At 68.2% G+C, this 56975-nt stretch carries 50 protein-coding genes (2 of these 50 only partly in view); 29 read left to right on the forward strand and 21 right to left on the reverse strand.

All coding sequences use genetic code 11. From position 1 onward, the window contains the following. The 3 genes in view from SB751_RS24430 to SB751_RS24440 are tightly spaced (at most 2 nt apart) and all read left to right on the forward strand, a layout consistent with a single transcriptional unit that may run on beyond the window. A protein-coding gene (locus SB751_RS24430) for a Bug family tripartite tricarboxylate transporter substrate binding protein (RefSeq protein WP_144196580.1) crosses the window boundary here: on the forward strand, positions 1-338 show its 3' portion. It extends 655 nt beyond the left edge of the window; 338 of the gene's 993 nt are visible here — the last part of the coding sequence; the start codon falls outside the window, past its left edge; the stop codon is at positions 336-338. Beyond that, entirely contained in the window at positions 335-745 is a 411-nt protein-coding gene (locus SB751_RS24435) for a PaaI family thioesterase (RefSeq protein ID WP_144196581.1), read from the forward strand. The genes SB751_RS24430 and SB751_RS24435 overlap by 4 nt, the downstream gene beginning before the upstream one ends. A gap of 2 nt (positions 746-747) precedes the next feature. Beyond that, positions 748-1944, forward strand: a complete 1197-nt coding sequence (locus SB751_RS24440; RefSeq protein ID WP_144196582.1) for a CaiB/BaiF CoA transferase family protein — start codon at positions 748-750, stop codon at positions 1942-1944. On the opposite strand, the gene gcvA is transcribed toward SB751_RS24440, so the two are convergent. Beyond that, on the reverse strand, positions 1941-2834 hold the full coding sequence (gene gcvA, locus SB751_RS24445) for a transcriptional regulator GcvA (RefSeq protein ID WP_144196583.1): 894 nt from the start codon (positions 2832-2834) through the stop codon (positions 1941-1943). The two genes, SB751_RS24440 and gcvA, sit on opposite strands and share 4 nt — an antisense overlap. 257 nt (positions 2835-3091) lie before the next feature. Here gcvA and SB751_RS24450 point away from each other — a divergent pair, with 257 nt between their 5' ends. From SB751_RS24450 to SB751_RS24475, 6 genes are all read left to right on the forward strand, one after another. Next, the gene (locus SB751_RS24450; RefSeq protein ID WP_377731681.1) at positions 3092-3763 is read left to right on the forward strand and encodes a (2Fe-2S)-binding protein; all 672 of its coding nucleotides are present in this window, start codon (positions 3092-3094) and stop codon (positions 3761-3763) included. A 2-nt stretch (positions 3764-3765) separates the two neighbouring features. Next, positions 3766-4749, forward strand: coding sequence for an FAD binding domain-containing protein (locus SB751_RS24455; RefSeq protein ID WP_144196584.1), 984 nt, complete (start codon positions 3766-3768; stop codon positions 4747-4749). Between the two features lie 60 nt (positions 4750-4809). Next, positions 4810-7041, forward strand: a complete 2232-nt coding sequence (locus SB751_RS24460) for a xanthine dehydrogenase family protein molybdopterin-binding subunit (RefSeq protein ID WP_250025466.1) — start codon at positions 4810-4812, stop codon at positions 7039-7041. A 55-nt stretch (positions 7042-7096) separates the two neighbouring features. Then, positions 7097-8791, forward strand: coding sequence for an FAD-dependent oxidoreductase (locus SB751_RS24465; protein ID WP_244844544.1), 1695 nt, complete (start codon positions 7097-7099; stop codon positions 8789-8791). 171 nt (positions 8792-8962) lie between these two features. After that, on the forward strand, positions 8963-9697 hold the full coding sequence (locus SB751_RS24470; protein ID WP_211942852.1) for a BON domain-containing protein: 735 nt from the start codon (positions 8963-8965) through the stop codon (positions 9695-9697). Between the two features lie 125 nt (positions 9698-9822). Beyond that, entirely contained in the window at positions 9823-11094 is a 1272-nt protein-coding gene (locus SB751_RS24475) for a M20/M25/M40 family metallo-hydrolase (protein ID WP_211942851.1), read from the forward strand. On the opposite strand, the gene SB751_RS24480 is transcribed toward SB751_RS24475, so the two are convergent. The 4 genes from SB751_RS24480 to SB751_RS24495 form a co-directional block, all read right to left on the reverse strand. Further along, positions 11076-11819, reverse strand: coding sequence for a DUF4410 domain-containing protein (locus tag SB751_RS24480; protein WP_410748644.1), 744 nt, complete (start codon positions 11817-11819; stop codon positions 11076-11078). The genes SB751_RS24475 and SB751_RS24480 overlap by 19 nt on opposite strands. Before the next feature lie 105 nt (positions 11820-11924). Next, positions 11925-13256: an ATP-binding protein gene (locus SB751_RS24485; protein WP_211942849.1), complete on the reverse strand. Its 1332-nt coding sequence runs from the start codon at positions 13254-13256 to the stop codon at positions 11925-11927. Continuing rightward, entirely contained in the window at positions 13256-13969 is a 714-nt protein-coding gene (locus tag SB751_RS24490) for a response regulator (RefSeq protein WP_211942848.1), read from the reverse strand. The genes SB751_RS24485 and SB751_RS24490 overlap by 1 nt, the downstream gene beginning before the upstream one ends. A gap of 45 nt (positions 13970-14014) precedes the next feature. Further along, complete coding sequence (locus SB751_RS24495; RefSeq protein ID WP_280527753.1) at positions 14015-14323, reverse strand: hypothetical protein; 309 nt, start codon at positions 14321-14323, stop codon at positions 14015-14017. Between the two features lie 263 nt (positions 14324-14586). Here SB751_RS24495 and SB751_RS24500 point away from each other — a divergent pair, with 263 nt between their 5' ends. Next, positions 14587-15510: a sterol desaturase family protein gene (locus SB751_RS24500; RefSeq protein ID WP_144196592.1), complete on the forward strand. Its 924-nt coding sequence runs from the start codon at positions 14587-14589 to the stop codon at positions 15508-15510. Here SB751_RS24500 and SB751_RS24505 read toward each other — a convergent pair. The 6 genes from SB751_RS24505 to SB751_RS24530 form a co-directional block, all read right to left on the reverse strand. Further along, complete coding sequence (locus SB751_RS24505; protein WP_144196593.1) at positions 15507-16238, reverse strand: amino acid ABC transporter ATP-binding protein; 732 nt, start codon at positions 16236-16238, stop codon at positions 15507-15509. The two genes, SB751_RS24500 and SB751_RS24505, sit on opposite strands and share 4 nt — an antisense overlap. Beyond that, positions 16219-16875, reverse strand: coding sequence for an amino acid ABC transporter permease (locus SB751_RS24510; protein WP_149137984.1), 657 nt, complete (start codon positions 16873-16875; stop codon positions 16219-16221). The genes SB751_RS24505 and SB751_RS24510 overlap by 20 nt, the downstream gene beginning before the upstream one ends. Further along, positions 16872-17540 carry an amino acid ABC transporter permease gene (locus tag SB751_RS24515; protein WP_144196595.1) on the reverse strand — a complete coding sequence of 223 codons (669 nt, stop codon included), beginning with the start codon at positions 17538-17540 and terminating at the stop codon, positions 16872-16874. The genes SB751_RS24510 and SB751_RS24515 overlap by 4 nt, the downstream gene beginning before the upstream one ends. Positions 17541-17586: 46 nt before the next feature. Further along, the gene (locus tag SB751_RS24520; RefSeq protein ID WP_144196596.1) at positions 17587-18411 is read right to left on the reverse strand and encodes a transporter substrate-binding domain-containing protein; all 825 of its coding nucleotides are present in this window, start codon (positions 18409-18411) and stop codon (positions 17587-17589) included. 3 nt (positions 18412-18414) lie between these two features. Further along, entirely contained in the window at positions 18415-19170 is a 756-nt protein-coding gene (locus SB751_RS24525) for a GntR family transcriptional regulator (RefSeq protein WP_280527752.1), read from the reverse strand. Between the two features lie 189 nt (positions 19171-19359). Next, entirely contained in the window at positions 19360-20397 is a 1038-nt protein-coding gene (locus SB751_RS24530) for an ABC transporter substrate-binding protein (protein ID WP_144196598.1), read from the reverse strand. A gap of 276 nt (positions 20398-20673) precedes the next feature. On the opposite strand from SB751_RS24530, the gene SB751_RS24535 reads away from it, so the two are divergent. Beyond that, positions 20674-21882: an NAD(P)/FAD-dependent oxidoreductase gene (locus tag SB751_RS24535; protein WP_186296779.1), complete on the forward strand. Its 1209-nt coding sequence runs from the start codon at positions 20674-20676 to the stop codon at positions 21880-21882. Between the two features lie 85 nt (positions 21883-21967). Continuing rightward, positions 21968-22243 carry a YcgL domain-containing protein gene (locus tag SB751_RS24540; protein WP_144196600.1) on the forward strand — a complete coding sequence of 92 codons (276 nt, stop codon included), beginning with the start codon at positions 21968-21970 and terminating at the stop codon, positions 22241-22243. Positions 22244-22255: 12 nt separating this feature from the next. Here SB751_RS24540 and paoC read toward each other — a convergent pair whose 3' ends face one another. The 4 genes from paoC to SB751_RS24560 form a co-directional block, all read right to left on the reverse strand. Then, complete coding sequence (gene paoC, locus SB751_RS24545) at positions 22256-24493, reverse strand: aldehyde oxidoreductase molybdenum-binding subunit PaoC (protein ID WP_410748645.1); 2238 nt, start codon at positions 24491-24493, stop codon at positions 22256-22258. A 46-nt stretch (positions 24494-24539) separates the two neighbouring features. Then, complete coding sequence (locus tag SB751_RS24550) at positions 24540-25490, reverse strand: FAD binding domain-containing protein (RefSeq protein WP_144196602.1); 951 nt, start codon at positions 25488-25490, stop codon at positions 24540-24542. After that, the gene (gene paoA / locus SB751_RS24555; RefSeq protein ID WP_410748646.1) at positions 25487-26125 is read right to left on the reverse strand and encodes an aldehyde dehydrogenase iron-sulfur subunit PaoA; all 639 of its coding nucleotides are present in this window, start codon (positions 26123-26125) and stop codon (positions 25487-25489) included. The genes SB751_RS24550 and paoA overlap by 4 nt, the downstream gene beginning before the upstream one ends. A 159-nt stretch (positions 26126-26284) precedes the next feature. Next, on the reverse strand, positions 26285-27196 hold the full coding sequence (locus tag SB751_RS24560; RefSeq protein WP_144196604.1) for a LysR family transcriptional regulator: 912 nt from the start codon (positions 27194-27196) through the stop codon (positions 26285-26287). 125 nt (positions 27197-27321) lie between these two features. Here SB751_RS24560 and SB751_RS24565 point away from each other — a divergent pair, with 125 nt between their 5' ends. Beyond that, on the forward strand, positions 27322-28428 hold the full coding sequence (locus tag SB751_RS24565; protein WP_144196605.1) for an NADH:flavin oxidoreductase/NADH oxidase: 1107 nt from the start codon (positions 27322-27324) through the stop codon (positions 28426-28428). Between the two features lie 81 nt (positions 28429-28509). Further along, a complete protein-coding gene (locus SB751_RS24570) occupies positions 28510-28920 on the forward strand; it encodes a rubredoxin (RefSeq protein ID WP_144196606.1) in 411 nt (136 codons plus the stop codon). A 93-nt stretch (positions 28921-29013) separates the two neighbouring features. Here SB751_RS24570 and SB751_RS24575 read toward each other — a convergent pair whose 3' ends face one another. Together SB751_RS24575 and SB751_RS24580 are read right to left on the reverse strand one after the other, a co-directional pair. Beyond that, on the reverse strand, positions 29014-30906 hold the full coding sequence (locus SB751_RS24575) for a lactonase family protein (RefSeq protein WP_410748647.1): 1893 nt from the start codon (positions 30904-30906) through the stop codon (positions 29014-29016). Positions 30907-31075: 169 nt separating this feature from the next. Then, the gene (locus SB751_RS24580; protein WP_144196608.1) at positions 31076-32002 is read right to left on the reverse strand and encodes a LysR family transcriptional regulator; all 927 of its coding nucleotides are present in this window, start codon (positions 32000-32002) and stop codon (positions 31076-31078) included. A gap of 385 nt (positions 32003-32387) precedes the next feature. On the opposite strand from SB751_RS24580, the gene SB751_RS24585 reads away from it, so the two are divergent. From SB751_RS24585 to SB751_RS24625, 9 genes are all read left to right on the forward strand, one after another. Beyond that, positions 32388-33305 (forward strand): alpha/beta hydrolase, encoded by a 918-nt coding sequence (locus tag SB751_RS24585; protein ID WP_144196609.1) that lies wholly within the window; start codon positions 32388-32390, stop codon positions 33303-33305. A 181-nt stretch (positions 33306-33486) separates the two neighbouring features. Continuing rightward, the gene (locus SB751_RS24590) at positions 33487-34749 is read left to right on the forward strand and encodes an efflux RND transporter periplasmic adaptor subunit (RefSeq protein ID WP_144196610.1); all 1263 of its coding nucleotides are present in this window, start codon (positions 33487-33489) and stop codon (positions 34747-34749) included. Between the two features lie 104 nt (positions 34750-34853). After that, positions 34854-38042, forward strand: coding sequence for an efflux RND transporter permease subunit (locus SB751_RS24595; protein WP_144196611.1), 3189 nt, complete (start codon positions 34854-34856; stop codon positions 38040-38042). A gap of 37 nt (positions 38043-38079) precedes the next feature. Continuing rightward, positions 38080-39609 carry an efflux transporter outer membrane subunit gene (locus tag SB751_RS24600; RefSeq protein ID WP_250025458.1) on the forward strand — a complete coding sequence of 510 codons (1530 nt, stop codon included), beginning with the start codon at positions 38080-38082 and terminating at the stop codon, positions 39607-39609. A 132-nt stretch (positions 39610-39741) separates the two neighbouring features. Continuing rightward, a complete protein-coding gene (locus SB751_RS24605; RefSeq protein ID WP_410748648.1) occupies positions 39742-40149 on the forward strand; it encodes a hypothetical protein in 408 nt (135 codons plus the stop codon). A gap of 69 nt (positions 40150-40218) precedes the next feature. After that, on the forward strand, positions 40219-40689 hold the full coding sequence (locus tag SB751_RS24610; protein ID WP_144196613.1) for a DUF2127 domain-containing protein: 471 nt from the start codon (positions 40219-40221) through the stop codon (positions 40687-40689). 100 nt (positions 40690-40789) lie between these two features. Further along, on the forward strand, positions 40790-41080 hold the full coding sequence (locus SB751_RS24615) for an antibiotic biosynthesis monooxygenase family protein (protein ID WP_144196614.1): 291 nt from the start codon (positions 40790-40792) through the stop codon (positions 41078-41080). 14 nt (positions 41081-41094) lie between these two features. Further along, positions 41095-41727, forward strand: a complete 633-nt coding sequence (locus SB751_RS24620; RefSeq protein WP_144196615.1) for a CDP-alcohol phosphatidyltransferase family protein — start codon at positions 41095-41097, stop codon at positions 41725-41727. A 148-nt stretch (positions 41728-41875) separates the two neighbouring features. Beyond that, positions 41876-43147 carry a serine hydrolase domain-containing protein gene (locus SB751_RS24625; RefSeq protein ID WP_144203559.1) on the forward strand — a complete coding sequence of 424 codons (1272 nt, stop codon included), beginning with the start codon at positions 41876-41878 and terminating at the stop codon, positions 43145-43147. Between the two features lie 54 nt (positions 43148-43201). On the opposite strand, the gene SB751_RS24630 is transcribed toward SB751_RS24625, so the two are convergent. Continuing rightward, a complete protein-coding gene (locus SB751_RS24630; RefSeq protein WP_144203561.1) occupies positions 43202-44224 on the reverse strand; it encodes a helix-turn-helix domain-containing protein in 1023 nt (340 codons plus the stop codon). 142 nt (positions 44225-44366) lie between these two features. Between SB751_RS24630 and SB751_RS24635 the strand changes: the two genes are divergently transcribed. The 6 genes from SB751_RS24635 to SB751_RS24660 all read left to right on the forward strand — a co-directional run bounded on the left by SB751_RS24635 (position 44367) and on the right by SB751_RS24660 (position 53281). After that, complete coding sequence (locus tag SB751_RS24635) at positions 44367-46820, forward strand: acylase (protein ID WP_410748649.1); 2454 nt, start codon at positions 44367-44369, stop codon at positions 46818-46820. Positions 46821-46969: 149 nt separating this feature from the next. Continuing rightward, positions 46970-47578 carry a TetR/AcrR family transcriptional regulator gene (locus tag SB751_RS24640; protein ID WP_144203565.1) on the forward strand — a complete coding sequence of 203 codons (609 nt, stop codon included), beginning with the start codon at positions 46970-46972 and terminating at the stop codon, positions 47576-47578. A gap of 110 nt (positions 47579-47688) precedes the next feature. Further along, positions 47689-48951, forward strand: coding sequence for a YbfB/YjiJ family MFS transporter (locus tag SB751_RS24645; protein ID WP_144203567.1), 1263 nt, complete (start codon positions 47689-47691; stop codon positions 48949-48951). Between the two features lie 109 nt (positions 48952-49060). Then, on the forward strand, positions 49061-50176 hold the full coding sequence (locus SB751_RS24650; protein ID WP_211942844.1) for an NADH:flavin oxidoreductase/NADH oxidase: 1116 nt from the start codon (positions 49061-49063) through the stop codon (positions 50174-50176). Between the two features lie 161 nt (positions 50177-50337). After that, positions 50338-52932 (forward strand): hypothetical protein, encoded by a 2595-nt coding sequence (locus tag SB751_RS24655; protein ID WP_186296999.1) that lies wholly within the window; start codon positions 50338-50340, stop codon positions 52930-52932. 181 nt (positions 52933-53113) lie between these two features. Further along, positions 53114-53281 (forward strand): hypothetical protein, encoded by a 168-nt coding sequence (locus SB751_RS24660; RefSeq protein ID WP_177219923.1) that lies wholly within the window; start codon positions 53114-53116, stop codon positions 53279-53281. A gap of 37 nt (positions 53282-53318) precedes the next feature. Here the strand turns inward: SB751_RS24660 and SB751_RS24665 are convergent, their stop codons facing one another. From SB751_RS24665 to SB751_RS24675, 3 genes are all read right to left on the reverse strand, one after another. After that, positions 53319-54773, reverse strand: coding sequence for an aldehyde dehydrogenase family protein (locus SB751_RS24665; RefSeq protein ID WP_144203571.1), 1455 nt, complete (start codon positions 54771-54773; stop codon positions 53319-53321). A 189-nt stretch (positions 54774-54962) separates the two neighbouring features. After that, positions 54963-56750: a hybrid sensor histidine kinase/response regulator gene (locus SB751_RS24670; protein ID WP_410748650.1), complete on the reverse strand. Its 1788-nt coding sequence runs from the start codon at positions 56748-56750 to the stop codon at positions 54963-54965. Between the two features lie 18 nt (positions 56751-56768). After that, positions 56769-56975, reverse strand: the 3' end of a protein-coding gene (locus SB751_RS24675; protein ID WP_144203575.1) for a response regulator. It continues 456 nt past the right edge of the window; only the last 207 of its 663 coding nucleotides appear in the window; its start codon lies beyond the right edge, outside the window; the stop codon is at positions 56769-56771.

Below are 56975 nucleotides of genomic sequence, written 5' to 3' on the forward strand. Positions count from 1 at the left end.
TGCGGACCGGCAAGCTGCGCGCGCTCGGCATTGCGGGCAAGCGCCGCACGCCGCTGATGCCGGACCTGCCATCGTTCGACGAGGCGGGCCTGAAGGGCTACGACGCCGAACTCTGGTACAGCCTGCTCGCCCCGGCCAAGACGCCGCGTCCGGTGGTGGACAAGCTGAACGCCGCACTGCTGACCGCGTTGAAGGCGCCCGAGGTGGTGGAGCAGTTCCACAAGCAGGGCTTCGAGGCCAAGGGCTCCACGCCCGACGAACTCCGGGCCTATATCGTCCGCGAGCTGGCGCGCTGGCAACGCGTGATCCGCGACAACGACATCAAGGTGGCGATGTGAACCCGGATCTGGACAACCCGCTGCTCGAATTCCTCGGCGTGCAGCTCGAGCGCGTCGGCCCCGGCGCCTGCACCTTCGCGCTCGATATCGAGCCGCGCCACCTGAACCGGCAGGGCTCGCTGCAGGGCGGCGTCAGCGCCACGCTGCTGGACGCCGCCTGCGGCTACGCCGGGCTGCATCAGGAAGAAGGCACCCACGGCAGCGCGCTCGGCAACGCCGTGACGCTGATGCTGACGATCAGCTACCTCGGCAAGGTCAGCACGGGCCGCGTGCGTGCCGTGGCTACCGTCACTCATGCGGGCCGCAGCATCTACTTTTCGTCGGCCGAGCTGCTCACCGCTGCCGGCGAGCGCATCGCCACCGCGCAGGGCACCTTCAAGCGGTCCCGCGCGAACCGGGAGGCATGACCATGCTCCGCCAAGCTCTGGAAGGACTGACCGTCGTCGATTTCACGCAGATCGGCGCCGGCCCGACGGCCACCATGCTGATGGCCGACATGGGGGCCCGCGTGATCAAGGTGGAGCCTCCGGGCGGCGAAATGGGGCGCGGGCTTGGCCCGGGCTGGATCGGCGCGGACAGCGCGCTGTTCCACGGGTTCAACCGCAACAAGCTCGGCGTGTCGATCGATCTCAAGCGGCCCGAGGGTTTCGACGTGGCGCGCCGGCTGGTGGCTACCGCCGATATCGTGGTGGAGAGCATGCGGCCCGGCGTGATGGCGCGGCTGGGGCTGGGCCACGCCGATCTCGCACAGGAGCACCCCGCGCTGATCTACTGCTCGATCTCGGCCTACGGGCAGGAAGGCCCCTACGCGGACCGTGCTGGCGTGGACGGCATCATCCAGGCGGACTCGGGCCTGATGAGCCTGATCGGTGTGGAGGGCGGCGAGCCGTGCAAGGTGCAGGCGCCGGTGGTGGACGTGATGACGGGCTACGTCGCCGTGGTCGGCATCCTCGCCCGGCTGGCGCAGCGGGCGCGCGACGGGCGCGGCGGGCATCTCGACGTGAGCCTGTTCAACGCCGCGCTGGCCTTGCAGCAGTCATCGCTGGCGAGCTATCTGGCCGATGGCGACCTGCCGGTGCGGGCGGGCAGTGCCGCGCCTTACTCGGCGCCGAACCAGGCCTTCCGCACGGCGGACGGCTGGATCATGGTGGCGGCCTATATGCCCGACCGCTGGCGCCGGCTGTGCGAGACGCTCGGACTCGCCGCGCTGGCCGACGACCCGCGCTTCGCCACCTCGCCGCTGCGCGTGGCCAACCGCGCGGCGATGGTGGAGGCGCTGACGGCGGTTTTCGTCACGCGCGGCACCGATGCGTGGCTGGCGGCGCTGCAGGCCGTCGACATTCTCTGCGCCCGCGTGGCCACCTATGAGAATGTGGCACAGCATCCGCAGGTGGCGGCCAACCAGATGTTCGCCGATATCTCCCACGCCGCGCTCGGCACGATCCGCATGCCGGGGTTCCCGATCGACAGTGCCGTCAGCAATGCCGCGCCGATGCAGCCCGCGCCAGCCTGCGGCGAGCATACGCGCGCCGTGCTGCGCGACCTCGGCTATGCGGATAGCGATATCGCGGCGTTGGACGCAAGCCGGGCCATCCACTGCGCCTAGCCCGCTGCCGTGCCCTGGAACTGCGCCAGCAGCCACGCGCGGAAGGTGGCCATGCTGGTGCTTTCGGCGCGGTCCGCCGGCGTGAGCAGGTAGTAGGTGAAGTCGCCCATGTCGACGGCCTGCCGGAACGGTGCCACGAGCTTGCCGCTGGTCAGGTCGTCTTCCACCAGGAAGCGCTGTGCGATGGCGAAGCCTTGTCCTTCGAGCGCCGCCATGTAGGCCATCGCCGAACTCTGGTAGGTCATGCCGCTGCGCGCATCGACGAGCTTGTCCGCGCCGGTGGAGGCGAGCCAGAAGCCCCAGTCCTCGGGCCGGGCGATCGAATGCAGCAGCACCTGGCGTTGCAGGTCGGCGGGCTTGCGCACCTGCTTCGCCAGCGCGGGGCTGCACACGGGCAGGAGGATGTTCGGCACCAGCCGATAGGCGTTGGCGCCGCTCCACTTGCCGTCGCCGAGGCGGATGGCGCCGTCGATGTCCTCGCGCCGGAAGTCCACCTCGTCGAGCGAGGCGGTGAGCAGCACCTCGATGCCGGCATTGGCCGCGTGGAAGCTGGACAGCCGTGGAATCAGCCAGCGCATCGCGAACGTCGTGTAGGCGCGCACCTTCAGTTGCGTGCGGCGGGTGCGCCGGGTCAGGCGGACAGTGGCTTCGCGCAGGCCGTCCATCGCCTTGGTGACCGCGCGGTAGTAGTCCTCGCCGGCACGCGTGAGCGTGATCTGCCGATGGCCGCGCACCAGTAGCTGGATGCCAAGCGCATCTTCGAGCGTGCGGATCTGCCGGCTGACCGCGCCGGGCGTGACGTGCAGTTCCGTGGCGGCGATGGTGATACTGAGCCGGCGCGCGACGGCTTCGAAGGCGCGCACGGCGTTGAGCGGGGGCAGGCGGTCCATGTCAGGGGGAACGGCGACACGTTTGAGAATTTCTCAATCATACGTCGTGGCTACTCGTGCTGCTTGTAAAAGAGGCGCACGCCAGATCTTGAAAAACGGAAGCGCTTGTTCGAATACTGTAAAGGCTGCAAACACCCACACTGTCTCGTCTGGTTTCCCAGGCCTGCTGCTTGCTAATGTCTGGACAATTTCTCCAGATGACTATCCTGCAATGTTCGTCGTGAACTTGCGCCGCTCGCGTTCAAGGAGAACGGGAAATGGAAGACTCTTGTCAGCAGAATGGTGGCCGTGCCGGCACCAGCGGCGTGCAACCCCCGAACATGCCGGACATCTCGCGACGACGCTTCCTGCAATCGGTCGGCGTCAGCGCATCGGGGGTCGGAGTGGCAGGAAGTGTGTATGCCGCGGGCGAAGCCACCGTGCCTGCGGCGTCCGCCGCGCCGCAGGCCAGCGCCGGCCACGCGGTGAAATTCAAGGTCAACGGCACGCTCCAGTCGCTTACGGTGGCGTCCAATGCCGTGCTGCTGGACGTATTGCGCGATCAACTGCACCTCACCGGCACCAAAAAGGGGTGCGATCATGGCCAATGCGGGGCGTGCACGCTGCACGTGAATGGCGTGGCGGTCAACGCCTGCCTGTCGCTCGCGGTGATGCATGACGGTGACGAGATCACCACCATCGAAGGGTTGGCCCGCGACGGAACACTGCACCCGGTGCAGCAGGCTTTCTGGGACCACGACGCCTACCAGTGCGGCTACTGCACCGCCGGCCAGATGATGAGCGCCGTGGGTGTGCTTGGCGACAAGCGCATCCCGGCCGATGACGCGGCCGTGCGCGAGGCGATGAGCGGCAACATCTGCCGCTGCGGGGCCTACCGGAACATCGTCGCGGCCATCCAGGACGCGCGCGGCAAGATCAAGGGGGCCTAGCCATGCGAACCTTCGAATATGCCCGGGCGGCGGACGTGGAGCAGGCCATCGCACTGCACGCGCGCACGCCCGAGACCGCCTACCTGGCCGGCGGCACCACCCTGCTGGACCTGATGAAGCTGGACGTGATGCACCCGCCGCGCGTGGTGGACATCCACAAGCTCGGCCTCAACCAGGTCGAGGTGGCCGGCGACGGCCGGGTGCGGATTGGCGCGATGGTCAGCAACACCGAACTGGCGCGCCATCCGCACATCGTCAAGCACCACCCGGCGCTGTCGCAGGCGCTGCTTTCCGGCGCCAGCACCCAGCTGCGCAACAAGGCCACCACGGCCGGCAATGTGATGCAGCGGGTGCGCTGCGGCTACTTCCGCGATGGTGTATCGCCGTGCAACAAGCGGGTGCCGGGATCGGGCTGCCCGGCCATCGACGGGCTGAACCGCAACGTGCACGCAGTGCTGGGCGGCAGCAACCAGTGCATCGCCGCGCATCCGTCAGACATGTGCGTGGCGATGGTTGCCATCGGCGCCACCATTCACGTGCAGGGGACCAAGGGCCGGCGTGACATCCCGTTCGCGGATTTCCACCTGCTGCCCGGTGAAACGCCGTGGAAGGAGCACGCGCTGGAAGCCGACGAGATGATCACGCACATCACGCTTGATGCGCCGCTGCCGAACAGCCGGTCCGCCTACCTGAAGCTGCGCGACCGGGGCTCCTACCAGTTCGCGCTGGCGTCGAGCGCGGTGGTGGTGGTGCTGGACGGCCGCACCGTGCGGGACGTGCGCATCGCGCTCGGCGGGGTCACCACCAAGCCGTGGCGGGCTGCCAACGCGGAGGCGGTACTGCGCGGCAAGCCGGTAACGGACGCGCTGATCCGCGAGACCGCCGCCGCCGCCATGGCGGGCGCGCAGTCGTACGGCCAGAACGGCTTCAAGCTGCTGCTCGGCCAGCAGGCGGTGTCGCGCAACCTGTCGCGGCTCGTCGCCTGAGCGGCTGCCCCGATCCAGCCCCCGGTCCAGCGGACCTTCACTCGACAACGGGAGTCCAGCGTGAACAAGAATGCCATCGGCGCGTCGCCGCGCCGTATCGACGGACGTCTCAAGGTCACCGGCGCCGCGCTGTACACGGCGGACCGCAACCTCCCCGGCATGCTGCATGCCTATGGCGTATTCAGCACGATTGCGAGCGGCCGCGTCACGGCCATCGACACCGCGGCCGCGCGGCGCGTGCCGGGCGTCGTCAACGTCCTGCACCATGACAATTTCCTGCGGCTCTACCGCGCGCCCAAGGCGCCGATCTCGCCAGCCACGATCCTGACCGCCGGCATCACGGACGAGCACCGCCTGCCGTTCGAGGACGCGAAGGTGCACTACGCCGGGCAGTTCGTCGCGCTGGTCGTGGCGGATACCTACGAACATGCGCGCGAGGCAGCCCAGTTGGTCAAGGTGACGTATGCCCCGGCCAAGGCACTTGCCAATCTGGAGCAGGGCATGGCGGCCGGCAAGCTGCAGGACGGCGGGCGCGGTCATTCGCGTGGCGAGCCGGCGCGGGACTTCGACGCCGCGCCGGTCCGCGTAGATGCCATGTACCACACGCCGGTGGAGACCCACAACCCGATGGAGATGCACGCCACGGTGGCTTGGTGGGAGGGCGGTGACCTGCACCTCTACGAGGCCTCGCAGGGCGTGCTGGTTCACCGCAACACGCTGGCGCAGATCTTCGGACTTACGCCGGAGAGCGTGAGCGTGGACGCCCCGTTCATCGGCTCGGGCTTTGGCGCCAAGCTGTTCCTGTGGCCGCACTCGGTGGCCGCCTGCGCGGCGGCGAAGATGACCGGGCGCCCGGTGAAGCTGGTGGTGCCTCGCGCGCAGATGTTCACGACCACGGGGCAGCGGCCGGAGACGAAGCAGCACATCCGGCTGTCGGCGGGCGCCGACGGCAAGATCACGTCGATCCGGCATGAGTCGATCAACACCACGTCGTTCATCGAGCAGTACGTGGAAAACTGCGGCGGCATGACGTCGAGCCTGTACACGTGCCCGAGCGTGCTGGTCACGCACCACACCATCGACGTGCACCGGGGCGCGCCCACCTCCATGCGCGCGCCCGGCGCCGCGCCGGGCCTGTTCGCGCTGGAATCCGCCATCGACGAACTGGCGCTGGCGTGCCAGAAGGACCCGGTGCAGTTCCGCCTCGATAACATCTCCACGCGCGATGAAAGCACCAACCTGCCGTGGTCCAGCAATCACCTGCGCGAGGCCATCGAGCAGGGCGCCCGCAAGTTTGGCTGGGCCAGGCGCGACCCGCGCATTGGCGCGATGCGCGTGGGCGACGAGATTGCCGGCTATGGCGTGGCCGTCTGCAACTGGGATGCCTGGCGCACGCCAGCCGAAGCGCGGGTGCAGTTGCGCAGCGACGGCACGGCATCGGTGATCTGCTCGATCCAGGACATTGGCACCGGCACCTACACGATTGCGGCGCAGACGGTGAGCGAGCTGACCGGCCTGCCGTTCGAGAAGATCGAGGTCAAGCTCGGCGATTCCTCGTTCCCGGCGGCTCCCGTCTCGGGCGGCTCGTGGGCCACTGCCAGCGTCCTGCCGGCTATTGCGGAGGCCACGCGCAACGCCATCGGCCAGTTGCGCACGTTCGCCACGCAGGAGGGCGCGCCGTTCGCCGGGGCGAAGCCCGAATCGCTTCGCTTCGAGAATGGCCGCCTGACTGATGGGAAGCGCACCGTAGACTACCCGGCCGTGCTGACCGCGCAGCGCTTTGCCAGCGCCGAGGGCCATGCCCGCACCGGCGGCACGCCCACGGACAAGATGTCGTTCATGTCGTTCGGCGCGCATTTCGTAGAGGTGCGCTGGGACCCCGGCATCTCGCGCCTGCGCGTGGCGCGCGTGGTCAGCGCCATCGACGTAGGCCGCGTCATCAATCCCCTCACGGCGCGCAACCAGGTGGAAGGCGCCATCGTCATGGGCGTGGGCATGGCGCTCTTCGAGGCCACCGAGTACGACGAGCGCAACGGCATTCCGGGCAACAACAACTACGCCGAGTACGTGATGCCGGTGCACGCAGACCAGCCCGACATCGACGTCATCCTGCTCGACTACCCCGACCTGGCCTTCAATGAGTTCGGCGCGCGCGGCATCGGGGAGATCGGCATTACCGGCTTTGCGGCGGCCGTGGCCAACGCGGTCTACCACGCCACGGGCAAGCGTATCCGTGACCTGCCCATCACCATGGAGAAGCTGATGGACGCGCCCGGCCGGGCCGCCGCCTAGCCGGTGGCCTATATATATAGCGATGGCTGGCCGAGCGCGGGAGCGGGAGGGGGGGATGGTCGACAATCCGGTTCCGGAGGATGATCCCGGCGTGCGCGAACATCCGCGCTACGCGCAGATGTTCCCCGTGCTGACCGAGGAGGACATCCAGCGCGTGCGCCGCTTCGGGCGCTTGTCGCACTTTGCCACCGGTGAGTACCTCTATCGGGCCGGTAGCCTGTGCCCGGGCATGTTCCTGCTGCTGTCCGGCAAGGTGCGGATCGTCGGGCGCGACGGGCTGGGCCATGAGCGCGTCCTCCACACCTACACCCAGCGCGGCGAGTTCACCTCGGACGTGACGCAGCTGTCGAACAAGCCGGCCGTGGTGGATGCGCGCGTGATCGATGACGTGGAGGCCGTGCTGGTGCGCCCCGACGAACTCAGCGCGATGATGATCAGCGAGGCCGACGTCGGCGAGACCATCATGCGCGCGCTGATCCTGCGCCGCATGCTGGTGATCGAGCGCGGCCACGGCGTGGTGCTGGTCGGCGCGCCGGACAACGGGCGGCTGCTCGCGCTGCAGAACTTCCTGCGGCGCAACGGCTTCCCCAACACCACGCTCGACGCGGCGATGGACCCCGAGGCCGTCGCGCTGCTCGAACGCCTGACGCCGCTGCCGGACGATTTCCCGCTCGTGGTCTGCCCGGACGGCACCGTGCTGCGTAATCCGGACGAAGGCCACCTGGCCTCGTGCCTGGGCCTGATTCCCGAGTTCGATCCGACCCACGTCTACGACGTGGCAGTGGTCGGCGCTGGCCCGGCCGGGCTGGCCACAGCAGTTTACGCCGCGTCCGAAGGGCTGTCCGTGGCCGTGCTCGACTGCCGGGGGCCGGGCGGGCAGGCCGGCACCAGCGCGCGCATCGAGAACTACCTCGGCTTTCCCACGGGCATCACCGGGCAGTCTCTGGCCAGCCGCGCCTTCGCCCAGGCGCAGAAGTTCGGCGCCCATATCGGCATTCCATGTGAAGTGAGGGCCCTGTATTGCGACCGGCGCCCGCTGTTCGTGGAGCTGGCCGATGGGCGCCGCATTGCCGCGCGCACCGTGGTGATTGCCAGCGGCGCCGAATACCGGCGGCCGGACGTGACCGGCCTCGAACGCTTCGAGTCGTCCGGCATCTACTACTGGGCCACGCCGATCGAGGCGCGCCTGTGCCGCAAGGAGCCTGTGCTGCTGGTGGGCGGCGGCAATTCCGCCGGGCAGGCGGCGGTGTTCCTGGCCGCGCATGCCGAGCATGTCCACCTGTTTATCCGGGGCACCAGCCTTGAGCACAGCATGTCGCGCTACCTGACCGAGCGGATTGCCGTGCTGCCCAACGTGACCGTGCACACCCGCGTGGACCTGCGCGCGCTGGAGGGCGGGGCCCGTCTCGAACGGGTGTATTACCGGGGCGCGGGCGGCGTGGAGGGCTGCATGACCACGCATCACCTGTTCGTCTTCATCGGCGCGGCGCCGAATACCGCGTGGCTGGCCACCTGCGGGGTGGTGCGCGACGAGAAAGGCTTTGTGCTGACCGGGGCCGATGTGCCCGATGCCGCGCCGCACGTGCCGTCCCTGCAAACCAGCCTGGAAGGGGTGTTCGCCATCGGCGACGTGCGCTCGGGGTCGATCAAGCGTGTGGCGTCCGCCGTGGGCGAGGGCGCCGCCGTGGTCGCGCAGATTCACGCCGTGCTGGCCGGCATGCGCGGCACCTGCCAGCCCGGCGCGGGCTGAGCCCTTTCCGCCCCAGAGGCGCCGGCATCACTCCGCCAACGCGCTCCCATCGGAATGCCTACAATAGCTGGACGGACAGGCCGCGCGGGCTGATGCGCGGCCAGTCGCTGCCACGCGTGCTCGCAGGCAGGGGCACGCGCCACTCATCTCCACGAAACATGGAGAAACATCATGCAGCAGAGTAGCGAAGCGGTGCTGACGCAGGCGCGAGCCGCGTTGGCGCATGTGCCGTATCAGGGCCATCACCTTCATCCCACCATTCACCTGCGGCTTTCCGACGGCGCGCTGATCCTCGAGGGCGAGGTGGCGGACATCGTCGACAAGACGCGCGCCGCCGCACATCTGCGGCGCGTGGACGGCGTGACCATGGTCATTGACCACCTGCGCATTGCCGATGGCGGCGCGCCGGTGGGTGACGGCGAACTGCGCGATGCCGTGTGCCAGCGACTGCTTACCGCGATCGATTTCCGCAACTGCAAAATCTGCGCGAAGGTAAAGGGCCAGGACGAGGCACGCCGCGAGGCCGTGGGCGAGCGCAGCGGCTGGATCGAGGTGGCCGCCGTCAATGGCGTGGTCACGCTGACCGGCAATGTGATCAGCCTCTCCCACATGCGGCTGGCTGGCGTGCTGGCATGGTGGTCGCGCGGCTGCCGCTGCGTGGTGAACGAACTGGTGGTGGCGCCGGCCGAGGCGGATAGCGATGAGGAAATCACCGAGGCGCTGCAACTGGTGCTGGAAACCGATCCGTTCGTCGATGCGGGCCGCATCGCGGTGCGCACCGCGCAGCGTGTGGTAACGCTCGACGGCTATGCCACGAGCGAAGGCGCGCGCAAGCAGGTAGAGCGGGATGCCTGGTATGTGTACGGCGTAGAGGACGTCGTCAACCGTATCTCGCTGAGCAGTTAAATCACCTCCTGAGGGGCATGGCGTTGGCGGGAATGGCGCGTGGATTGGCGGGATTGACTCTCCCCGGCCGCGCGCGCAGGCGCTAGGATCGGTTTTTGTCGCCAACCGTCCACACAGGAATCCTCATGCCCCGTTCCGTTCGTCATCGTCGCGCAGCGCTGCCCGCTGCGCTCTCCATCGCATTGTCATTGGCCTGGGGCGGCACCGCGCTGGCCGCCGGGTCGGACGCGGTCCTGCTGCAGGCGGCACAGGCCGCGCAGCCGGGCGTGGTGCAGTCGCTCAAGGAGATGGTGTCGATCGAGTCGGGCAGCCATGACATCGACGGGCTGAACCGCATGGCCGCCTACACCGAGAAGCGCCTCAAGGCGCTGGGTGCCAGCGTGGAGCGCGTGCCGGCGGCGCAGGGCCACGGCCCGATCGTCAAGGGCACGCTGGAGGGCACGGGGCGGGGCCGCATCCTGCTGATCGCCCACATGGACACGGTCTATCCGCATAACACGCTGGCCTCGCAGCCGATCCGCGAGGAGGGCAACAAGCTCTACGGGCCGGGTATCGCGGACGACAAGGGCGGCATCGCGGTCATCCTGCATTCGCTGGAGATCATGAAGGCGCAGGGCTGGAAGGACTTCGCACGGGTGACCGTGCTGTTCAACGCCGACGAGGAAATCGGTTCGCTCGGCTCCGGCGCCGCGATTGCCGCGTTGGGGGCGCAGCACGATGTGGTGCTGTCCTGCGAGCCCAATCCGGCCAAGGCCGTGGCCAAGACGGAGTCGCTGCTGCTTGGCGCCGCCGGCACGGCCTCCGCGACGATGGCTGTCCAGGGCCGCGCCGCGCACGCCGGCGCGGCGCCGGAGCTGGGCCGCAATGCCCTGATGGAACTGGCCTACCAGTTGCAGCAGACGCGCGATGTGGCGAAGTCCGTGCCGGGCTCGCAACTGAACTGGACCAATGCCAAGGCCGGCGATGCGCGCAACCAGATTCCCGCATCGGCCAGCGCCTTCGGCGACGTGCGCGTGACGGCTGCCGGTGCCGCCCAGAAGCTGCAGGCGGCGCTGCAGGAGAAGGTCAACGCGGGCCATCTGGTGCCCGATACGCAGACCACCATCACGATGGAGGAGGGCCGCCCGCCCTTCGTGGTCAATGCGCGCGGCCGGGAGCTGGCGGCGCAGGCCCAGAAGATCTATGCGGAACTGGACGGCCGGCAACTGGCGCTGTTTCCCGGCACGGGCGGGGCCACCGATGCCGGCTTCGCGGGCCAGTCGGGCAAGGCCGCCGTGGTGGAGAGCTTTGGCCTGTCCGGCTTTGGCTATCACGCGCGTGACGAGTACATCGAACTCGATTCCATCGTCCCGCGCCTCTACCTGATGACGCGCATGCTTCAGGAGAGCGGGCGCTGAGCAGATTGAGCGGATTGGGCCACCTGCTTGGCGATGGCGTCGGCAAGGCGCGTGGCGTCGTTGTAGACGCTGTCGTGCTGCAGTTCACTGACGCCATGCGCCGCGCCACCGGCGGCGGCTGACATGGCCACATGGCCGGCCACCGCGCCCACGCCGGCGGTTTCCGCCACGCCGGGCATGTGGCCGCTATCCGCGCTGGCGTGGAAGTCCTGCAAGGGCATCGCCGGGCCCCTGGCGGGCTGGTAGACCAGTTCGACCGACGCGCCCACATTGCTCTTGCCCGCGCCCAGGCCCACCAGCATGCGGCGGCGCTGGTTGCCTTCATCGATCTTGTCGAACTGGCCGGTAACGACCAGCGCATTCGCGCCCGCCGGGACCGGGCCATCCAGGCGCACCGCGTTGAGCCCCTTGGCGCGCAGCTGCCGCACGATTTCATCGCTCACCTGGTCACGGGCCTCGCGCGCATCGCGCACGGCCTTACCGGCCTGGCTGTCGGTGCCGGCCATCGTCATGACCTTTTGCATCAGGCGGCTGTCCACCTTGACCTGATCGGGGTTGGCATTGAAGGTCTGCACGTAGATGATGTCCGCGTTGCCGGGGAGGGCGGCAACGTCTTGCGTCATGGTGGTAGCGGCGCTGGCGCAGCCGGCGGCAAGCAGCGTGGCGGCGGTCAGCGTGGCGAGTGTGAAGCGGCGGGCAACGAGGGAGAGTTGGGTGGTTTGCATGGCGAAATCCTGTATCGGTTGGGTTGGAGCGTGTCGGTGCATCGCTGGAACCCAGTATGGGAAAAACCGCCTACAGATGCCATGCAGGAAGTATGTCGAGAAATGTCAGGCCGCTGGCCGCAGCGGCAGCGCCACCACGGCTTCCAGGCCGCCGCCGTCACGTGGGCGGAATTGCAGCGAGCCGCCGTGCAGCCGCGCGATGCGCTCGACAATCGCCAGCCCCAGCCCGGTGCCGCCTGAATGGCCCCGCGCGTTGTCGCCGCGAGCGAAAGGTGCCTTGAGTTGTTCCAACTGCTGGGCGCCGATGCCGTCGCCCCGGTCGCACACTGCCACGTAGGCGGTTTCCGCATCGGCCCAGGTGCGCACAGCCAGCCCGGTGCGGCCGTAGACCACGGCGTTCTGCATCAGGTTCATCAGCAGCCGCATCAGGCTCACCGGGCGGTAGTCGAGCGGCGGCAGGTTGCCGATCGACAGCTCGAAGCTGTGCCCCAGCCCGGCGAAATCGGATGACAACTGCCGCACCAGCGCGTTGAGGTCACCCGGCTGGGGCGGCTCGCGCTCGCCGCTGCCGGCGTAGTCCATGAACTGCTGGAGGATGGTGTCGATCTGGTCGAGATAGCTTTCGGTGGCAGCGACGAAAGCGTCGTCGCTGCCGCGTGGCATCGCCATTGCCATGGCCAGGCGCAGCTTGGTCAGCGGCGTGCGGATGTCGTGCGAGATGCCCGCCAGCATCAGCGCGCGGGAGGCTTCGGCCTGGCGCAGGGTGTCGGTCATCTGGTTGAAGGCGGCGCTGACCTGCGCGATTTCCGTGGGGCCGTCCGTGGGCAGCGGTGCCGGCATCTCGCCGCCGCACACGTCGCGTGCGGCGCGGGCGAGGTCCTGCAACGGCCGGTTCAGGTGGCGCTGGATCAGGTAGCCGGTCAGCGCGGCCAGCATCGCCAGTGCGGTGGAGAGCGCCAGCGCGGCCAGGATGCCGCTGGCGCGGGCATCGGCGGTCATCGGCAGGGAAATCCACGCCGGGGTACCGGCCACGTGCACGCGGATCCACAGGCGCTCCTCGGCATCGGGGGCGCCGATCTGCCAGCGCACCGGCATGTCGGGCGGCAGGTCACGGCGCAGGGCGTGCAAGAAGACGTCGCGCTGGTAGGTGCGGAACAGGCGCAGCGGGCTGGCGGCACCGTCTGCGGGGGGCGCCGGAACCGGGTCTGCCGTCTGGGCGCCGAGCCGCGCGGTGACCGCCTGTGCTTCGGCGGGCGGCAGCGCGGCCAGTACGCTATCGAGCGTCTTCACATAGTCCGCAAAGATGATGGCCGCCCGCTCGATGCGCGGGCGCTGCATGTAGTGGAGCAGCACCGTGAGGGAGCAGGCCTGCGTGACAGCCACCAGCGCCACCAGCAGGGCGATATTGCGCGCCAGCAGCGACCGGGGCAGCCGCATCACGACGCCACGCCGGCCACCAGCATGTAGCCCACGCCCCACACCGTCTTGATGAAGCGGGGCTTGGATGGGTCTTCCTCGATGATCTGGCGCAGGCGCAGCACCTGTACGTCGATGCTGCGGTCCAGCGCGTCATGGTCCCGCCCCCGGGCGCGGGCGAGCAGGTTCTCCCGGCTCACGGGCCGGTTAGGCGAGGAGCCCAGCGCGTGCAGCAACAGCATCTGGGCTGAATGCACCTCCACGGGATCGCCACGCAGCCGCAGCGTCTGCTGGCCGACATCGAACTCGAATTCGCCGAAGCGCAGCGTCTGCGCGGTGACGGTGGGGTCGCCCGCCGCAATGCGCTGGCGGCGCAGCAGCGCGCGGATTCTGGCCACCAGTTCGTCCGGCACGAATGGCTTGGCGAGGTAGTCGTCCGCGCCGGTTTCCAGCCCCAGCACGCGGTCCATGGGATCGCCCTTGGCGGTCAGCATCAGCACGGGCAGCGTGATGCCGTCTGCACGCAGCCGCCGGCAGATGGTCAGGCCGTCCTCGGGTGCCATCATCAGGTCGAGCACCAGCAGGTCGTAGGGTTCGCGCTGGAGGTAGCGGTCGAGTTGCTTGCCATCGGCTACGGCGCGCACGCGGAAGCCCTGGCTGGTCAGGAAGCGCTGCAGCATGTTGCGCAACTCGGCCTCGTCGTCCAGCACGAGGATGCGGTTGACTACCTCCATGGCATGTCTCCGTGACCATCCGTCATGCGGGAACGATACCCGAAGTCATGCGTAGTGTGCGGGCACCCAGACACGTCCCACCCAATGTCCCGGCACCCACACAGCCGGGTGGGGCGGCGGCGCCACATAGACCGCACGCGGCGCGACATATTCGGCCTGGGGCGTGACATAGACCGGCGGCAGCGGCGGGGCGACATAGACGGGGCGCGGCGCCGGGGCGACATAGACAACGTGCGGCGGCGGCATGACGACGACGGCCCCAGCGCCATACCAGCCGGCGAAGGCGGGCGTGGCGGCGGTCACGGTGGCGACGATGAGGGCGGCGGTAGCGGTAGCGAAGCCGAGGCGTTTCATGGTGAGTCCCTTCCTGGTGAGGTGAGCCGACCGGTGTGCGGCGGCAACGGGACGAACTATAGGAGGGGGTGGGGCAGTCCGCGAGGCGCAAACCATGTCGCGGTGTTACACGGCGCGGCACCGGTCCGGGCATGACATCCGGCGACATATTTCCCGCATGGCGCGGCTGGCGGGCGGCACCTACATTTGGCTCACCGCGACGCACCATCCTGTTCCTGACAGTGCGTTCCCGATGCCCAACCGACTACCCCATGAGGCACGCCATGCTGACTCCCACCGCCAACCCCGAACTATCCGTCCAGCGGATCGCCCTCTACGCCACGGCGTTTATCGTCGCCGTCTCGCTCGTCGAAGCCGTGGTGCTCTGGCGCAAGCGCCGGAATTCGAAGGCCCCGTTCGACTGGCGGGAGGTCTGGCTGTCGCTGGCCGACCTGGCCGGCCGCAAGCTCTCGGTGTTGCTGCCGCTCTCGCTGGCCACGCCCGTGTTCGCCTTCGCCTGGGATCACCGCCTGTTCACGGTCACGCTCAACAGCGCGCTGATGGTGCTGCTGCTCTTCGTAGGGCAGGAGTTCTGCTACTACTGGTATCACCGCGCCTCGCACCGCGTGCGCTTCTTCTGGGCGACGCACGCGGTCCACCACTCGCCGAACCAGCTCACGCTGGCCTCGGCCTACCGGCTCGGCTGGACGGGCAAGCTCACCGGCACGGCGATCTTCTTTGCGCCGCTGGTCTGGCTCGGCGTGCGCCCGGAAGTGGTGCTGGCCACGCTGATGTTCAACCTGCTCTATCAGTTCTGGCTGCACAACACGTGGGTGCCGCGCCTGGGCTGGCTCGAATACGTGTTCAACACGCCGTCTGCGCACCGCGTGCACCATGCTTCGAATGTCGATTACCTCGATGCCAACTACGGTGGCGTGCTGATCGTGTTCGACCGCCTGTTCGGCACCTACGTGGCCGAGCGTGCCGAAGAGCCGTGCCGCTACGGGCTGGTCAAGCCGTCCCGCACGGTGAACCCGCTGATGAACCAGTTCGAGCACTGGATTGGCCTGTTCCGCGACATGGCGGCGGCACCCAGCCTCGGCGCGGCCCTCGGCTACCTGACCATGCCCCCCGGCTGGCAGCCCGACGGCAAGGGCGAGACCACCGAGAACCTGCGTGCGCAGTCTCAGGGTCAGGCCCGCGCCTAGGCTTCCACCATGCCCAGGAACTGCTGCAGCTCCGGGGTCTTGGGACGGGCGAAGACCTCGTCCGGCGGCCCGATCTCGTGGACCTTGCCCTGGTGCATGAAGACCACGCGGTCGCACACCTCGCGGGCGAAGCGCATCTCATGCGTGACCATCAGCAGCGTCATCCCGTCAGCAGCCAGCCCGCGCATGACCTGGAGCACCTCGTTGACAAGTTCCGGGTCCAGCGCCGAGGTGATCTCGTCGCACAGCAGCGCGGCGGGCTGCATCGCCAGCGCCCGGGCAATCGCCACGCGCTGCTGCTGCCCGCCGGAAAGTTGATCCGGATAGGCGTCGAACTTGGCCGAGAGGCCCACGCGGGCCAGGTTCAGCTCTGCCAGCTCACGCGCCCGGGCTTCCGGCACACCCTTGACGATCATCGGCGACAACATCACGTTGCGCCCCGCGCTCAGGTGCGGAAACAGGTTGAACTGCTGGAAGATCATGCCCACCTTGAGCCGCAGCGCGCGCAGTTGCAGCTCGGTGTCGGCCAGATGGGCGCCGGCCACGGTGATGGCGCCGGCGTCGATGGACTCCAGCCCGTTGATGCAGCGGAGCAGCGTGCTCTTGCCCGAGCCGCTCTTGCCGATGATGGCGATGACCTCGCCCGGCTCCACCGACAGCGAAACCCCCTTCAGGACCTCGTTGCTGCCGAACGATTTGCGAACCTGGTCAATGGCGATGAGCGGCATGGAATTTCCTCTCCAGCATTTTGCTGGCTTGCGAAAGTGGCCAGCACAGCGCGAAGTACATCAGCGCCACGGCGGCATACACGGTGAATGGCTGGAAGCTGGCGTTGACGATCATCGTGCCGGCCTTGGACAGCTCGGTGAAACCGATGATCGAGGCCAGCGCGGTGCCCTTGATGACCTGCACGCCAAAGCCGACGGTAGGCGCCACGGCAATCCGCATGGCCTGCGGCAGGATCACGTGGCGCATCTGCTGCACGTAGCTCATGGCCAGGCTGCCGGATGCCTCCCACTGGCCGCGCGGAATCGCCTCCACGCAGCCGCGCCAGATCTCGGCCAGGAAGGCGGCGGTCCAGAGCGTCAGCGCCACGCCGGCGGCGAGCCACGCGGGCACATCCACGCCGAACAGCGCCAGGCCGAAGAAGGCCAGGAACAGCTGCATCAGCAGCGGCGTGCCCTGGAAGATCTCGATATAGGCCCAGGTGGCGCGGCGCAGGAAGGGTCGCTTGCTGGTGCGCATCAGCAGCACCAGCAGGCCCACCACGCCGCCGCCGACAAAGGCCACCAGCGACAGCAGGACGGTCCAGCGCGCCGCCAGCAGCAGGTTGCGCACGATGTCCCACAGCGTGAAGTCGATCATCGCGCCCTCCGCGCAAACAGCTGCCGGCCCACGCCGCGCAGCAGCTGGCGCAGCAGCAGCGCCAGCAACAGGTAGATCACGGTGCTCACCAGATAGACCTCGAAGGCGCGGAAGTTGCGGCCCTGGATGAAGTTGGCGGCGTAGGTCAGGTCCTGCGCGGCGATCTGCGAGCAGACCGCCGAGCCGAGCATGACGATCACGATCTGGCTCGACAGCGCCGGCCAGATCTTCTGCAGCGCCGGGCGCAGCACCACGTGGCGGAACACCTGCAGCGGCGACATCGCCAGGCTGGCGCCAGCCTCGAACTGGCCGCGCGGCGTGGCGGCCAGCCCGGCCCGGATGATCTCGGTGCCGTAGGCGCCCAGGTTGATCACCATCGCCAGCGAGGCGGCCACCATCTCGGGCAGTTGCACGCCCAGGCTGGGCAGGCCGAAGAAGATGAAGAAGAGCTGGATCAGGAACGGCGTGTTCCGGATCACCTCCACATAGGCGCTGACGATGGCGCGCAGCCATGCCGGCCCCTGCGTCCGGGCCCAGGCGCCAAAGATGGCCACCGCCACGCCCAGCACGCCGCCCGTGAGCGTGAGCTGTGCCGTGACGGCGATGCCCTTGAGCAGGACGTCGGTGTAATCGAGCACCGACAGGAAATCGAACTGATAGGCCATGGACGGGACCGGTTGCAGCGGGAGCGGAGCGGGGATCAGGCGGCGATCAGAGCTGCGCCGGCAGCGGACGCAGCAGCCACTTGATCGACAGCGAGTTCAGCGCGCCGTCTTTCTTGGCTTCGGCCAGGATGGCGTTCACCTTGGCCTGCAGCGCCGGCTCGTCCTTGTTCATGCCGATAAAGCACGGCGAGTTCTTGATCAGGAACTTGGTCTCGGGCGCCTTGGGCGCATGCTTGGCGATCAGCGCCGAGGCCACCACGTTGCCGGTGGCAATCAGCTGCACCTGGCCGGAGAGGAATGCGGAGATCGTCGCGTTGTTGTCCTCGTAGCGCTTGATGGTGGCGTTGGCCGGGGCGATCTTCGACAGCTCCAGGTCTTCCACCGCGCCGCGCGTGACGCCAACGGTCTTGCCGGCCAGGTCGGCGGCGCTCTTCACGGCCATGTCGGCCGGGCCGAACACGCCGTTATAGAACGGGGCATAGGCTTCGGAGAAGTCCAGCACCTTCTCGCGCTCGGGGTTCTTGCCCAGGCTGGAGATGATCAGGTCCACCTTGCGGGTCTGCAGGTAGGGCACGCGGTTGGTGCTGGATACCGGCACCAGTTGCAGCTTCACGCCCATCTTCTTGGCCATCAGCGCGGCCACGTCGATGTCCAGGCCCTGCGGTGCCATGTCGGCGCCAATCGAGCCGAACGGCGGGAAGTCCTGCGGCACCGCCACGCGCAGCACGCCGGCCTTGGTGATGTCCGCGAGCGTGTCGGCCTGCGCCGGACGGGGCAGGGCGGCCACGCAGACGCTGGCGCTGGCGAACAGGCCCAGCAGCAGCGCGCGGCGCGCCTTGGAGAACAGCGGGGTCGATGGAGTCGGGGTCATCGGTCAGTCCTTTTTCAAAGCGGGTGGGTTGGAGCGGGAGGAAGCGGAGATCGGGGGCGCCGGCGCGCGGCCGGAAACCGGCGCCAGGGCATGGCGCAGGCCGGCCAGCGGGTCCGCCGGCACGGCGTCCAGGCTGGCGTGGACTTCGCCGAGGTGGTCGGTCATCAACTGGGCGGCGCGTTCGCCGTCGCCGGCGGCCAGCGCGTTGACGATTTCCTCGTGCTGCGCGCAGGAGCGGCCCGCGTCGGCGGCGGACTGCTGGCGGCTGGCCACGAGCGTGGTGCGCGCGGTCAGGTCGCGCAGGGTATCCACGAGCAGGCCGTGGCCCAGCGTGGCGCACAGGCAGACATGGAAGTCGCCGAGCAGGAAGCTGCGCTCGCCGGCGTCGTTGCCGTCCAGCGCCGCCTTTTCGCGGGCGATATGCACCTTCAGCGTGTGGATGGCCGGCGCGCTGGGCGGCTGGGCCGCGCTGATCTCGCGCAGCAGGCCGGTCTCGATGATGCGGCGGGCGGCAAACGCGGCGCGGATATCGTCGGCGCCGGGTTCGATCAAGTACCAGCCGCGCCGGGCGCTTACGGTCACCATGCCGCGCGCGGCCAGCCGCATCAGCGCCTCGCGCACCAGCGTGCGGCTGACGCCGAACAGCGCGGCCAGTTCCTGCTCGCCCAGGCGCGAGCCCGGCAGCAGCTTTTGCGCGAGCATGGCCTCGGTGATGCGCTGGGCAATGTCGGCGGAGGGTTTGTCTTGGAGTTCGCTCACGGGGACCACTATTGCAAGTGGTATGCCAGCCTTGTATGCAAGACTTGTGGGCAAAATTGGGGCGCAAGCGGCCGGCTGGCGCCTGCCGAAGGCCGGGCCGGGCCCCATTGGGGTGCATACCCGGCCGCGCGTGGTGCACGCGGCCGGGCGATCTTTGATCGTTGGGGGAGGGCGGGTGGCCGCCCGGGCTTACGCCTTGAGCTTGCGGTCCGCCGGGGCTGGCAGGAACTGGCCGGTCCAGATGTCGGCCACGGTCAGGCCGGGCTTCATCCCGAACGCGCCGACGGTCTCGTCGATGGTGGCCTGCAGGCGCGCCTGGGTGGCGGCGCCCCAACCGTCGCGCAGCGTATCGGGCGTGCGCATCGAGCCGTCGACAATCAGCTTCAGCCGTTCGAATTCCAGCGTCTGGTCGGCCAGGGGCTCGCGCGCCTTGACGGCGGCGGCGCCGGCCTGCGGGTCCGCCATCGCCTCGATCCAGCCGCGCGTGGAGGCCTTGACGAAGGCTCTCATGGCATCCGGGTGCTCGGCCATGCTCTTCGGGTTGGCGACCAGCCCGTTGCCGTACGACTTCATGCCGTAGTCGGAGAAGCGGAACACGCTGAGCTTCTCCGGGCCCATGCCGCGCGCCTTGAGGTTCAGCAGGCCGGTGAAGTAGAAGTAGGCCACGGCGTCGAAATCGCCCTTGACGAAGCGGGTGTCGCCGATGTCCGGCGTGGCGCTCTCCCATTTGACCGAGGACGGGTCGAAGCCCTGCGCCTTGGCGAACACCGGGAACAGCTTGCGCGAGGCGTTGAACGGCTGGCCGAGGATGGTCTTGGCCGCCAGATCGCCCGGCTTGCGGATCGGGCCATCCTTGCGCACGATCACCGCGTTGGGGTTCAGGTCGTACTGGATGGCCACCGCCTTGAGCGCGGCGGCCGGGTTGGCGGCGTTGAATTCGAGCATGGCCGCCAGATCCGCCGAGGCGCAGTCGTAGGCGCCGCCCGCCACGAGGCTGATGGCCGACGCCGAGCCGTTGCCGGTGTCGATCACCACGTCGAGCCCGGCGTCCTTGTAATAGCCGCGCTGCTGGGCCAGCAGGAAGCCGGCGCCGGACGCCTCGACCTTCCAGCCGAGGTTGAACTTGAACTTCTGCAGGCTGCCGGCGGCGCGCACGAAGGCGGGGGCGGCAATCAGCGACGACACAGCGGTGGCGGCGGTGGCGTGGAGAAAGGAACGGCGGCGCATGGGAAAGCTCTCCGGAAAATGGGTGTGGGAACACGCGGCGAGCAATTTCCGGGCGGCCCGACATGGCGTGGCGGGCCGCTGAACGCTTCTACTCTCCTGCCCCCGGTTCAGCAGGTTCCGTGCCACGGCCCCGGCGCCGGGCGGGCGGTGTGGCGCACCGCAATGCGTCACCCCATGCGCCATGGCGGCACATTGACGGCAAATTGGTGCCCCGGCTGGGCGAACATCGGCGCGATGGCTTGCAGGCGCCGCCCGATCCGTTTACCGTTTCGGCCCATGACGAAGACGACTGACAGGACGCCACGGGTTGCCGTGGTAGGCGCCGGCATTGTCGGCTGCTGTATCGCGCTGGCGCTGCGCAAGCGTGGCGCCGATGTGATGCTGATCGACCGGGACGGCCCCGCGCAGGGGTGCAGCTACGGCAATTCGGGCGCCATCAGCGTGAGTTCGGTGGCGCCACTGGCCATGCCGGGCGTGCTGGCCTCACTCCCCAAGATGCTGTTCGATCCGGAAAGCCCGCTCCATCTGCGGCTCGGCTACCTGCCCACGGCGGCGGCGTGGCTGACGCGCTTCGTGCTCTCGGCCGCGCCGGGGCGGGTGGCGCAGTCGGCAGCGGCGCTGGCCGCGCTCCATGCCAATGCGGGGGATCGCCACGAGGCGCTGGCGCGCGAAGTCGGCGTGCCCGAGCTGTTCATGCGGCGCGGCCATCTGCACCTGTACCCCGATGCCGCCGCGCTGGAGGCCGATGCGGCGGCGTGGCAACTGCGCGAGCGCTTCGGTTTCCGCTTCGAGCGGCTCGACCGCGCCGGCATCGAGGCCCTGGAGCCCGGCGTGGCGCCGCGCTACCAGGCGGGCGTCTATCTGGCCGACCACGCCACCATCCGCAACCCGGCACGCTACACGGAGGCGATTGCCGCGGCCTTCGCAGCGGGGGGCGGCCGGATCGTGCGCGACGATATTCGCGGGCTGCGCCGGCAGGGCGGGGAATGGCTGCTGAGCGGCGCGGAAGGCCGCCACACGGCAGACCACGTGGTGGTGGCGGCGGGGGCATGGTCGCGCCGGCTGCTGGACCCGCTGGGCGTGCGGCTGCTGCTGGAGAGCCAGCGCGGCTATCACGTGCAGTTCACCAACCGGCACGACGCCGTGTCGCGCACCGTGGTGCTGACCGACCGCAAGATCTTCGTCACGCCGATGGAGGGCGGCCTGCGCGTGGGCGGCACGGTGGAGATCGCCGGACTGGCGGCGCCGCCCGATCCGAAGCGCGCGGCCATCCTCGAACGTATTGCGCGGGAGACATTCAAGGGGCTCGAAGGCGCCCACGTCACCACCTGGATGGGCCACCGGCCCTGCATGCCGGACTCCGTGCCCGTGGTGGGGCCGGCCGACGGCCAGCCCGGCCTCTGGCTGGCGGTAGGCCACGGCCACCTCGGGCTGACCGACTCGGTCAATACGGCCGACCGGATCGCCGATGCATTGATGCATTAATACCTTGATACAGGGACGCCCTTGACCTCCGGCCGACCGGCGTCCTAAAAATTAGACAGTTCCGTTCCTCTCGAAGGGTTCCGTCGTGAAGATCTCGATACATCGCCGTGGTGTACGCGCTCTTTTCGTCGCGCACACACACCCGCTGGAAAACATCCCGCCCGCCATGCTCGCCTGGCTCGGCCCGCCCGAGCGGGTGGAGTCATGCGATTTCGATCCCCACACGCCGCTCACCGGCCTCAGCGCCACCGAGGTCTGGGGCGCGCTGCTGCGTGACGGCTACTGCGCGGTGGACGAATGTCGCATCCTGGCCGAGGCGCGACACCGGCCCCCGGCGTCGGCGCCCCGGCCATGGGACTAAGGGTTCAGGCGCTCAGGCTGACAGGTCCGGCATGCGCCCGAGCAGCTTGTCGAGCGTGACCGGATAGTCGCGCACGCGCACGCCGGTGGCGTTGAACACCGCGTTGGCGATGGCCGCCCCCACGCCGCAGATGCCCAGTTCGCCCACGCCCTTGGCCTTCATCGGCGACGACATCGGGTCGGTTTCGTCGAGGAACACCACCTCCTGCGGACCGATGTCCGCATGCACGGGCACCTCGTAGCCGGCCAGATCGTGGTTGATGAAGCAGCCGAGCCGCTTGTCCACGGCCAGCTCCTCCATCAGCGCCGCGCCCACGCCCATCGTCATGGCGCCAATCACCTGGCTGCGGGCGGACTTCGGGTTGAGGATGCGCCCGGCGGCGCAAACCGCCAGCATGCGGCGCACGCGGATCTCGCAGGTGTCCGCATCCACGCCCACTTCCACGAAATGGGCGCCGAAGGTGGATTGCTGGTAGCGGCGCGTGAGGTCGCCGAACTCGATGGTGTCTTCGGCCACGATGTCGCCGCGCGCGGCCACGCTGGCCAGCGGCACGGCGCGCCCGCCGGTGCTACCTCCGGTGCTACTTCCGGTGCTGCCCCCGGCGCGGACCCGGCCGTTCTCGAACACCGCCGTGGCGGCATCGAGGCCGGCCTGCGTGGCAATCGCCTCGCGCAGCTTCACGCACGCGGCGTAGACGCCGGCGGTGGAGCTGTTGCCACCCCACTGGCCGCCCGAGCCTGACGACACCGGGAAGGCCGAATCGCCCAGCCGCACGATGACCTTGTCGATCGGCAGGCCCAGCATTTCGGCGGCGGTCTGGGCGATGATGGTGTAGCTGCCCGTGCCGATGTCGGTCATGTCGGTTTCCACGGTGACCATGCCGCGCTTGTCCAGCCGCACGCGCGCGCCCGACTTGGCCACCTGGTTGTTGCGGAACGCCGCCGCCACGCCCATGCCCACCAGCCACTGCCCGTCGCGCACCGCGCCGGGGCGCGTGGCGCGGCCCGGCCAGCCGAAGCGCTCGGCGCCAATGCGCAGGCAATCGACCAGACGCCGCTGCGAGAACGGGCGCTCGGGCTTCTCCGGGTCCACCTGGGTGTCGTTGCGGACGCGGAATTCCACCGGATCGAGGCCGAGCTTGCCGGCCATCTCGTCCATGGCGATTTCCAGCGCCATCATGCCGGGCGCCTCGCCGGGCGCGCGCATGGCGTTGCCTTCCGGCAGGTCCAGCGCGGACAGGCGCAGCGCGGTCATGCGATGGGCGCCGGCGTAGAGCAGGCGGGTCTGCTGCACCGCGTTCTCGGGCTTCACGCCGTCGATGTCGCCGGACCAGCTTTCATGGCCGATGGCGGTCAGCCGGCCGTCACGCCCGGCGCCCAGCCGGATGCGCTGGATCGTGGCGGGCCGGTGCGGCGTGTTGTTGAAGATCAGCGGGCGCGTCAGGGCCACTTTCACGGGCCGGCGCACCGCCCGCGCGCCGAGGGCGGCGAGCACCGCATCGGCGCGCACGAACAGCTTGCCGCCGAAGCCACCGCCGATAAAGGGCGAGATCAGGCGCACGTTTTCCTTCGGCACGCCGAGCGTCTGGGCGAGGTCGCCCCGGCTCCAGTCGATCATCTGGTTGGACGTCCACACCGTGAGCTGGTCGCCGTTCCAGCTGGCCATCGACGCATGGGGCTCCATCATCGCGTGGGCCTGGTCGGGGGTGGAGTAGGTGGCGTCCAGCTGCACCGGGGCCGCCGCGAACGCGCCGGGGAAGTCCCCCCGGGCCGATTCGGGCACGCCGGACTTCGGGCGTGTGGCCCCATCGCGTGAGGCGGCGAGGTCGAAGCTGCCGCGCTCGCGTTCATAGCGCACCCGCACCAGCTGCGCTGCCGCGCGTGCCTGCTCGAAGGTCTCCGCCACGACCAGCGCGATGGCCTGGTGGTAGTGCTGTACCTCCGGGCCGCCCAGCAGCCGGGCGTTGTTGAAGCGGCCCTTGCCGAGCGTGCCGGCGTTGGCGGCGGTGACGATGGCCAGCACGCCCGGCGCGCGGTGGGCGGCGTCGGTGTCGATGGCGGCGATGCGGCCCTTGGCGATGCCGGCGCCCACCACGTAGCCATAGGCGGCGTTGCGGGCGGCGTCGTGCCATTCATAGGCGTAGCGTGCCGTGCCGGTGGTCTTGAGCGGGCCGTCGATGCGGTTGAGCGGCTGGCCGACCACCTTGAGCTGGTCGATCGGATTGGTGGTGGCGGGCGTGTCGAATTTCATCGGAGCGTCCTTTTCCTGTTTTGTCCCGTGCCTAAGCCCTTGGACCTCAGGCCTTGGCCTGCAGCAGCACGGCGCCGAGCGTGCGCTCGGCCAGCGCCACCTTGAAGGTGTTCTCGGGGGTGGGCGTGGCGCCTTCCAGCAGACGCTGGGTGACGGCACGCGCGCCGCGCGGCAGCTCTGCCTCGGCGGCTTCCACGCGCCACGGCTTGTGCGCCACGCCGCCCAGCGCCACCCGGCCGGTGCCGTCGCGCTGGAGGATGGCCGCCACCGAGACCAGCGCGAACGCGTACGAGGCCCGGTCACGCACCTTGCGGTAGGCGTGTACGCCGCCGAGCGGGCGCGGCAGCGTGACAGCCGTAATCAGCTCGCCCGGCAGCAGCGCGGTCTCGATATGCGGCGTGTTGCCCGGCAGGCGATGGAAATCGGCAATCGGAATGGTGCGCGCGGTGCCGTTGGGCTGGACGGTCTCCACGGTGGCGTCGAGCAGGCGCATGGCCACGGCCATGTCGCTCGGATGGGTGGCGATGCACGCCTCGCTGACGCCGATCACCGCGTGCTGGCGGGTCACGCCGCCGATGGCGGAGCAGCCGCTGCCCGGCGCGCGCTTGTTGCACGGCAGGTTGGTATCGTAGAAGTAGGGGCAGCGCGTGCGTTGCAGCAGGTTGCCGGCCGTGGTGGCCTTGTTGCGCAACTGGCCCGAGGCGCCGGCCAGCAGCGCGCGGGACAGCACGCCGTAGTCGCGCCGCACGCGGGTATCGGCGGCCAGGTCGGTATTGCGCACCAGCGCGCCCACGCGCAGGCCGCCTTCGGCGGTGGGCTCGATCTTGTCGAGCCGCAGGCCGTTCACGTCGATCAGGTGCGTGGGGGACTCGATGCCGAGCTTCATCAGGTCGAGCAGGTTGGTGCCGCCCGCGATAAAGCGGCTGCCCGGCGTGCGCGCGGCGGCTGCGGCGGCCTCCGCCGGGGTCTTGGCGCGTTCGTAGCTGAAGGGATTCATGCCTGCCTCCCGGCCACTTCGCTCATGGCATCGGCGATGTTGGCGTAGGCGCCGCAGCGGCAGATATTGCCGCTCATGCGCTCGCGGAACTCCACCACGTTCATCTGCGGCCGCGCGTTGAGGTCGGCGCTGACATGGCTGGGAATGCCCTGGCGGATCTCGTCGAGCACGGCCACGGCGGAGCAGATCTGGCCCGGCGTGCAATAACCGCACTGGTATCCGTCATGCTTGACGAAGGCGGCCTGCATCGGATGCAGGCTGCTGGGCGTGCCCAGGCCCTCGATAGTGGTGACCTTGCCCCCATCGTGCATCACGGCCAGCGACAGACAGGCGTTGATGCGCCGCCCATCGGCCATCACCGTGCAGGCGCCGCACTGGCCGTGGTCGCAGCCCTTCTTGGTGCCGGTGAGGTGCAGGTGTTCGCGCAGGGCGTCCAGCAGCGTGGTGCGGGTGTCCAGCTTGAGCGTATGGCGGCGGCCATTGACGTCGAGCGTGACGCTGGCCACCACGGGCGGGCGGCTGGCGCCGGGGGAGGGGGTGTTTACATTAGCGGGGCTGTCTTGCGCCTGGGCGGCGGGCACGGCGACCGCCGTGGCCGAAGCCGCGCCCGCCTTGAGCAGGTCGCGCCGTGACATTCTGATGTCGCCGAAATCTTCCAGGGGGGGCATCCTTGTTATGTGGACTTTCGGGCAAGGCAAACCGGAATGATAGGAGGCGTGGCGCACAAAGGGTAGCCGCAAGAATCTGCATACGCTTGTTAGCTGTGCTCATGAATCCAGGGGTCTTGGCGCCTGTCACAGCTCCGGCGGCAGCAGGCAGACCATGCTGCCGCAAGCGGCCTCGATGCGTTGCCGGAGGTAGCGGATCACGCCCGTGGCCCGTGCGGAAAGGGGCCATTCGGCGCGATGGATCCACCAGAGCGTGTCCACCACCGGCGGGCCGCATTCGGCCACCTTGACCGGCCGGGTGCGCTCCCACGCCTCGCGGGCGAAGCGCGGCACCACGGTGAAGCCCAGCCCCCGCGCCACCGGCTCGTGCAGCATGCCGATCTGGTTGCTGAAGCCGCGCCGGGGCAGGTGGAAGGCGCCCGGATTGCCGGGAAAGCGCCGGCTCAGCAGCCGGTTGGCCATCGCCTGGCCTTCGGCATGGTCGATGAAGCCGATGCGCACGAGGTCGTCCCAGCTATGGACTTCCTCGTCCGGCGGGATCACCAGCTCCAGCGGTTCTTCGATGAACGGCGTGGCGGTCAGGCGCGTGTCGTCCGGCTTGAGCGTGACGATGCCAAGTTCGTAGCGGTTGTGCAGCACCGCCTCCAGCACCTCGGTATCGGGCGCGAAGCGGTGCCTCACGGCGAGCCCGGGGTGTTCCTGCTGGAGGTCCAGCAGCATCGGGTAGATAAATAGCCCGATGCTGCCGGGCGTGATCAGCGCCACCTCGCCCTGCGTGGCATCGGCGTCGGAGAGCCGCGAGGCCAGCCGCTCATGCGCCTGGTTCACCTCGGCGCAGTATTCCAGCAACGCTGCACCCGCCGGGGTCAGTTCCAAGGCGCGGGGCCGGCGGATCAACAGTGATCCATACAGATCTTCCAGATGCCGCACGTGCTGGCTGACGGCGGCCTGGGTCAGCCCCAGGCGGTCAGCCGTACGCGTGAAGTTGCCCAGTTCCGCCAGCGTTGCGAAGGATTTCAGCCATTGGGGGTTCACCATCACCGAATCACCATCACCGAATCACCATAACAAACTCTTATTGAGGCAATAATCGCCAGATAGTTTTCATTATAGCCACGCCCGCATACGATTGGCACCCTCGATAACACCCCCGGAGCCATCCGATGAGCGACGCCGCTTTGTTCACCCCTTTTACGCTGAAAGACGTCACGCTGCGCAACCGCATCGCCATTCCGCCGATGTGCCAGTACAGCGCCGTCGACGGTGTCACCAACGACTGGCATCTGGCGCACTACACCGGGCTGGCGCGCGGCGGTGCGGGCCTGGTGATCGTCGAGGCCACGGCGGTGTCGCCGGAAGGCCGTATCTCCCCGGGCTGCACCGGTCTCTGGAACGATGAGCAGATGGCCGGCATGGCGCGCATCGCCGCCGCCATCAAGGCCGGCGGTGCCGTGGCCGGCATCCAGATCGCCCACGCCGGCCGCAAGGCCAGCGCCAACCGGCCCTGGGAAGGCGACGACCATATCGCCGAGGACGATGCGCGCGGCTGGCCGACCATCGCCCCGTCCGCCGTGCCGTTCGGCGCCCATCTGCCCAAGGTGCCGAAGGCGATGACGTTGGACGACATCGCCCGTGTGCAGGCTGACTTCGTGGCCGCCGCCAAGCGCGCGCTGGAAGCCGGCTTCCAGTGGCTGGAGCTGCACTTCGCCCACGGGTATCTCGCCCAGAGCTTCTTCTCGCGCCACACCAACCAGCGTACCGACGGCTATGGCGGCGACGTGGCTGGCCGCAGCCGCTTCCTGCTGGAAACACTGGCCGCCGTGCGCGAAGTCTGGCCGAAGAACCTGCCGCTGACGGCGCGCTTTGGCGTGATCGAATATGACGGCGACGACGCTCGCACGCTTGAGGAATCGATCCAGTTGACCCGCGCGATGCGCGAGGGCGGGCTCGATATGCTCAACGTCAGCGTTGGCTTCACCATCCCGGACGTGCAGATTCCGTGGGGCCCGGCCTTCCTGGCCCCGGTGGCCGAGCGCGTGCGTCGCGAGGCCGGCCTGCCGGTGGCGGCTTCGTGGGGCATCGACAATCCGGCCATTGCCAACCAGGCCGTGGCCGATGGCCAGATCGACCTCGTCATGGTGGGCCGCGCGCTGCTGTCCAACCCGCACTGGCCGTACCAGGCGGCCATGGCGCTGAACGTGGAGCGCCCGTCGTGGGTGCTGCCGGCGCCGTACGCACACTGGCTCGAGCGCTACAAGGTGCAGCAGTAAGGCGGATCTCGGCGGCGCCGCTTGAAGCGCCGCCGATCGTCCCCATCTACGCGCCTTTGCCGCCCTCAACCCCATCGACGCATGTACAAGAAAGGCTCCGTCCTCGAACTTCAGTTTTCCCCGCAACGCCTGAACGATGGCGCTGGTGATCCGTTCTGGATCGACTTCACGCTGGAGGAGACCCAGGCGCTGATGGCGCGGCTCCAGGGTCATCTGGCCGATCTGGCCAGCGGCACGGCCGCGCCGCTGGTCTTCAGCCTCGATGACCCCGAAGCCAGCCAGGACGCCCCCGTCAGCGCCGAGAAGCCGGCGGCCCCCGAAGCGGAATTCAAGCAATGGGTGTGCATCATCTGCGGCTGGGTCTACGACGAAGCGGCCGGCTTGCCGGAGGACGGCATCGCGCCCGGCACGCGCTGGGAAGACATTCCGGACGACTGGCGCTGCCCCGAGTGCGACGTGGGCAAGGAAGACTTCGCGATGGTGGAGTTCTGAGCGGTCCGAGCTGATCGGTACCTGAAATGAAAAACAGGGCGGGAGTGCATCCCCGCCCTGTTTTTTTGGCCTTTCGCCCTGGGGCGGCGGCGCCTACCTCGGCACGCTGTACAGCAGCGTCGGCGCGGCCAGGATCGACACGGTTGCGGGCGTCAGCGGCGTCAAGGCCCCGGTCACGCCGATAACGTACTGGCGGATTTCGAGGCTGGCGGCGTTCGGCACATAAAGGAAGCGCCCGCTCGGATCGATCGTCGGCGCGCCGGGGAAGGCGCCCGCGGCAACGGTGGGCTGAGGCATTGCCACCAGCGTGCCATCGGCGGCGATCGTGTACTGCGAGATCTTGCCGGTTGCCGGGCTCGTGGCGTACAGGTAGCGGCCCGAAGGGTCGATGCTGAGGTGCTGGGGCGGCCCGTCGGTGGCAATGAGCGTGGCCGGCAGGGGCGTCACATTGCCTGCACCATCGACGCGATACTCCATGATTCGGTTATTGATGGGGTCCGCCACATATAGATAGCTATTGGAGGGATGCATCGCCAGCGCAGACGGCGCCACAGCCAGGGCTAGATGGCTGCTGGAGGTCAGCGAGCCATCCGGGGCGATCGCAAAGACGTCGAACCCCGGTGTGGCGGACGAGCTGGCAATCAGGTACTGGCCGTCGGGTGTGGCGACCATCGTATCGGGCCGGAAGGTCGTGCCGATCGGGGTCGTCGGGGTCGTCATGTTGCCGAGGACATCGAGAGTGGCGGTGCGGATGTTGAATACATCACTTCCCACGAAGAGGAACCGTCCGAGGGGGTCGCGCAACAGGCTGGTGGGCGTGCCGCCGTAGGCCCAGTTCCCCGCGCTGCTGATCCACGTGCCGTCCGCGGCCACGTCGAACTTGTACGTCCATCCGCTCGTCGTCGAAAAGTACAGCGTTCTCAAGCTGTCGTCATAGGCCATGGCGATCGGATCCCCGCTGTAGCCATAGGCATTGCCGGAAATGACCAGCTGGCCGTCCGACATCACGCTGTAGACGTCCGTCCGCGTGGCGGAGGCGGCCGGCATGTAGAGGGTGCCAATCGGCTGCGAGGTGCAGATCACTGCGATATTCGTGACGTTGGCGGCGGCCACCGTGCCGGAGCTGTTCACCACGGTACAGGTCTGCCCGAGTGGCAGGGTGTTGATGGTGACATTGAAGGTGCCGCCCGTCGGAAGGGCGGTCGGCATGGTGAATCCGCCGTTCGCAGAAATCGTGAGGAAGTCCGTGCCGTTGTTGGCCAGGGTGACCTGGCTCGACAGACCCGACACGGTGCCGCCCACACTGTATGTGGTCGTGGCGCAAACCACGTCCACCGAGGCAATGTCCGCGATGACCGCGCTGCCTTGGTGGCCATTCACGGTGCAGGTCTGGTCGGCCGGCTGAGCGGACACCGTCACGAGGTAGCTGCCGTTGTACGGCACGGGTGTCGGAAAGCTGAACGTGCCATTCGCGCTGAGGGTCAGGGCATCCGCGCCATTGTTGTGCAGGACGACCGATTGCCCGGCGGCCAGTCCGCTGACCTTGCCACTGACGGTGAAGCGGGTGGTGGCGCAGACCACGGCGATATTCGTGACCGCTGCGGTCACACCGGCCCCGGCGCCGCCTGCTACCGAGCAGACCTGTCCGGCCGGCTGCTGGGCGATGGTGACCGCGTAGCCGCCGTTGTGGGCCACGGGCGTGGCGAAGGTAAAGCTGCCGTCGGCGGTCAGCGTCAGCGCATCCAGCCCGTTGTTTTGCAGCACCAGTTGGCTGCCGGCGGTGAGGCCGGCGAGGGTGCCGCCGATGGCGTACGGGCCGGGGGTTGCCGGCACCGTGGGCGCCGGGGGCACTGCCGGTGCCTCGCTGGATTCGTCCGCCGCGCATCCGCCCAACAGCAGGGCGGTGAACAGCGCGAGGCATGGCAGAAAGGCGGCTTGTACGCGCGAAGGCCGCGCGGCGTGGCGCCTGCGCAGGAGATGGCTCATGATTGGACCCGTTTGTGATTATTGTTGATAAGTCAAGCCGCAGAAACGTAGCAAGAAAACCGGCATGAATCAAGACGGCGCAATTCAGTCGACGCTTGGTGCTGGACGCCGAAATGAAAAAACCCCTTGCACAGCAGTGCAAGGGGTTTGCCGGCCGGGCTGGCGGGGTCTACGCCGCCAGTTGCTGCGGCGCCACGCCGAAGTGCGGATGCCGGGAGAACAGGTCAGCCGCCCAGTTCACGAAGACCCGCACTTTCGCCGACAGGTGGCGGTTCTGCGGGTACATCGCCGAAATCGGCAATTCCTCGGTCTGCCAGTCACTCATGACCTCCACCAGCCGGCCGCTCTGGACGTAGGGCTCCGCCATCGCCCGGGAGATCTGGGCGATGCCGTGGCCTTCCAGCGCGCAGCCGATGTAGACGTCGGCGTCATTGGTGGAGATGGCCGAGGGCAGCAGGATCTCGCTGCTCTCGCCGTTGCGTGACAGCACCCACGGCATCTCGCGGCCGTGCCGGTTGGACAGGTAGTTGATGGCCTTGTGCTGCGCCAGCTCGGTCAGGTCGGCGGGTGTGCCAAAACGCCGCAGGTAGATCGGCGAGGCAAAGAACGCCAGTTTGACCTGGCCCAGGCGCCGCGCCACCATCGCCTCGTCCAGCGCGCCCACGCGCAGCACCACGTCCACGCCTTCCTGCAGCAGGTCGATCGGCTTGCCGTTAATGGTCAGCTCGAGCTTCAGTTCCGGGTAGGCATTGTAGAAATCGTGCAGGCTGGGAATCAGCACCATCCGGGCGAGGCCGGCCGTGGTGTCCACGCACAGCGTGCCGCGCGGCGAGTTGTTGTGGCGCGTGAGCGACTGCTCGGCTTCCTCCACGTCCGCGAGAATGCGCACGCAGCGTTCGTAATAGGCGGCGCCGTCCGTGGTCACGCTGATGCGCCGTGTGGTCCGGTGCAGCAGCTTGACGCCGAGATGGGTCTCCAGGTTCTGGATCAGGCGGGTGAGCGTGGCTTTGGGCAGGTCAAGGGACTCCGCCGCGCGCGCAAAACTGCCGACATCCACCACCCGAGTGAATGCCTGCATAGAGACAAGACGATCCATGATGTTGCTTCCGAAAGGGGTGAGACCGGGGGCTACGTTCCGAAGGATGGTGTCTGGCGGGAGTTGGGATAGCGCATGTCAAGTGCGTGCCCTGGGTTTGCTGCCGGCGGTCCGCCAGTGGCGGCCGGAGCGGGGATGGGTGGAGGTCTGGGGGCTCGGTGGCGGGCGCGGTTCCCCAACCGTGCGTGCACCGAAGGACCGGAGTGAATCACATTTCCGGTGTCCTTGCCAAGCGTGTGGTTTCACTTCTCGCAACACTCTGGCGATTATTCCACTCCAGAAACAGTGCGTTGGCAATCTCCAGCTTTATCCCAATCGGGTCAATCACCATAATTCGTTGCATCGCAACACAGTATCGACGGCCCGTGCCGGCGTCGTAACCACCATGTCAAAGACCGTGAATCCCATCACCCCCGCCGTGAAACCGGCTGCAGGCAAGGGAGAAGCGCGCGCTGAGCAATATATGGTGGCGAGCGGCGACCGCGAGATCAAGGTCTGCGTGGCCTATCCCGCCGGGTATGCACCGGCGGCGGGCAGCACCGAGCTGCTGCCGTGGCTGGTGTACCTGCACGCGGGCGGTTTCGTCGAAGGTGGGGTGGAAGCGGCACAGGCATTGGCGCGGGATCTGGCGAAGTCGGTTCCGGCCGTGGTGGTGACGCCGGCCTACTCGCTGGCGCCCGACCATCCGTTCCCGGCCGCCCCCGAGGATGCGGTGAATACGGCAGTCTGGGTGCTCAAGCACGCCAGGAAGCTGAAGGTGGACAAGCTGCGCTTCGCGCTGGTGGGCGAGGAAGCCGGCGGCAATCTGGCGATTGCGCTGGCGCAGATGTTGCGTGACCGCGGCTTGCCGCAGCCGGCCGGGCAATGGCTGATCCGCCCCGTGACAGACCCGTGCCTCCAGCATGCGTCGATGTGCACGACCGGGCAGGTGCCGATGGAGATGCTGCGCCGCCTGGCCTGCAATTATCGCGAATACCTGCCCACGCCGGCCGCCAGCGTGCACCCGTATGCGGCACCGGCCATGGCATCGCGCCTGGTGGGGCTGCCCTCCACGCTGGTGCAGGTGGCCGAGAAGGATGCATTGCGTGCCGAGGGCGAAGCCTTCGCGGCAAAACTCGTCAAGGCGGGCATTCCGGCCCGCACCCTGATCATGCCCGGCGCCTGTGGCGACGGGGTGGAAGAATCCCATGAGCAGTGCCAGGCATGGGTCAACGAAGGAGCGCGGTTCCTGCGCGAGTGTTTTGCGCAAACCGACGATACCTCATCACCGGCCGAACGCCGGCCCGGCGCTCAAGGAGCCTGAGCGTCCGGAGCAAGTTAGCCAGCGCCCTTTGAGGCTGGCAGCGGTAGTGGCATAGCCCCGTCCATCCAGGCGGGGACGAACCCTTGTTTCCCATTTTTCCGGGCCGTCCAGCCCGGCGGGCGGCGTTCGGCCTTTTGCTTTTCCAGTTGAAGAAAACCCGACGAACACGGAGTGAAGAAAAATGAATCATCAGTCTCGACGCACGCTGATCGCCATTGCCATCGTGGCAATCCTGGGCGCCGGCGTGGCTACCTCGGTTCTGCGTCCCTGGCACGGCGGGGAAGCACAGGCCAACCCGGCGCCGTCCGCGCCTGCGGTGGAAGTGGCGGCGGCAGTGGGGCAGACCATCACCGAATGGGATGAATTCTCGGGCCGCATCGAGGCCGTGGACCGCGTGGAGATCCGTCCGCGTGTCTCCGGCACCATCGACACGGTGCATTTCCGCGAAGGCTCCATCGTGAAGAAGGGCGATCCGCTGTTCACGATCGACCCGCGCCCGTATGCGGCCGAAGTGGCCCGTGCCGAAGCTGCCCTGAACGCGGCCCAGGTGCGTGCCAGCCACGCGCAGAGCGAGAAGGTACGCGCCCAGCGTCTGCTGGATGACAACGCCATCTCCAGGCGCGAGTTCGACGAGCGCATCAACACCGCCAGCGAGACCACCGCCGACGTGCGGGGCGCGCAGGCGGCGCTCGAAGTGGCGCGCCTGAACCTGAGCTACACGCGCATCGTTGCACCGGTCTCGGGCAAGGTGTCGCGTGCGGAAATCACGGTAGGCAACCTGGTGGCCGCGGGCGCGGCTTCGCCGCCGCTGACCACGGTGGTGTCGGTCTCGCCGGTGTACGCGAGCTTCGACGTGGACGAGCAGAGCTACCTGCGCTACACGGCGCCGGGCGCCGGCGGCGGCAAGAACGACCTGCCGGTGTTCGTCGGCCTGGCCAACGAGGACGACTACCCGCACAAGGGCAAGATCCACTCGGTGGACAACCGGCTGGATACGCGCAGCGGCACCATCCGCGTGCGCGCGGTGTTCGACAACGCCGATGGCCGCCTGCTGCCGGGTCTCTACGCCAAGGTCAAGCTCGGCGGCGGCACGCCGCACCCGGCGGTGCTGATCAACGACCGCGCCATCGGCACGGACCAGGGCAAGAAGTTCGTGCTGGTGGTGGACAAGGCCAACAAGCTGGTCTACCGCGAGGTGAACCTCGGGCCGTCGTTCGAAGGGCTGCGCGTGATCCGCAAGGGTCTGCAGCCGGGCGAGAACATCGTCGTGAACGGCCTGATGCGCGTGCGCCCGGGCGACACGGTGGCGCCCAAGCCGGTGGCCATGGCCTATCGCAGCGAACTGGAACCGCGCGGCACCACGCCGGACCGCAAGCAGGCTGCCGACGACAAGGCAGGCCAGGCCGACAAGCCTGCCGAAGCCGTGGCCAAGACCGTGAGCTGAGCACTACCCCGCAGCACGCACAGGTAGCTTAATTTTTTCTCCCTTGCAGCATATGGCGTCCGCCCCGGCGGACGGCCAGGGGGAGTGCTTTCGCCGAGACCAAGATGAATCTCTCGAAATTCTTTATCGATCGCCCGATTTTTGCGGGCGTGTTGTCGGTGCTGATCTTCCTGATCGGCGCCATCTCGATGTTCAAGCTACCAATCTCGGAATACCCCGAGGTGGTGCCGCCGTCAGTCGTGGTGCGCGCGCAGTTCCCGGGCGCCAACCCGAAGGTGATCGCCGAAACGGTGGCCACGCCGCTGGAAGAGCAGATCAATGGCGTCGAGGACATGCTCTACATGAACTCGCAGGCCAACAGCGACGGCAACCTCACGCTGACGGTGACCTTCAAGCTCGGCACGGACCCGGACAAGGCCCAGCAGCTGGTGCAGAACCGCGTCTCGCAAGCCGAGCCGCGCCTGCCCGAGGATGTACGCCGCCTGGGTATCACAACCGTCAAGAGCTCGCCCGACCTGACCATGGTGGTTCACCTGGTTTCGCCGAACGACCGCTACGACATGACGTACCTGCGCAACTACGCGCTGATCAACGTGAAGGACCGCCTCGCGCGGATCCAGGGCGTGGGCCAGGTGCAGATGTTCGGCTCGGGCGACTACTCGATGCGCGTGTGGCTGAACCCGGAGAAGATCGCCGAGCGCCATCTTGCGGCGTCCGACGTGGTCAAGGCCATCCGCGAGCAGAACGTGCAGGTGGCAGCCGGTGTGATCGGCCAGTCGCCGTCGCTGCCGGGCACCGACCTGCAGCTCTCGGTGAACGCGCAGGGCCGTCTGCAGACGGTGGAGGAGTTTGGTGACATCGTCGTCAAGTCCTCGCCCGACGGTGCGGTGACGTACCTGAAGGACATCGCCCGCATCGAACTCGGCGCATCGGAGTACGCACTGCGCTCGCTGCTGGACAACAAGTCCGCCGTGGCGCTGCCGATTTTCCAGTCGCCGGGCTCCAACGCCATCCAGATCTCGGATGACGTGCGCAAGACCATGGCCGAGCTCAAGGAGAACATGCCGGAGGGCGTGGACTTCAGCATCGTCTATGACCCGACACAGTTCGTGCGCCACAGTATCGAAGCCGTGGTTCACACCCTGTTCGAGGCCATCGCGCTGGTGGTGCTGGTGGTGATCCTGTTCCTGCAGACCTGGCGTGCGTCGATCATCCCGCTGCTGGCGGTGCCGGTGTCGATCGTCGGTACGTTCGGGCTGATGCATGCGTTTGGCTTCTCGATCAACGCGCTGTCGCTGTTCGGGCTCGTGCTGGCCATCGGTATCGTGGTGGATGATGCGATCGTGGTGGTGGAGAACGTCGAGCGGAACATCGAGGAAGGGCTTTCGCCGAAGGAGGCCACCTACAAGGCCATGCGCGAAGTGAGCGGCCCGATCATCGCCATCGCGCTGACCCTGATCGCCGTGTTCGTGCCGCTGGCCTTCATGACGGGCCTGACCGGCCAGTTCTACAAGCAGTTCGCGCTGACCATCTCGATCTCGACGATCATCTCGGCCTTCAACTCGCTGACGCTCTCGCCGGCGCTGTCGGCCCTGCTGCTGCGCGGCCATGATGCACCGAAGGATTGGCTCACGCGTGGCATGGACAAGGTCTTCGGCGGCTTCTTCAAGCGCTTCAACCGGTTCTTCCACCGCAGCTCCGATAACTATGGCCGCGGCGTGACCGGTGTGATCCGCCGCAAGGGTGCGGTGTTCGGCGTCTACGCCGTGATGCTGGTGGCCACGTGGGGCGTGTTCCAGATGGTGCCGAAGGGCTTCGTGCCGGCGCAGGACAAGCAGTACCTGGTGAGCTTTGCCAAGCTGCCGGACGGCGCCACGCTGGACCGTACGGAAGACGTGATCCGCCGCATGTCGGATATCGCCCTCAAGCATCCGGGCGTGGAATCGGCCGTGGCCTTCCCGGGCCTGTCGATCAACGGCTTCACCAACAGCCCGAGTGCCGGCATCGTGTTCGTCACGCTCGATCCGTTCGATCAACGCAAGAGCAAGGCGTTGTCCGGCGATGCCATCGCGGCGGATCTGAACAAGCAGTACGGTGCGATCCAGGACGCGTTTATTGCCGTGTTCCCGCCGCCGCCCGTGCAGGGCCTGGGCACCATCGGTGGTTTCAAGCTGATGATCGAGGACCGCGCCGCGCTGGGCTATGACGCGCTGTTCGATGCAACCAATGCGTTCATGGGCAAGGCACGCGCCACGCCGGAGCTGGCTGGCATCTTCAGCAACTACCAGGTGAATGTGCCGCAGCTCGACGTGCAGCTTGACCGCACCAAGGCCAAGCAGTTGGGCGTGCCGGTGACGGACGTGTTCGATACGCTGCAGACCTACCTCGGTTCGGCCTACGTGAACGACTTCAACAAGTTCGGCCGCACGTATCAGGTGAAGGTGCAGGCGGATGCGCAGTTCCGTGCCCGTGCCGAGGACATCCTGCAGCTGAAGACCCGCAACGTGAATGGCGACATGGTGCCGCTGTCCTCGCTGGTCCAGGTGAAGCAGGGCTTTGGCCCGGACAGCGTGGTGCGCTACAACGGCTTCACGGCTGCCGACATGAACGGCGGTCCGGCACCGGGCTTCTCGTCGGGCCAGGCCCAGGCTGCTGCCGAACGCATCGCTGCCGAGACGCTGCCGAAGGGCATCAAGTTCGAATGGACCGAGCTGACCTACCAGGACATCCTGGCCGGCAACGCCGGGGTGTGGATCTTCCCGCTGTGCGTGCTGCTGGTGTTCCTGGTGCTGGCTGCCCAGTACGAGAGCCTGACGCTGCCGCTGGCCGTGATCCTGATCGTGCCGATGAGCCTGCTGGCCGCCATGACCGGCGTGTGGCTGACGCGTGGAGACAACAACATCTTCACGCAGATCGGCTTCATCGTGCTGGTGGGGCTATCCGCGAAGAACGCGATCCTGATCGTCGAATTCGCCCGGGAACTGGAGCACCACGGCCGTACGGTGGTGCAGGCCGCGATCGAGGCGAGCCGCCTGCGTCTGCGCCCGATCCTGATGACGTCGTTCGCGTTCATCATGGGTGTGGTGCCGCTGGTGATCTCGACCGGCGCCGGCTCGGAAATGCGTCATGCGATGGGCGTGGCGGTGTTCGCGGGCATGCTCGGCGTGACGTTCTTCGGCCTGTTCCTGACGCCGGTGTTCTACGTGGCGCTGCGCCTGTGGGCGACCCGCGGCCAGCGCAGGGCGGTGGCGCAGGACGCCTCGGCCTCGCACGCGGTGGCATCGGCGGAATAAGCCAATCAGAGACATGAAAGCAAAAAGGGAACACATCATGATTGCGCAATTGACACGCACGCTGCCCCGCCTGGCCACACTGGCCGCCGCGCTGGTGCTGGCGGGCTGCTCGCTGGCGCCGACCTACAAGGTGCCCGAGACCGCCTCCGTACCTGCGTTCAAGGAAGCGGAAGCGGCGCAGGCCGAAGGCGCGCAGTGGAAGACCGCCACGCCGGCCGAGGGCCAGCATCGCGGTGACTGGTGGAAGGTGTTCGGCGATGCCGACCTGGACCGCCTGATCACGGCCGCCAACGGCAACAACCAGGACCTCGCCGCTGCCGCCGCCCGGCTGAAGCAGGCGCGGGCCTTCATGGGCGCCACCGAGGCCGACCTCTATCCGCAACTGAGTGTCGGGCTCGACCCGACGCGCACGCAGGCGTCCGCCGCCTCGCAGGGCCTGCCCGACGGGACCCGTGTGTCGCCGCAGACCGTGTACAAGGCGCGCGCCTTTGCCAGCTACGAGCTGGACCTGTTCGGCCGCGTGGCCAGCAGCGTGAACGCCGCGCGGGCCGACACCCAGGCCGCCGAGGACCTGTACCGTTCCGTGCAGCTTGCGCTGCAGGCCGACACCGCGCAGGCTTACTTCGCGCTGCGCACGCTGGATAGCGAACGCGAACTGCTGAACGCGACGATCAAGCTGCGCGAGGACGCACTCTCGCTGCTGAAGAAGCGCTACGACGCTGGCGAGACCACCGACCTCGATCCGGCCCGTGCCGAAGCCGAGCTGGGCACCGCGCGCGCGGACCTGGCCGGCATCGAGCGTCGCCGCGCCAACCAGGAGCATGCGCTGGCCGTGCTGACCGGCGTGCCGCCGGCGCAGTTCACGCTGGCCGCGCGGCCCTTCGATACGGCGCCGGTGGCGGTGCCGGCCGGCCTGCCGTCGGAGCTGCTGGAGCGCCGTCCCGACATCGCTGCCGCCGAGCGGCAGATGGCGGCCGCCAACGCGCGGATCGGCGTGGCGAAGGCCGCGTTCTTCCCGCGTATCTCGCTGACCGCGCTGTTCGGCTTCGAATCGGCGGATCTGTCGAACCTGTTCAAGTGGTCCTCGCGTACGTGGATGCTTGGGCCGCTGATCGGCACGACGGTCGCGCAGACGGTGTTCGACGGTGGCCGCAACAGTTCCAACCTGGCCGGCGCGCGCGCCGCCCATGAGGAAAGCGTGGCGTCGTACCGGCAGACGGTGCTGGTGGCCTTCCGCGAAGTGGAAGACAGCCTGGCCGACGTGCGCTGGCTGAGCCAGCAGGGCACGGCACTGGACGGCGCGCTGGCGGGCGCCCGGCGTGCGCAGCGCATCTCGCGCAGCCGCTACGATGCCGGCGCGGTGGATTACCTGACCGTGATCGACGCGGACCGCACGGTGCTCCAGTCGCAGCGCGAGGCCAATCAGGTTGCGGGCCTGCGTGCGGCGGCTACGGTGTCGCTGGTGCGCAGCCTCGGCGGCGGCTGGGGTCCGCTGCCGGAGTCGGTGGCGGCCAACGGCACCACGCAACCCGCGGCGCAGCAGACCGCGCAGCAGGTCATGCGGTAGCCCATGCAGTAAGCGGCGTAACAAGTCGTAAGCCCCCGCAGGGGCACGCTGGCGCGAGGTATCCGGAGCACTACACTGGATGCATCGCGCCAGTTTCTTTTTTTGCAGGCGCCATGGAAAGAGGAGGGCGCCATGCCATCGAGACTGCTTGTTGCCATGATGGCCGCCGCCCAGTTGTCGCTGGGCATGCTGTGGCCGCAATGGGCAGGCGCCCAGCCCTCGACCACGGGATCGATCGCGGTGGGCGGCTCGGCGCATGTCAAGGGGCCAGTCACGGTGCAGGGCACCCTGAGCGTGGACGGCAGCGTCTATGCGGCGGGCCCGATCACTGCCGCGTGGTTCTCCACCCCGGGGGGCGGTTATCCGCCGCCGCCGCCGCGCGGCCTGCTCAAGGTGTTCCATGGGCCGCTGACGGTACATGGCACGATGGTGGTGCACGGCGACCTGCATGTCGATGGGCCGCTCACGGTCACCGGCCCGCTCGAGGCCGGCGGCGGCATCGACGCCAGCGGGCCGATGGTGGAGCGGCAGGCGCGTTAAGCCCGCCGGGCGCTCCGTCGCGCCGCGAATGCTGCACAATGGCGGCTTCGTCGACTCCCGCTTCTCGCCATGGCAAAAGGGGCAGCAGCCAGCCCGCAACTGGGCCTCAAGAGCATTGCAATGTTTGAAGCCGCCAAGGGCGCGCTCGTCATCCTGGCCGGCATCGGACTCGTGGCGTTGCTGCACCGCGACGCCCAGGCGCTGGCCGAGGCGATCGTCAGCCGCTTCCACATCAACCCGGCGAGCCGGTATCCCACCATCTTCCTGTCGCTGCTGGCGCATCCCACGGACGGGCGCCTCTGGGCCATCGGCGGCTCGGCCGCGATGTACGCGCTGATGCGGTTCACGGAAGCCTACGGCCTCTGGCGCGGGCGCGCGTGGGGCAACTGGCTCGGCGTGTGGTCGGGCGGCATCTATATACCGGTGGAGGTGTACGAGGCCATCCGCCACCCCACCTGGATCCATGTGGGGCTGGCCGTGGCGAACGCGCTTGTGGTGGCCTATCTCGTGACCGGGCTCGCGCGGCACCGCGTGACGTGACGAGCGCGCGCCAAAATCTGCTAAGGTAGACAGCAAGCCGCTTCGCGGCGCATTGCTCACCGATCGGAAGGCTCCGATCCCACCCGAATACGAGACCATCATGATTCACGAAATCGCCCAGATCACGATCAAGCCCGGCATGGAGTCGCAGTTCGAAGCCGCCGTGGCGCAAGCCAAGCCGCTGTTCCTGCGGGCGCGCGGCTGCCATGGCATGAACCTGCAACGCTCGATCGAGCAGCCGTCGCAATACGCGCTGGTGGTGGCCTGGGAAACCGTGGAAGACCACATGGTCCACTTCCGCGAGTCCGATGACTTCCAGACGTGGCGCAAGCTCGTGGGCGACTGCTTTGCCGCGCCGCCCCAGGTGCATCACGTCAACACCGTGCTCTGACCCGGAGGTTGCGCATGGCGACACCCCAGGAGCGCCCACGGCATTTCTCGATGCTGCGCGACCTGCAGCTGGCCGACTTTTTTACACTGGCCAACGCGGCGTGCGGCATGGGATCGGTATTTTTTGCCATGTACTACGTGGGCGAGCCGGTGCTGACCCATTTCTATATCGCGGCGGCGCTGGCGCCGGCGGCGTTCATCTTCGATGTGCTCGACGGCCGCATCGCGCGCTGGCGCCACGCCCATTCGGCGCTGGGCCGCGAACTCGATTCGCTGTCCGACATCATCTCGTTCGGCGTGGGCCCGGCCACGCTGGCCTTCGCCGCCGGCATGCGCGGCGGCTGGGACCTCGCCGCGCTGATCTACTTCGTCTGCTGCGGCGTCAGCCGTCTGGCACGCTTCAACGTAACGGCCGAAACGCTGGCCGAGGGCACCGGCAAGGTCAAGTACTTCGAAGGCACCCCGATCCCCACCAGCGTGGTGCTGACCGGCATCCTGGCGTGGTGCGCCGCCGCCGGCCGCATCGGCGACGCGCTGCCAGCCGGCGCCTGGCTGATCGGCCCCGGCACCTTCCATCCCATGGCGCTGCTGTTCGTCCTCAGCGGCTCGCTGATGATCAGCAAGACGCTGCGAATTCCGAAGTTCTAGTCGTTCTCCACCTGTTGCCCGACGCCTGGGCGTCGGGCAACTTGCCTACCTACGCCGGCCGTGTACGGGGATTGAATCGGGGCCCGACTCTGGGTAGTCTGGCGGCTCGCAGACATCATCGCGATAAAAACAACCAGGAGATTCGGCGATGCAAGACAAGGCGATGCAAGGCATGTCCCGGGCCCGGCTGGAGCGGGTCGAGCAGTTTCTCGATGCCACCTACGTGGCAAGCGGCAAGCTGCCCGGCGCGCTGGTCCAGGTGTGGCGGCGCGGCGAAGTCGTGCTGAATTCGGTGCTGGGCATGGCCGACCGCGAGCGGCAGACGCCGCTGGCCGAGGATTCGATCTTCCGCATCTACTCGATGACGAAGCCGATCACCTCGGTGGCGATCATGATGCTGGTCGAGGAATGCAAGATCGCTCTCGACGATCCGGTCAGCAAGTACATCCCGTCGTGGGAGAACCTTGGCGTCTACGCGGGCGGCTATATGGAGAGCTTCCAGACCCGGCCGGCCAAGCGCCAGATGCTGGTGGTGGACCTGCTGCGCCATACGTCCGGCCTGACCTACGGCTTCCAGCAGAACAGCAATGTCGATGCCGCCTACCGCAAGCTGAAGATTGCCGACCGCACCACCGAAGGCACGACGCTGGACGACATGGTCGAGCAGTTGTCGAAGCTGCCGCTGGAGTTCTCGCCCGGTGAGGCGTGGAACTACTCGGTCTCCACGGACGTGCTCGGTTATCTGGTTGGCAAGGTCAGCGGCATGCCGTTCGAGACCTTCGTCAAGCAGCGCATTCTCGATCCGCTGGGCATGGTGGACACCGCGTTCCACGTGCCGGAAGACAAGATTTCGCGCTTTTGCGCCTGCTATGCCGTGGGCGTGCTGGGCTCGAAAGTGGTGTCCCAGGACCGCCCGACGCTGCAGGACGACCCCCGCACCAGCCCCTACCTGAAGCCGCCCACGCTGGTCTCCGGCGGCGGCGGGCTGGTCTCGACGGCGGCCGACTACCTGCGCTTCTCGCGCATGCTGCTGCAAGGCGGCGAACTCGATGGCGTGCGCCTGCTCGGCCCCAAGACGCTGGCGCTGATGACCGCCAACCACCTTCCGGGCGGGCAGGACATTCCACGCCTGTCGCGGTCGATGTTCAGCGAAGCCACCTACGATGGCGTGGGCTTCGGCCTCGGCTTCGCCACCACGGTCACCCCCGCGAGCACGCTGATGCCAGGCAGTGCCGGCGATTTCTTCTGGGGCGGCGCCGCCAGTACCTTCTTCTGGGTCGATCCCCAGGAAGACCTGATCGGCGTGTTCCTGACGCAGTTGCTGCCGTCGTCTGCATTCCCCGTGCGGCGTCAGTTGCGTACACTGGTCTACAGCGCCATCACCGAGCCCGGCCCGGCGGCTCGCGGCAGGGGCGCCTAAGCCACCGCAGCCCCCTAAGCCGCCCTAAGCCACCCTAAGGCGCCCTAAGCCACCCTAAGCCACCCCCGCGCGCAACTCGGCCCGCACCGAGTGCGCGCGCCGGTGCGCCCCGGGCGGCAGGCCGGTGTGCTTGCGCACCACGGACCGGAACGCCGACATGTCCTGATAGCCGCACTGCTCGGCAATCGCGGTCAGGCTCAGGGTGGTCACTTCCAGCAGATGGCAGGCGCGTTCCGCGCGCAGCTTGTGCAGGAACTGCAACGGCGACATCCCCACGGATTTCATGAAGTGCCGCAGCAGCGTGCGCTCGCTGGTGGCCGCCACGGCCGCCAGCCGCGTCAGGTCGTAGGGCTCGGCCAGATGTTGTTGCAGGTGCCGGCGGGCGCGTAGCACCACGCTTTCTCGGGGCGCGTCGCCAGCGCGGAGCCAGATCTTCAGCGCCGCGCCGCGCTCGGGCTGGTCCAGCAGGGTATTGCCGACGGTGCGCGCCAGCGCGTCGCCGGCCATGCGCGCCACGGCCCGCTGCATCAGGGCGTGGATCTGCTCCATCGCCCGCGCGCTGAGCAGGTTGCCGCTCTCCACAATGGCCTGATCCGCCGGCAGCCGCCGCGCCGGCTCCCCGGCACGCATCCAGTTGGCAATCAGCCACGGCACCGCCAGCCGCCACGGCTTGGGCAAGGTCAGGCCGACCAGCAGCGCCACCGCCGTGAACGGCGCCACCAGCAGCGCGCCGTTGGCCGCTGCCGCCGCAATGGCCGCGCGCTCGGCATCGATCTGGGACAGCAGCAGTTCCAGCCCGGCAATATGGTCGAACAGCGGCGGGCCGATCACCACCATGCTGTCGCTGTCGGCCTGCGCCAGGGCGTCCAGCCCGACTACCTCGGCCCGTATGACCTCGGCGGCGGCGCGCCAGCGTTCCGGCTCGGCCGCCGCGAGCCGCCACTGGAACGGCGTGGCGTGGCCGCGCCGCCGTGGCTGCATGGAGGCCAGCGTGTTCGCGATCATCAGCGTATCGGCGGCCACGGCCAGCGTGGAGACCGCCACGGCGGGATAGCAGAGCAGATAGACGACGGTCATCGGGGCGGGGGGGGGCGGGGGCGGCGCCGCATGGCGGCATTGCCACCAATTCTGGCGAGATTCCCCCTACCTGTCATGCCCCGATTTACCCGACCATTGCCCACGCGGCACCCAGAACAATCACAAGAATGGAGAGAGACAGATGAAGCATCGCATTGCGCGAGGCGCGACCACGCTCGCCACGCTGGCGTTGGCAGCCACCGCGCTGACCGGCTGCGCCACCGGCGGCGGATATGGCAGCGGATACGGCAGCGGATACGGCAGCGGATACGGCAGCGGATACGGCAGCGAGCAGGGCCTGAGCGCGGAGATCCGGCGCACGTCGTACGGCATTCCGCACATCCGTGCCAACGACTACGCCGGCGTGGCGTTCGGCATGGCCTACGCCTACGCGCAGGACAACGTCTGCCTGATGGCCGACCAGCTCGTCACGGTCAGCGGCGAACGCGCCGCCGTGTTCGGGCCGGACCAGACCACCGAGGTCTCGTTCAAGCGCCTGCGCAACGGCGACGCCGACGCCTTCTTCCGCGCGATTCTGGACGATGAGGCCCTGCAGGCCGGCATGGCCAAGCAGTCGCCTGAGGCGCGCGAACTGCTGCGCGGCTACATCGCCGGCTACAACCGCTATCTGCGCGACACCCCGCCAGCGCAGCGCCCCGCCGCGTGCCGCAATGCCGCGTGGGTGCGGCCCGTCACCGCGCTGGACATGGCGCGCCTGGCCGAGGAAAAGAGCATCCAGGCCAGCGCCGGCGCGCTCGCGGCCGGCATTCTGGCCGCCGCGCCGCCCGCCGCCGGCAAGGCTGCGGCGGCCTTGTCCGATAAGCTCGACGTGGCGGCGATCGATGTCGAGGCCGTCAACCGCGACCTCCAGCTGCTCGATCCGCCCATCGGCAGCAACGGCTGGGCCTTCGGCAAGGCCGCCACGGCCAACGGGCGCGGCCTGCTGCTCGGCAATCCGCACTTTCCGTGGACCACCACCAACCGCTTTTTCGAAGCCCACCTGACCGTCCCGGGCAAGCTGGACGTGATGGGCGCGTCGATTGCGTCCTTCCCCATCATCAGCATCGGCTTCAACAAGGACGTGGCGTGGACCCACACGGTGTCCACCGCGCGCCGTTTCACGCTGTTCGAACTGAAGCTGGCCGAAGGCGACCCGACCACCTACCTGATCGACGGCAAGCCGCACAAGATGACCACGAAGACGGTGCGCTACGACGTGCGCCAGCCTGACGGCACGCTGGCGGCGCGCACGCACACCTTCTATATGACCGAGTACGGCCCGGTGGTGGCGATGCCGGCCGCCGGCCTGCCGTGGACTGCCCAGCGCGCCTACACGCTGCGCGACGCCAACCGCAACAACATGCGCGCCATCGACACATGGCTGGACATTGCCCGCGCCGGCAATGTGGGCGACGTCCGCCAGGCCATCGGCAATCTCGGCATCCCCTGGGTCAATACGATCGCCACGGACCGCCATGGCCGCGCGCTGTTCGCCGATGTGTCGGTCACGCCGAACGTCTCGGCGACGATGCTCGGCCAGTGCGCGCCGGCCGGCGATGGCGCCGCGCTGGCGAAAAAGCTGCTTGTGGGTACCGGCATGGTGTTGCTGGATGGCTCGCGCGCCGCGTGCAACTGGACCGTGGACGCTGCCTCGCCGGTGCCGGGCCTCGTGCCGCCATCGGCCATGCCCGTGCTGGAGCGCGACGACTTCGTGGCCAACAGCAACGACAGCTCCTGGCTGACCAACCCGGCGCAGAAGCTGGAGGGCTTCTCGCCAGTGCTCGGGCCGCAGGGCGTGCCGCAGCGGCTGCGCACGCGGGTGGGCCTGATGGAGATCGGCAAGCGGCTTTCGGGCGTGGATGGCCTGCCCGGCAACCGCTTCGACGTGCCGAGCCTGCAGGCCGTGCTGTTCCGGGACCGCAACCTGGCGGCCGAAATCGTGCTGGACGACCTGCTGCGCGCCTGCGCCGGCAAGGCGGCCCAGGCCGATGCCGATCTGCGCGATGGCTGCGCGGCGCTGGGCAAGTGGGACCGCCGCAGCAATGTGGAGAGCCGGGCGGCGCCGCTGTTCCGCGAGTTCTGGATGCGCGCGCACACCATCCCCAACGTCTATGCCGTGGCGTTCAATGCGGCGGACCCGGTCAACACGCCGCGCGGCCTGCGCATGCAGGACGGCACGGTGGGGCCGGCGGTGTTCAAGGCGCTCAAGGATGCGGTCGGGGCCATGCACACGGCTGGATTTGCGCTTGATGCGCCACTTGGCGAGGTTCAGGCCGCGATTTCGCCGGCAGGCCGCATCGCGCTCCACGGCGGGGAGGAGTACGAGGGCGTGCTGAACAAGCTGACCAGCCAGCCGGTGTCGGCGCAGGGCCTGCACGTCTACTTCGGCACCAGCTACGTCCAGACCGTGGGGTTCGATGACCACGGCCCGGTAGCGCAGGCGCTGCTGGTCTATGGCCAGTCGGTCGACCCGAACTCGCCCCACGCCTGGGACCAGATGCGGGAGTTCTCGGCCAAACGCTGGATTTCCCTGCCGTTCACGGAACAGGCGATTGCGGCGGACCCGCAGTTCACCGTGGTGAAGCTGAGCCAATAAAGTCGGCACTGCATCACCCGTATCTGCCAACACCCCGCCCGGTTCACGCCGGGCGGCTTTTTTTGCGGCGGTGCCGCATCCGACCTTGCGTTTTGTATCGATCGCTCTATAATCCGTTCCATACCGACCGATACAAAACGGAATCCGTCATGGCAAGACCCCGGCAATTCGACGCGGCAGCCGCGCTGGCCGCCGCCCAGAACACCTTTCTGGACAAGGGCTACCAGGCCACGTCCACGCGTGAGCTGACGCAGGCCATGGGCCTGACCCAGCCCAGCCTCTACAACGCGTTTGGCGACAAGCGCTCGCTGTTCCTGCTGGCGCTGGATGACTACCTGAACAAGTCGCTCCGTGCCCGCATTGCGCGGGCGGAGGCAAACCATCCGCCGGCGCAGGCCATTGCCGCGTTCTTCGGCGAAAGTGTGGAGCGCGCGCTGGCTGACCCCCAGCATCGCGGATGCATGCTGATCAATGCTTCGCTGGATGCCTCGTCCGACGACCCGGCGCTGCGCGAGGTGGTGGCCGAGGAACTGGACGATCTACGGGCGTTCTTCGAACGTTCCGTGCGCGCCGCACAGGCCGCCGGCACGCTGGATGCCGGCTTTGTCCCCGAGGACGTGGCCGCCAACCTGCTGGCCGTGCAGGTGGGCTTGCGCGTGCTGTCGCGCGTGATGCCCGAGCGCGCACTGCTGGAGGCGATGGTGCGGCAGGCGTTGTCCATGCTGAACCTGCCATCCATGCCCCCGCCATCGTGTTGATGCTGATCCGCTGAGGGCCCCCGGCCCGCCTCGCAATCCCCCCCTGATTTATCCGCCAACGGGCTGCCGGCGCAGCGCGGGGGCGGCGTTCGTCCCCAAGGAGTTCCGTCATGTCCCAAGATGCCGCCACGGCACCACCACCCACTGCGATCCGGTCCCCGGGCAATGCCGCTGGCACGGGCCGCGCGCTCGATGCCCGGGCCCTTTATGCCGCGCTGGCCGGTCTCTGCGCGAGCCTGGTCGCCATCGGCCTCGCACGCTTTGCCTATACGCCGCTGATTCCCCCGCTGATCGACGCGCACTGGTTTACGGCCGCCGATACGGTCACGCTCAGCGCCGCCAACTTCGCGGGCTACTTCGCCGGCGCGCTGTTTGGCCGGCCGATCGCGGCGCGGCTGTCCAACCGCCATGCGCTGCGCTGGCTGATGGTGGCCGCCACGGCGGCGTTCTTCGCCTGCGCGTTCCCGGTCTCGACGAGCTGGTACTTCGTCTGGCGCTTCCTGTCCGGGCTGTCCGGCGGCGCCATCATGGTGCTCGTGGCGACGGCCATCCTGCCCCATATCGCCCCGGCGCGGCGCGGTTTCGTCAGCGGCATGATCTTTCTCGGCCTGGGGCTGGGCATCGCGGCATCCGGCACGCTGGTGCCGGCACTGCTGACGCTGGGGCTGCGCGAGACGTGGCTCGGCCTTGGCGCGCTGGCGCTGGTGCTGACGGCGTTGAGCTGGTTCGGCTGGCCCGCCACCGATGCGCCGGCTGGCACGCCGACCCCGCCCGCCGGGCATCCCGAAATTGGTGCAGCGCTGCGCGCCGAGCGGCCCACGCTGCGGCTGCTGAGCCTGCAATACGCGGCCAACGCGCTGGGGCTCGTGCCGGCGATGGTGCTGCTGGTGGATTACGTGGCGCGCGGGCTGGGGCAGGGCCCCAACGTGGGCGCCGGCTACTGGGTGCTCTATGGTGTGGCCGCCATCGCCGGGCCGCTGGTCTCCGGCTTTTTGGGTGACCGCATGGGCTTCCGCAACGCCTACCGGCTGGCGCTGCTGCTCCAGGCCCTGGCCGTGGGGGCGCTGGCGCTGTGGGACGGCCCCGTGGTCATCGTGGCGGCCACCATCGTGCTCGGCGCGTTTACGCCCGGCGTGGTGCCGCTGATGCTGGGCCGCGTGCACGACACGCTGCCGCACGACCCCAGCGCCCAACGCGCGGCATGGAGCCGCGTGACCAGCGCCTTCGCGCTGTTCCAGGTGCTGGCCGGCTATGGCTACTCGTACCTGTTTGCGCACACCCACGAGAACTACGCGCTGATCTTCGCCTGCGGCGCGGTGGCCTTCATGATTGCGCTGGGGGCGGATCTGGTGCTGCGGGGACGGGTGCGATAAGGGTCGGCGGCGTTGTGCGGGCGTTGCGAGCAAGGTTTTCCGCTCGCCACTACAATCGCCAACATCGTGACACCCGCCTACGCCTGAAGGCCTCCGAAGGAACCTGTTCATGTCCCAACTTTTCACGCCCTACAAGATCGGTAATCTCGAACTTGCCAACCGCATCGCCATTGCGCCGATGTGCCAGTACTCGGCCGACGAGGGCTCGGCTACCGACTGGCACATGATTCACCTGGGCCACATGGCGCTCTCGGGTGCCGGGCTGCTGATCGTCGAGGCCACGGCGGTGTCGCCCGAGGGCCGCATCTCGCCGGACGACCTCGGCCTGTACAGCGATGCCAACGAGGCCGCGCTGGGCCGCGTGCTGGACGCGGTGCGCAAGTATTCCCCCATTGCGGTGAGCGTGCAGCTTGCGCACGCGGGCCGCAAGGCGTCGAGCCAGGCGCCCTGGGAGGGCGGTGCGCAGATCCGCCCGGACCAGCCGCGCGGCTGGCAGACCGTGGCGCCGTCGGCAGTGCCGCATGGCGCGGACGAAGTGCCGCCCCTGGCGCTGGACAAGGCCGGCATGCGCAAGATTCGTGACGATTTCGTCGCCGCAGCCAAGCGTGCCGCGCGGCTCGGCATCGACGGCATCGAGGTGCACGGCGCGCACGGCTACCTGCTGCACCAGTTCCTGTCGCCGCTGGCCAATCATCGCACCGACGAATACGGCGGCAGCCTGGAGAACCGCATGCGCTTTCCGCTGGAAGTGTTCGATGCCGTGCGCGAGGCGTTTCCCGCCGAGCGGCCCGTGTGGATGCGCGTCTCCGCCACGGACTGGGTGCCGAACGGCTGGGACATCGACGGCACGCTGGCGCTGTCCCACGCGCTCAAGGCGCGCGGGTGCGCGGCGGTGCATGTGAGCACGGGCGGCGTGTCCCCGCAGCAGGCCATCAAGCTCGGGCCGGGCTACCAGGTGCCTTACGCGCAGCGCGTGAAGGCCGAGGTGGGCCTGCCGACGCTGGCCGTGGGCCTGATCACGGAGCCCGAGCAGGCCGAGTCCATCGTCGCCAACAACGAGGCCGATGTCATCTCGATTGCGCGCGCCATGCTCTACGATCCGCGCTGGCCGTGGCACGCCGCCGCCAAGCTCGGCGCCAGCGTGGACGCCCCGAAGCAGTACTGGCGCTCCCAGCCGCGCGGGCTTGAAAAGCTGTTCCGCGACGCGCATTTCGGCCAGCGCTGAGTCCCTGACTTCCCCTTGTCCGGTCTTTCCCGGCGCGCCTGATCCATCTGATGCATCCGGCGCGCATTGCCAATCCATTCTCCGATTCCCGCTTGCCGCCTAACCTGCGCTGACGCTGGCGCACGGGGCGCCGCGCTGACGAACGTGCGGAGGCAGGGATCATGGCAGTGCTTTACGACATCAAGGTGGAGAGCGGGGCGTCGCAGTGGTATGGCGTGATCTCGGTCACGAATATCCGCTACGCCGATGGCAGCGCGGTCCGGGTCAACGACTTCCTCGGCATGGGGTTCCATTCCCCGGCATCGGTGCAACCCACCGACTTCAATCCGCAGTTCTGGATGTGGACGCCGACCACGGCGGAGACCACGAATGACCAGATCGACAGCCAGACCTGGGACGTCACCGCCAAGCTCATTTTCGAGCTGGGCCACACCTTTGCCGCCCAGGACAAGATCAATATCGGCATCAATGGCGACCTGACCGGCCCCGGCGCGGCCGACTACCTGTCGTCTTTCGCGCTGGCCGCGGATACCCTGCCGGATACCAACGGCATCGTCAGCGTGCAGGCCAACTCGGCGCCCGATGAGCGCCTGTATTCGTCCGCCCAGACCCTGTACTTCACGCAGGGCACCCAAGTCCATGTGGAGACAGTGGCGCCGGGCACGACCACGCCGCTGGCGCTGCCGGCCGGCACGTATTCGATTACCGCCAGCCCGCTGTCGAACCACGCCGGCACGGTCGTGTCCACGGCCCACGTGCAGCCGTCGACCGTCACGGTCACGCCCGGCAGCAATGCGGTCATCATGGTGGTCTATGACCCGGCGAAGTACACCGCCGCGCTCGATGTGTCGATTGGCGATATTCCCGTGCTGGCCGACGAACTGCTCGACGTCACGGTGATTGCCCGCAACTCCATCGACACGCTCGCCGCATTCTCGAGTCCGCCGGGGCATCTCACGCAGCTGCGCGGGCTGCCGCTGGTTGGCGTGGTCGACATCAGCGTGGCGAGCATCGCGGTGAACAATGTTCGCCACACGTTCCCGTCCCAGCACCGTTCGCTCGATACCAAGCTCGAGTTCGTCGCGTTCACGGCCGCCGACATGCAGTCCACGGTGGTCAACACCACCGGCTTCGTCACGCTGCCGGTCGTCATCACCTCGGACGTGACCGTCAATGCGCCGCTGGACGTGCGCCTGGTGGCGCCGAACATGAGCTATCACCAGACCTTTCACCTCGTGGCGGGCACGCATAGCTACAACCTCGCCGTGCCCGTGCAGCCGCAGGCGTACACCGTGGAGGTGTCGGACTTCATCTACGACGGTGTGGTGTACAACACGCAGACGGCTGACTACCTCGTCGTGCTGTCCACGGGCAAGGCGCAGCTGCATATCGACGTCTCGCAGGGCGCCAACCTCAAGGTGCGCGGCTTCCCCGATTTCCTGAGCTTCGGCGGCTGCGCCGACCTGACGCCCGGCAATGCGGTGGACTTCGTCGCGGCGCGCGCGTCGTCGGTGTTCAAGTACGCGGGCTTCGACGGGGCCGGCGATCCCGGCCAGTACCTGACCGACGATGCGCAGACCACGCGCACCATCCTGCTGGCGCGCGATGTGGAGCAGCAGATTGGCGGCGGCCACCAGGTGCTGCCGGTGATGGTGTCCTATACCTGCAACCTGTCCCTCGGGGACACGCCCACGCAACTCGCCAACACGCAGGGCCTGGCCCACAGCTTCGGCAACCTCATCCTGTCGCTGAATTTGGCGAAGGAACACACGGATGTCGACCATCCGGTGCCGTGCGGCTTCGTCGTCAACCCGGACTTCCTCGGCGCCTGCCAGCAGGGCGGATTCGCGCCGGACTACGCCATGCCCGTGCGCGAGCCGCTGCGGCAGGCCCTGGCCCACTGGAAGGTCGTCGCCACGATTCCGCAGAACATCGAAGAGAACATCCGGGGCTACGTGGCGGCCGTGAACTGGCTGATCCGCACCGTGGCGCCGGCGGTCACCTTCGGCTGGCAGGTCAACCTGTGGGGGGTGGGGGCCTCCGAATGGATCTACTCGTCCGACGACTCCCCAAAGCGCAACGCGCGCGTTACCGCCGCCTATGTGCGGGCGCTGAAGGTCCACGAGGGCGCGTACGCACCGGACTTCCTCGCCGTGGACCGCTACGAGGCCGACGATTTCACGATCCGCGCCTATGCCAATGGCTATTGCTACTGGGTGCACGAGTGGAAGCGCTTCTTCGACTTCTGCGCCGAGCTGAGCCGCGATCTCAAGGTGCCGATCATGCCGTGGCAGGTGCCGGCCAGCCATGCGCCGCTGGTGACGGACCCGGTCAACGACGACTTCGACACGCAGAACTGGGGCACGGGCGGCACCTACATCCTCGGCGATCCGGCCATCGGCACCGATTACCACAACATCAACCCGAAGATCATCGCCCTGCAGTTCCCGGACGCCTTCCACTGGGCGATGGGCACGAGCGCCAAGGACATGTTCGAGCGTTCGGTGCCGTTCGACGTCAGCGCCCCGGCCTATGGCGACTTCCCGTATCGCGGCATCTTCACGCTGCTGCTGGGCGGCGGCGCCACCACGGGCATCATCTCGACGGTGGGCGATGACACGTCCTTCGTGCGCGACAAGCTGAACGCGTACATGGACCACCCGATCCCGTTCGGCAACGACCCGGCGTCGCTGGGCTCGCCCCGTCCGCAGCGCCGGGTGCGGCGGCGACGCGGATTGGTGCGGTGCGGCAGATAAGGCACGCGCCATAGGCGATGAGCCAGGCGCGGCACGAGCAGGGATTTCCATGATTGTCACGACCCGGTGAAGTGACGACCATGGGCCTCAATAGATTGCGTTGGGCAGTACCGCGGGCGCCCCGATTCGAGCCAGCCCGCCATCACAGAAGTAGTCGAAGAACGAACTCTGGGAGACATCCATGCAAGTCTATGACGGCCTTGTTTTTGCCTGCGCCATGATGCTGATCTGCGCCTACACGTATCTGGGCGTGCAGTCGCAGAGCCTGGCGCTCAAGTACGGCTCTCCGGCCATCGTCGGCGTGCTGACGATCGCTTACGCGCTGCTGCCGATGCGGATGGTCGGCTGACCCTCCGCATCGCCTCTTCCTCCGGTTCTGGCTGACGCTAGCGTAGCGACAGCCAGATCGCCTTTGGCTCCGTGAAGTTCTCGATGGCGGCGTCGCCGTGCTCGCGCCCCAGGCCCGAGTCGCCCGACCCGCCCCACGGCAGCCGCACGTCCGTATAGCCATAGGTGTTGATCCACACGGTGCCCGCGCGCAGTTCGCCGGCCACCTTGTGCACGCGCGCGATGTCCGCGCTCCACACCCCGGCGGCCAGACTGAACGCGGTGCCGTTGGCGATGCGCACCGCATCCGCCTCATCGTCGAACGGGATCACGCTGGCCACCGGGCCGAAGATTTCCTCCTGCGAGATCCGCATCTCGTGCTCGACGTTGGCGAACACGGTGGGCGCTACGTAGAAGCCGCGTTCGCCGATGCGTGCGCCGCCGGTAACCGCGCTCGCGCCTTCTTTCTTGCCGATCTCCACGTAGTCCAGCACGGTCTTCATCTGCGCGGCCGAAACCACCGGGCCCATGGTCGTGCCGGGTTCGGCCGGATCGCCCACGCGGATCGCGCGGGCGCGCTCGGCCATCCGTTCGACGACTTCGTCGTAGACCTGCCGCTGCGCCAGGATGCGCGAGCCCGCCGAGCAGACCTGCCCCGCGTTGAAGAAGATGCCGGAAGCCGCCGCGCGCGTGGCGGCGTCCAGGTCGGCATCGGCAAAAATCACATTGGCGGACTTGCCGCCCAGCTCCAGCGTCACGCGCTTGAAGTTGGCCGCCGCGCCCTGCATGATGCCGCGCCCCACGCCGGGCGAGCCCGTGAAGGTCACCTTGTCGACGCCCGGATGCGCCACCAGCGCGTTGCCCACCACGCTGCCCTTGCCCGTGACGATATTGAACACGCCCGGTGGCACGCCGGCCTCGAGCGCCAGTTCGGCCACGCGCAGCGCGGAAAGCGGGGTGATCTCGGCCGGCTTGACCACCAGCGTGCAGCCGCACGCCAGCGCCGGGGCAATCTTCCACATGCCGATCATCAGCGGGAAATTCCACGGCACGATGGCCGCCACCACGCCCACCGGCTCGCGCACGGTGTAGGTCAGCGCGTCGTTGCGGGCGGGAATCACCTGGCCGTTGATCTTGTCGCACCAGCCGGCGTAGTAGCGCACGGTGTCGATGGCGGCCGGCACGTCCTGGCGCCGCACACCGGCCAGCGGCTTGCCGGCGTCCTGGCTTTCCAGTTGCACCAGTTCCTCGGCATGGGCCTCCAGCAGGTCGGCGAAGCGGTAGAGAATGCGCCCGCGCTCGGCGGCACGCATGCCGTTCCAGACCTTCAGTGCGGCGCGTGCGGCCTGCACGGCGCGGTCCACATCGGCGGCATTGCCCTGCGCCACGCGGGCGATGGGTGCCTCGGTGGCGGGATTGATGTCAGTGGAGTATTCGCCACTTCCGGGCGGCACACGCTGGCCGTCGATCAGCAGATCATGGGTCGGCAGGTCGCCGGATGGGGACAAAGGCATGCAAGGCTCCTCGCTGCTGGGTCATTGTTGGGGATGACGTGCGCGTTGGCCGGACGAGCTGCGGTGCCGGGCCCGCTTCTGCCTTGCAGTGTGGTGGGGGTGCTGATCTAAGTCCAATTAATAGGACTGATTCATTCATGCTTTTAATGCATGAATAGGGGTGGCGCTTATTGTTCCGTCCGCGACCATTCACCCGGGTCGATTTCCACACCAGCGGGTGTCGCGCAGCAGCGCGCTGATGGCCGCGTGGAGCTCGCCTGGCACCACGGGTTTGTGGAGCAGGGCCGTGCCCCCGGCATGGGCATGCCGCAGGCGGTCGGCGGCGGTGTCGCCGGTGATGATGATGGCCGGTAGCGCGCGGCCCACGCGCTCGCGGATGGCCGCCATGGCTTCCTGCCCGGTGCGATGGCCGCGCAGGCGGTAATCGGCCAGGATCAGGTCCGGGGTGAAGGCGTCCAGCGTGGCCAGCGCCTCCTCCTCGCTCTCGGCGGTGCGGCAGTGGCAGTGCCAGACCGCCAGCAGCCCGGCCATGGCCTCACGGATGGCCGGATCGTCGTCGATCACCAGCACGCGCAGCCCATTCAACCGCATCGCGGCACGCGGATGGGCCACCTCCTCGGGCGCTGTCCAGGCCAGCGGTAGCCGCAGCCGGAACACCGACCCGCGCCCGGGCGCGGAGGCCAGCGTCACGCGCGTCTGCATCGTGCGCGCCAGCCCTTCGACGATGGCCAGCCCCAACCCCAGCCCCTTGCGCTGGTCGCGCTCAGGATTCCCGAGCTGGTGGAACTCGCGGAAGATGTCCCGGTGCTGCGCGGCCGGAATGCCGATGCCGGTGTCCCAGACCTCCACCGACACATGGAAGCGGCGTGTGCGGCAGGCCACCAGCACGCCGCCCGTGCGCGTGTAGCGGATGGCGTTGGCGATCAGGTTGCGCAGGATCAGCTCCACCAGCGTGGGGTCGCCGAACAGCGTGGCGGTGGTGTCGCGCGTGCGGTAGACCAGCCCGCGCGCATTGGCCTGCGGCGCGAACTCGTTCTCAAGCTTGTACAGCAGCGGTTGCAGGCGGAACGGGCGCGGCCGGGGCGTGATCACGCCCGCTTCCAGCTTGGAGAAATCGAGCAGCGTGTTCAGCATCTCCCGGGCCGCGCCGGAGGAGGCCTCGATATGGGCCAGCAGCTGGCGCTGGTGCTCATCGAGCTGCGTGCGGCCCAGCGAGACCAGGAACAGCCCCAGCGCGTGCAGCGGCTGGCGCAGGTCGTGGCTGGCCGAGGCCAGGAACACCGACTTCGCCCGGTTGGCTTCCTCGGCCTCGCGCTGGGCGTGGCCGGCGCGCGCGGTCTGGTCGCGCAACTGCGAAATCAGTTCGACGTTCTCGAAGCGCAGCGTAATGGCATGGCGCGCCACGCGCGCGTAGTTGCGCGCGAAGATCATCAGCACCACCAGATAGAGCGGCGTGCCGAGGAACATCGGCAGGTAGGCGATATCGCCCGTGGCCAGGAAGACCATCCAGACCGGCACGATCGACGGGATGAAGAAGCCCACCGCCACCGGCAGGCAGGCGGAGAACACCGCCAGCGCCGCCGCGCTCATCCCGGCAATCAGCGACAGCACGCAGATCACCACGGCCGGGGAGCGGATATCGAGGTAGAGCCAGGCCACCAGCCCCCACAGGCTGCCGATCAGCACCAGCATTGCGGTCATGACGCGCGCGTAGCGGCCCGAGCCGGACTCGGTGAGCCGGTTCGGCACCGCCAGCCGGCCAAAATAGGCCGCCGCGCAGGCCACGGTCATGGCCGTGGCCCAGGGCAGGGCGCCGGGGTGCCCGCCGGTGATGGTCAGCCCGCTGGCCAGGATCAGCGCGGCCAGCGCGCAGCCCAGCATGGCGATGCCGAAACTCTGGTCGATCAGCTCCATCTGCGCCGTCAGCAGGCGCGGCTCGTCGTAGCGCGGGAGCAGGCCGAAGGAAGTCGATGTCATGCGAATGCCGGCGGGCAGTCAGCGTTGCGCCTGCACCAGCCCGCGGCGCTGGGCTTCGAGGATGGCTTCCACGCGGCTGACCACGCCCAGGTGGTCGAGAATGGCCGCCACATGCACGCGCACGGTGTTCTCGGACAGCCCGAGGTGATAGGCGATGACCTTGTTCGAGCGCCCCAGGTTGAGTTGCCCAAGCACCTCCAGCTGGCGCGGCGTGAGCTGGCTCGG

The organism is Cupriavidus sp. SIMBA_020 (assembly GCF_046535395.1).
GTDB lineage: Bacteria > Pseudomonadota > Gammaproteobacteria > Burkholderiales > Burkholderiaceae > Cupriavidus > Cupriavidus campinensis.

What these genes read in the sequence shown, in the direction of transcription:
- SB751_RS24440 (WP_144196582.1), top strand. Translation starts at nt 748, where the DNA reads ATGCTCCGCCAAGCTCTGGAAGGACTGACCGTCGTCGATTTCACGCAG.
- gcvA (WP_144196583.1), bottom strand. Translation starts at nt 2,834, where the DNA reads ATGGACCGCCTGCCCCCGCTCAACGCCGTGCGCGCCTTCGAAGCCGTC.
- SB751_RS24450 (WP_377731681.1), top strand. Translation starts at nt 3,092, where the DNA reads ATGGAAGACTCTTGTCAGCAGAATGGTGGCCGTGCCGGCACCAGCGGC.
- SB751_RS24455 (WP_144196584.1), top strand. Translation starts at nt 3,766, where the DNA reads ATGCGAACCTTCGAATATGCCCGGGCGGCGGACGTGGAGCAGGCCATC.
- SB751_RS24465 (WP_244844544.1), top strand. Translation starts at nt 7,097, where the DNA reads ATGGTCGACAATCCGGTTCCGGAGGATGATCCCGGCGTGCGCGAACAT.
- SB751_RS24470 (WP_211942852.1), top strand. Translation starts at nt 8,963, where the DNA reads ATGCAGCAGAGTAGCGAAGCGGTGCTGACGCAGGCGCGAGCCGCGTTG.
- SB751_RS24475 (WP_211942851.1), top strand. Translation starts at nt 9,823, where the DNA reads ATGCCCCGTTCCGTTCGTCATCGTCGCGCAGCGCTGCCCGCTGCGCTC.
- SB751_RS24480 (WP_410748644.1), bottom strand. Translation starts at nt 11,819, where the DNA reads ATGCAAACCACCCAACTCTCCCTCGTTGCCCGCCGCTTCACACTCGCC.
- SB751_RS24485 (WP_211942849.1), bottom strand. Translation starts at nt 13,256, where the DNA reads ATGCGGCTGCCCCGGTCGCTGCTGGCGCGCAATATCGCCCTGCTGGTG.
- SB751_RS24490 (WP_211942848.1), bottom strand. Translation starts at nt 13,969, where the DNA reads ATGGAGGTAGTCAACCGCATCCTCGTGCTGGACGACGAGGCCGAGTTG.
- SB751_RS24495 (WP_280527753.1), bottom strand. Translation starts at nt 14,323, where the DNA reads ATGAAACGCCTCGGCTTCGCTACCGCTACCGCCGCCCTCATCGTCGCC.
- SB751_RS24500 (WP_144196592.1), top strand. Translation starts at nt 14,587, where the DNA reads ATGCTGACTCCCACCGCCAACCCCGAACTATCCGTCCAGCGGATCGCC.
- SB751_RS24505 (WP_144196593.1), bottom strand. Translation starts at nt 16,238, where the DNA reads ATGCCGCTCATCGCCATTGACCAGGTTCGCAAATCGTTCGGCAGCAAC.
- SB751_RS24510 (WP_149137984.1), bottom strand. Translation starts at nt 16,875, where the DNA reads ATGATCGACTTCACGCTGTGGGACATCGTGCGCAACCTGCTGCTGGCG.
- SB751_RS24515 (WP_144196595.1), bottom strand. Translation starts at nt 17,540, where the DNA reads ATGGCCTATCAGTTCGATTTCCTGTCGGTGCTCGATTACACCGACGTC.
- SB751_RS24520 (WP_144196596.1), bottom strand. Translation starts at nt 18,411, where the DNA reads ATGACCCCGACTCCATCGACCCCGCTGTTCTCCAAGGCGCGCCGCGCG.
- SB751_RS24530 (WP_144196598.1), bottom strand. Translation starts at nt 20,397, where the DNA reads ATGCGCCGCCGTTCCTTTCTCCACGCCACCGCCGCCACCGCTGTGTCG.
- SB751_RS24535 (WP_186296779.1), top strand. Translation starts at nt 20,674, where the DNA reads ATGACGAAGACGACTGACAGGACGCCACGGGTTGCCGTGGTAGGCGCC.
- paoC (WP_410748645.1), bottom strand. Translation starts at nt 24,493, where the DNA reads ATGAAATTCGACACGCCCGCCACCACCAATCCGATCGACCAGCTCAAG.
- SB751_RS24550 (WP_144196602.1), bottom strand. Translation starts at nt 25,490, where the DNA reads ATGAATCCCTTCAGCTACGAACGCGCCAAGACCCCGGCGGAGGCCGCC.
- paoA (WP_410748646.1), bottom strand. Translation starts at nt 26,125, where the DNA reads ATGTCACGGCGCGACCTGCTCAAGGCGGGCGCGGCTTCGGCCACGGCG.
- SB751_RS24560 (WP_144196604.1), bottom strand. Translation starts at nt 27,196, where the DNA reads ATGGTGAACCCCCAATGGCTGAAATCCTTCGCAACGCTGGCGGAACTG.
- SB751_RS24565 (WP_144196605.1), top strand. Translation starts at nt 27,322, where the DNA reads ATGAGCGACGCCGCTTTGTTCACCCCTTTTACGCTGAAAGACGTCACG.
- SB751_RS24570 (WP_144196606.1), top strand. Translation starts at nt 28,510, where the DNA reads ATGTACAAGAAAGGCTCCGTCCTCGAACTTCAGTTTTCCCCGCAACGC.
- SB751_RS24575 (WP_410748647.1), bottom strand. Translation starts at nt 30,906, where the DNA reads ATGAGCCATCTCCTGCGCAGGCGCCACGCCGCGCGGCCTTCGCGCGTA.
- SB751_RS24580 (WP_144196608.1), bottom strand. Translation starts at nt 32,002, where the DNA reads ATGGATCGTCTTGTCTCTATGCAGGCATTCACTCGGGTGGTGGATGTC.
- SB751_RS24585 (WP_144196609.1), top strand. Translation starts at nt 32,388, where the DNA reads ATGTCAAAGACCGTGAATCCCATCACCCCCGCCGTGAAACCGGCTGCA.
- SB751_RS24590 (WP_144196610.1), top strand. Translation starts at nt 33,487, where the DNA reads ATGAATCATCAGTCTCGACGCACGCTGATCGCCATTGCCATCGTGGCA.
- SB751_RS24595 (WP_144196611.1), top strand. Translation starts at nt 34,854, where the DNA reads ATGAATCTCTCGAAATTCTTTATCGATCGCCCGATTTTTGCGGGCGTG.
- SB751_RS24600 (WP_250025458.1), top strand. Translation starts at nt 38,080, where the DNA reads ATGATTGCGCAATTGACACGCACGCTGCCCCGCCTGGCCACACTGGCC.
- SB751_RS24605 (WP_410748648.1), top strand. Translation starts at nt 39,742, where the DNA reads ATGCCATCGAGACTGCTTGTTGCCATGATGGCCGCCGCCCAGTTGTCG.
- SB751_RS24610 (WP_144196613.1), top strand. Translation starts at nt 40,219, where the DNA reads ATGGCAAAAGGGGCAGCAGCCAGCCCGCAACTGGGCCTCAAGAGCATT.
- SB751_RS24615 (WP_144196614.1), top strand. Translation starts at nt 40,790, where the DNA reads ATGATTCACGAAATCGCCCAGATCACGATCAAGCCCGGCATGGAGTCG.
- SB751_RS24620 (WP_144196615.1), top strand. Translation starts at nt 41,095, where the DNA reads ATGGCGACACCCCAGGAGCGCCCACGGCATTTCTCGATGCTGCGCGAC.
- SB751_RS24625 (WP_144203559.1), top strand. Translation starts at nt 41,876, where the DNA reads ATGCAAGACAAGGCGATGCAAGGCATGTCCCGGGCCCGGCTGGAGCGG.
- SB751_RS24630 (WP_144203561.1), bottom strand. Translation starts at nt 44,224, where the DNA reads ATGACCGTCGTCTATCTGCTCTGCTATCCCGCCGTGGCGGTCTCCACG.
- SB751_RS24635 (WP_410748649.1), top strand. Translation starts at nt 44,367, where the DNA reads ATGAAGCATCGCATTGCGCGAGGCGCGACCACGCTCGCCACGCTGGCG.
- SB751_RS24640 (WP_144203565.1), top strand. Translation starts at nt 46,970, where the DNA reads ATGGCAAGACCCCGGCAATTCGACGCGGCAGCCGCGCTGGCCGCCGCC.
- SB751_RS24645 (WP_144203567.1), top strand. Translation starts at nt 47,689, where the DNA reads ATGTCCCAAGATGCCGCCACGGCACCACCACCCACTGCGATCCGGTCC.
- SB751_RS24650 (WP_211942844.1), top strand. Translation starts at nt 49,061, where the DNA reads ATGTCCCAACTTTTCACGCCCTACAAGATCGGTAATCTCGAACTTGCC.
- SB751_RS24655 (WP_186296999.1), top strand. Translation starts at nt 50,338, where the DNA reads ATGGCAGTGCTTTACGACATCAAGGTGGAGAGCGGGGCGTCGCAGTGG.
- SB751_RS24660 (WP_177219923.1), top strand. Translation starts at nt 53,114, where the DNA reads ATGCAAGTCTATGACGGCCTTGTTTTTGCCTGCGCCATGATGCTGATC.
- SB751_RS24665 (WP_144203571.1), bottom strand. Translation starts at nt 54,773, where the DNA reads ATGCCTTTGTCCCCATCCGGCGACCTGCCGACCCATGATCTGCTGATC.
- SB751_RS24670 (WP_410748650.1), bottom strand. Translation starts at nt 56,750, where the DNA reads ATGACATCGACTTCCTTCGGCCTGCTCCCGCGCTACGACGAGCCGCGC.